The sequence below is a fragment of the Nostoc sp. genome (assembly GCF_036917455.1).
Taxonomy (GTDB): domain Bacteria; phylum Cyanobacteriota; class Cyanobacteriia; order Cyanobacteriales; family Nostocaceae; genus Nostoc.
On record NZ_JBALDK010000051.1, the window covers coordinates 1 to 57671 of the forward strand.

At 40.5% G+C, this 57671-nt stretch carries 50 protein-coding genes, 1 pseudogene and 1 CRISPR repeat array (1 of these 52 running past the window's edge); of the genes and pseudogenes, 25 read left to right on the top strand and 26 right to left on the bottom strand.

Features of this window, described 5'->3' with window-relative positions; all coding sequences use genetic code 11:
• Window positions 1-184: 184 nt before the first annotated feature.
• From V7K42_RS05500 to V7K42_RS05510, 3 genes are all read right to left on the bottom strand, one after another.
• Window positions 185-415, bottom strand: a complete 231-nt coding sequence (locus V7K42_RS05500) for a hypothetical protein (protein ID WP_334914262.1) — start codon at window positions 413-415, stop codon at window positions 185-187.
• A gap of 463 nt (window positions 416-878) precedes the next feature.
• Window positions 879-1367: a DUF2243 domain-containing protein gene (locus V7K42_RS05505; protein ID WP_334914379.1), complete on the bottom strand. Its 489-nt coding sequence runs from the start codon at window positions 1365-1367 to the stop codon at window positions 879-881.
• 96 nt (window positions 1368-1463) lie between these two features.
• Window positions 1464-1856: a pentapeptide repeat-containing protein gene (locus tag V7K42_RS05510; protein ID WP_334914264.1), complete on the bottom strand. Its 393-nt coding sequence runs from the start codon at window positions 1854-1856 to the stop codon at window positions 1464-1466.
• A gap of 607 nt (window positions 1857-2463) precedes the next feature.
• On the opposite strand from V7K42_RS05510, the gene V7K42_RS28890 reads away from it, so the two are divergent.
• Window positions 2464-2532 (top strand): hypothetical protein, encoded by a 69-nt coding sequence (locus tag V7K42_RS28890; RefSeq protein ID WP_442938527.1) that lies wholly within the window; start codon window positions 2464-2466, stop codon window positions 2530-2532.
• A gap of 367 nt (window positions 2533-2899) precedes the next feature.
• Window positions 2900-4045, top strand: coding sequence for a histidine decarboxylase (locus tag V7K42_RS05520; RefSeq protein WP_334914266.1), 1146 nt, complete (start codon window positions 2900-2902; stop codon window positions 4043-4045).
• A gap of 66 nt (window positions 4046-4111) precedes the next feature.
• Here V7K42_RS05520 and V7K42_RS05525 read toward each other — a convergent pair whose 3' ends face one another.
• Window positions 4112-7495 (bottom strand): EAL domain-containing protein, encoded by a 3384-nt coding sequence (locus V7K42_RS05525; RefSeq protein WP_334914268.1) that lies wholly within the window; start codon window positions 7493-7495, stop codon window positions 4112-4114.
• A 233-nt stretch (window positions 7496-7728) separates the two neighbouring features.
• Window positions 7729-8613 (bottom strand): ParA family protein, encoded by an 885-nt coding sequence (locus tag V7K42_RS05530; RefSeq protein ID WP_094342635.1) that lies wholly within the window; start codon window positions 8611-8613, stop codon window positions 7729-7731.
• A 280-nt stretch (window positions 8614-8893) separates the two neighbouring features.
• Between V7K42_RS05530 and V7K42_RS05535 the strand changes: the two genes are divergently transcribed.
• The gene (locus V7K42_RS05535; RefSeq protein ID WP_334914270.1) at window positions 8894-10069 is read left to right on the top strand and encodes a homospermidine biosynthesis protein; all 1176 of its coding nucleotides are present in this window, start codon (window positions 8894-8896) and stop codon (window positions 10067-10069) included.
• A 214-nt stretch (window positions 10070-10283) separates the two neighbouring features.
• On the opposite strand, the gene V7K42_RS05540 is transcribed toward V7K42_RS05535, so the two are convergent.
• A complete protein-coding gene (locus tag V7K42_RS05540) occupies window positions 10284-10658 on the bottom strand; it encodes an adenylate/guanylate cyclase domain-containing protein (RefSeq protein WP_442938524.1) in 375 nt (124 codons plus the stop codon).
• Window positions 10659-10679: 21 nt separating this feature from the next.
• Between V7K42_RS05540 and V7K42_RS05545 the strand changes: the two genes are divergently transcribed.
• Window positions 10680-11312: a tetratricopeptide repeat protein gene (locus V7K42_RS05545; protein WP_334914383.1), complete on the top strand. Its 633-nt coding sequence runs from the start codon at window positions 10680-10682 to the stop codon at window positions 11310-11312.
• A 432-nt stretch (window positions 11313-11744) separates the two neighbouring features.
• On the opposite strand, the gene V7K42_RS05550 is transcribed toward V7K42_RS05545, so the two are convergent.
• Entirely contained in the window at window positions 11745-12200 is a 456-nt protein-coding gene (locus V7K42_RS05550; protein ID WP_334914385.1) for a hypothetical protein, read from the bottom strand.
• 127 nt (window positions 12201-12327) lie between these two features.
• On the opposite strand from V7K42_RS05550, the gene V7K42_RS05555 reads away from it, so the two are divergent.
• Window positions 12328-12687: a VOC family protein gene (locus V7K42_RS05555; RefSeq protein ID WP_334914272.1), complete on the top strand. Its 360-nt coding sequence runs from the start codon at window positions 12328-12330 to the stop codon at window positions 12685-12687.
• 382 nt (window positions 12688-13069) lie between these two features.
• Window positions 13070-14386 carry a recombinase family protein gene (locus V7K42_RS05560; RefSeq protein ID WP_334914274.1) on the top strand — a complete coding sequence of 439 codons (1317 nt, stop codon included), beginning with the start codon at window positions 13070-13072 and terminating at the stop codon, window positions 14384-14386.
• Between the two features lie 165 nt (window positions 14387-14551).
• On the opposite strand, the gene V7K42_RS05565 is transcribed toward V7K42_RS05560, so the two are convergent.
• Entirely contained in the window at window positions 14552-15727 is a 1176-nt protein-coding gene (locus V7K42_RS05565; protein ID WP_334914276.1) for a hypothetical protein, read from the bottom strand.
• Window positions 15728-16406: 679 nt separating this feature from the next.
• On the opposite strand from V7K42_RS05565, the gene V7K42_RS05570 reads away from it, so the two are divergent.
• Window positions 16407-18026, top strand: a complete 1620-nt coding sequence (locus V7K42_RS05570; protein ID WP_334914278.1) for an ArnT family glycosyltransferase — start codon at window positions 16407-16409, stop codon at window positions 18024-18026.
• 532 nt (window positions 18027-18558) lie between these two features.
• Here the strand turns inward: V7K42_RS05570 and V7K42_RS05575 are convergent.
• The 3 genes from V7K42_RS05575 to V7K42_RS05585 form a co-directional block, all read right to left on the bottom strand.
• The gene (locus V7K42_RS05575) at window positions 18559-19581 is read right to left on the bottom strand and encodes a zinc-dependent alcohol dehydrogenase (RefSeq protein ID WP_334914280.1); all 1023 of its coding nucleotides are present in this window, start codon (window positions 19579-19581) and stop codon (window positions 18559-18561) included.
• Window positions 19582-19809: 228 nt separating this feature from the next.
• Window positions 19810-19995, bottom strand: coding sequence for a hypothetical protein (locus V7K42_RS05580; RefSeq protein WP_334914282.1), 186 nt, complete (start codon window positions 19993-19995; stop codon window positions 19810-19812).
• 58 nt (window positions 19996-20053) lie between these two features.
• Window positions 20054-21124, bottom strand: coding sequence for a glycosyltransferase family 4 protein (locus V7K42_RS05585; protein WP_334914283.1), 1071 nt, complete (start codon window positions 21122-21124; stop codon window positions 20054-20056).
• Window positions 21125-21578: 454 nt separating this feature from the next.
• Here V7K42_RS05585 and xth point away from each other — a divergent pair, with 454 nt between their 5' ends.
• Complete coding sequence (xth, locus tag V7K42_RS05590) at window positions 21579-22361, top strand: exodeoxyribonuclease III (protein WP_334914285.1); 783 nt, start codon at window positions 21579-21581, stop codon at window positions 22359-22361.
• A 112-nt stretch (window positions 22362-22473) separates the two neighbouring features.
• On the opposite strand, the gene V7K42_RS05595 is transcribed toward xth, so the two are convergent.
• From V7K42_RS05595 to V7K42_RS05610, 4 genes are all read right to left on the bottom strand, one after another.
• Window positions 22474-23562, bottom strand: coding sequence for a T3SS effector HopA1 family protein (locus V7K42_RS05595; RefSeq protein WP_334914287.1), 1089 nt, complete (start codon window positions 23560-23562; stop codon window positions 22474-22476).
• A gap of 98 nt (window positions 23563-23660) precedes the next feature.
• The gene (locus V7K42_RS05600) at window positions 23661-24902 is read right to left on the bottom strand and encodes an aminoglycoside phosphotransferase family protein (RefSeq protein WP_334914289.1); all 1242 of its coding nucleotides are present in this window, start codon (window positions 24900-24902) and stop codon (window positions 23661-23663) included.
• Between the two features lie 220 nt (window positions 24903-25122).
• Window positions 25123-25308 (bottom strand): hypothetical protein, encoded by a 186-nt coding sequence (locus tag V7K42_RS05605; RefSeq protein WP_334914291.1) that lies wholly within the window; start codon window positions 25306-25308, stop codon window positions 25123-25125.
• 251 nt (window positions 25309-25559) lie between these two features.
• Window positions 25560-26423, bottom strand: coding sequence for a WYL domain-containing protein (locus V7K42_RS05610; protein ID WP_334914293.1), 864 nt, complete (start codon window positions 26421-26423; stop codon window positions 25560-25562).
• Between the two features lie 99 nt (window positions 26424-26522).
• Between V7K42_RS05610 and cas3 the strand changes: the two genes are divergently transcribed.
• From cas3 to cas5d, 5 genes and pseudogenes are all read left to right on the top strand, one after another.
• A complete protein-coding gene (cas3, locus tag V7K42_RS05615) occupies window positions 26523-28700 on the top strand; it encodes a type I-D CRISPR-associated helicase Cas3' (protein WP_334914295.1) in 2178 nt (725 codons plus the stop codon).
• A 44-nt stretch (window positions 28701-28744) separates the two neighbouring features.
• A pseudogene (locus V7K42_RS05620) lies at window positions 28745-29206 on the top strand (PDDEXK nuclease domain-containing protein); the annotation flags it as partial.
• 17 nt (window positions 29207-29223) lie between these two features.
• Window positions 29224-32529 carry a type I-D CRISPR-associated protein Cas10d/Csc3 gene (gene cas10d / locus V7K42_RS05625; RefSeq protein WP_334914300.1) on the top strand — a complete coding sequence of 1102 codons (3306 nt, stop codon included), beginning with the start codon at window positions 29224-29226 and terminating at the stop codon, window positions 32527-32529.
• Window positions 32530-32645: 116 nt separating this feature from the next.
• A complete protein-coding gene (gene cas7d, locus V7K42_RS05630) occupies window positions 32646-33662 on the top strand; it encodes a type I-D CRISPR-associated protein Cas7/Csc2 (protein WP_334914302.1) in 1017 nt (338 codons plus the stop codon).
• The gene (cas5d, locus tag V7K42_RS05635) at window positions 33662-34369 is read left to right on the top strand and encodes a type I-D CRISPR-associated protein Cas5/Csc1 (RefSeq protein WP_334914304.1); all 708 of its coding nucleotides are present in this window, start codon (window positions 33662-33664) and stop codon (window positions 34367-34369) included. The genes cas7d and cas5d overlap by 1 nt, the downstream gene beginning before the upstream one ends.
• Here the strand turns inward: cas5d and V7K42_RS05640 are convergent, their stop codons facing one another.
• Complete coding sequence (locus tag V7K42_RS05640; protein WP_334914306.1) at window positions 34370-34783, bottom strand: hypothetical protein; 414 nt, start codon at window positions 34781-34783, stop codon at window positions 34370-34372.
• A gap of 120 nt (window positions 34784-34903) precedes the next feature.
• Between V7K42_RS05640 and V7K42_RS05645 the strand changes: the two genes are divergently transcribed.
• From V7K42_RS05645 to cas2, 5 genes are read left to right on the top strand one after another with little or no spacing between them, the layout of a single operon-like run.
• Window positions 34904-35524, top strand: a complete 621-nt coding sequence (locus V7K42_RS05645) for a 2OG-Fe(II) oxygenase (RefSeq protein ID WP_334914308.1) — start codon at window positions 34904-34906, stop codon at window positions 35522-35524.
• Complete coding sequence (cas6, locus tag V7K42_RS05650) at window positions 35514-36350, top strand: CRISPR-associated endoribonuclease Cas6 (RefSeq protein WP_334914310.1); 837 nt, start codon at window positions 35514-35516, stop codon at window positions 36348-36350. Before V7K42_RS05645 ends, cas6 begins: the two co-directional genes overlap by 11 nt.
• Before the next feature lie 31 nt (window positions 36351-36381).
• The gene (cas4, locus tag V7K42_RS05655) at window positions 36382-36975 is read left to right on the top strand and encodes a CRISPR-associated protein Cas4 (RefSeq protein ID WP_334914312.1); all 594 of its coding nucleotides are present in this window, start codon (window positions 36382-36384) and stop codon (window positions 36973-36975) included.
• A gap of 59 nt (window positions 36976-37034) precedes the next feature.
• Entirely contained in the window at window positions 37035-38039 is a 1005-nt protein-coding gene (cas1d, locus tag V7K42_RS05660) for a type I-D CRISPR-associated endonuclease Cas1d (protein ID WP_334914314.1), read from the top strand.
• A gap of 7 nt (window positions 38040-38046) precedes the next feature.
• Window positions 38047-38334, top strand: coding sequence for a CRISPR-associated endonuclease Cas2 (gene cas2, locus V7K42_RS05665; RefSeq protein ID WP_334914316.1), 288 nt, complete (start codon window positions 38047-38049; stop codon window positions 38332-38334).
• 268 nt (window positions 38335-38602) lie between these two features.
• A CRISPR array of direct repeats spans window positions 38603-39293; the repeat unit is 37 nt; unit sequence ATTGCAATTCATCAAAATCCCTATTAGGGATTGAAAC.
• A 240-nt stretch (window positions 39294-39533) separates the two neighbouring features.
• Here cas2 and V7K42_RS05670 read toward each other — a convergent pair.
• The 4 genes from V7K42_RS05670 to V7K42_RS05685 all read right to left on the bottom strand — a co-directional run bounded on the left by V7K42_RS05670 (window position 39534) and on the right by V7K42_RS05685 (window position 43406).
• On the bottom strand, window positions 39534-40394 hold the full coding sequence (locus V7K42_RS05670; RefSeq protein ID WP_334914318.1) for a DUF72 domain-containing protein: 861 nt from the start codon (window positions 40392-40394) through the stop codon (window positions 39534-39536).
• Window positions 40395-40766: 372 nt separating this feature from the next.
• Window positions 40767-41372: a DUF4360 domain-containing protein gene (locus V7K42_RS05675; protein ID WP_334914320.1), complete on the bottom strand. Its 606-nt coding sequence runs from the start codon at window positions 41370-41372 to the stop codon at window positions 40767-40769.
• A gap of 755 nt (window positions 41373-42127) precedes the next feature.
• On the bottom strand, window positions 42128-42781 hold the full coding sequence (locus tag V7K42_RS05680; RefSeq protein WP_334833984.1) for a pentapeptide repeat-containing protein: 654 nt from the start codon (window positions 42779-42781) through the stop codon (window positions 42128-42130).
• Between the two features lie 130 nt (window positions 42782-42911).
• Window positions 42912-43406, bottom strand: a complete 495-nt coding sequence (locus V7K42_RS05685; RefSeq protein WP_094331210.1) for a hypothetical protein — start codon at window positions 43404-43406, stop codon at window positions 42912-42914.
• Window positions 43407-44633: 1227 nt separating this feature from the next.
• Between V7K42_RS05685 and aroF the strand changes: the two genes are divergently transcribed.
• Complete coding sequence (gene aroF / locus V7K42_RS05690; RefSeq protein ID WP_334914323.1) at window positions 44634-45560, top strand: 3-deoxy-7-phosphoheptulonate synthase; 927 nt, start codon at window positions 44634-44636, stop codon at window positions 45558-45560.
• A 302-nt stretch (window positions 45561-45862) separates the two neighbouring features.
• Here the strand turns inward: aroF and ileS are convergent, their stop codons facing one another.
• Both ileS and V7K42_RS05700 read right to left on the bottom strand, forming a co-directional pair.
• A complete protein-coding gene (gene ileS, locus V7K42_RS05695) occupies window positions 45863-48739 on the bottom strand; it encodes an isoleucine--tRNA ligase (protein ID WP_334914325.1) in 2877 nt (958 codons plus the stop codon).
• 571 nt (window positions 48740-49310) lie between these two features.
• Window positions 49311-49748 (bottom strand): hypothetical protein, encoded by a 438-nt coding sequence (locus V7K42_RS05700; protein WP_334914327.1) that lies wholly within the window; start codon window positions 49746-49748, stop codon window positions 49311-49313.
• Between the two features lie 176 nt (window positions 49749-49924).
• Between V7K42_RS05700 and V7K42_RS05705 the strand changes: the two genes are divergently transcribed.
• The 5 genes from V7K42_RS05705 (at window position 49925) to V7K42_RS05725 (ending at window position 53282) form a co-directional block, all read left to right on the top strand.
• A complete protein-coding gene (locus V7K42_RS05705; RefSeq protein WP_334914329.1) occupies window positions 49925-50209 on the top strand; it encodes a hypothetical protein in 285 nt (94 codons plus the stop codon).
• A 393-nt stretch (window positions 50210-50602) separates the two neighbouring features.
• Complete coding sequence (locus tag V7K42_RS05710) at window positions 50603-50785, top strand: hypothetical protein (RefSeq protein ID WP_334914331.1); 183 nt, start codon at window positions 50603-50605, stop codon at window positions 50783-50785.
• A gap of 123 nt (window positions 50786-50908) precedes the next feature.
• Window positions 50909-51277 (top strand): Crp/Fnr family transcriptional regulator, encoded by a 369-nt coding sequence (locus V7K42_RS05715; RefSeq protein ID WP_334886448.1) that lies wholly within the window; start codon window positions 50909-50911, stop codon window positions 51275-51277.
• Between the two features lie 382 nt (window positions 51278-51659).
• Entirely contained in the window at window positions 51660-52025 is a 366-nt protein-coding gene (locus V7K42_RS05720; protein ID WP_334713387.1) for a Lin0512 family protein, read from the top strand.
• 105 nt (window positions 52026-52130) lie between these two features.
• On the top strand, window positions 52131-53282 hold the full coding sequence (locus V7K42_RS05725) for an endo-1,4-beta-xylanase (RefSeq protein WP_334914333.1): 1152 nt from the start codon (window positions 52131-52133) through the stop codon (window positions 53280-53282).
• A gap of 100 nt (window positions 53283-53382) precedes the next feature.
• On the opposite strand, the gene fghA is transcribed toward V7K42_RS05725, so the two are convergent.
• Both fghA and V7K42_RS05735 read right to left on the bottom strand, forming a co-directional pair.
• The gene (gene fghA, locus V7K42_RS05730; RefSeq protein ID WP_334914335.1) at window positions 53383-54240 is read right to left on the bottom strand and encodes an S-formylglutathione hydrolase; all 858 of its coding nucleotides are present in this window, start codon (window positions 54238-54240) and stop codon (window positions 53383-53385) included.
• A gap of 64 nt (window positions 54241-54304) precedes the next feature.
• Window positions 54305-55096, bottom strand: coding sequence for an ion transporter (locus V7K42_RS05735; protein WP_334914337.1), 792 nt, complete (start codon window positions 55094-55096; stop codon window positions 54305-54307).
• Window positions 55097-55184: 88 nt separating this feature from the next.
• On the opposite strand from V7K42_RS05735, the gene V7K42_RS05740 reads away from it, so the two are divergent.
• Window positions 55185-55610 carry a nucleoside deaminase gene (locus V7K42_RS05740; RefSeq protein WP_334914387.1) on the top strand — a complete coding sequence of 142 codons (426 nt, stop codon included), beginning with the start codon at window positions 55185-55187 and terminating at the stop codon, window positions 55608-55610.
• Between the two features lie 266 nt (window positions 55611-55876).
• Here the strand turns inward: V7K42_RS05740 and V7K42_RS05745 are convergent, their stop codons facing one another.
• Both V7K42_RS05745 and V7K42_RS05750 read right to left on the bottom strand, forming a co-directional pair.
• Complete coding sequence (locus V7K42_RS05745) at window positions 55877-56539, bottom strand: response regulator transcription factor (protein ID WP_334914339.1); 663 nt, start codon at window positions 56537-56539, stop codon at window positions 55877-55879.
• Window positions 56536-57671, bottom strand: partial view of a sensor histidine kinase gene (locus V7K42_RS05750; protein WP_334914341.1) — the 3' portion only. 130 nt of this gene lie beyond the right edge of the window; only the last 1136 of its 1266 coding nucleotides appear in the window; its start codon lies beyond the right edge, outside the window; its stop codon occupies window positions 56536-56538. The genes V7K42_RS05745 and V7K42_RS05750 overlap by 4 nt, the downstream gene beginning before the upstream one ends.

Genomic DNA, 57671 nt, shown 5'->3' on the forward strand with positions numbered 1-57671 from the left:
TAAAAGCCTCCTCAAATTCCAAATGAGAAGGCTTTTATTTTTTCATTCTTTCTTTTGACTTTCACACTTTCTTCTATTTATAGCGGTTCTCACTTTCTGGGTATTATGAATAAAACGATACTCGGAGAGTGACAGAATAAGGATATCTTTGTAGTTATCGAATATCCTTATCCCCGCTTTTTATTCATCCTTGAGAAATTTCCTCATAAGCTTGCTGACACTGCTCATAATTGTCTGCTAAAATCTCAGCATTACCAAAACATAATTGCTCACGAGTGGTAATTAAAGTTTCATACGGCTGTATGGGATCGCGGACGATCGCATTAATTGCAAATATTCTCCATCTGTACCTCTGAGTTTGTGGGGTGCGATTTCTTTTCGATGTAACTGCTGCAACATAGCGAAATAAACACAACGGCAAGCTTCACGGTAGTTTCTCTGACGGTAAAATTTTTGCGCTCGCTCCAACAAAATGTCTATGGATGACTCACTAAAGTGAGTTTTTACGCGAAAATCAGTGATATTGCCACTTTTATTCAGCCAAGAATATAGGTAATGACTAAATTCTCGCCACGATCGCCAACCTATCCAAACTATAAATAAGGCTATTACCAGCCAAAACAGGAATTTCAGCAACTTACCAAGCCTTAGGCTAATCGACCATCCAGTAGGTAATTCTGGTAAAGCCCGTTCAAAGCTGTAAAACTGGTAGATATTCCCACCATTCTTCTGCTTGTTGTTGCAATTGAGATAACTACCAACTTAAGCTAGTTTTTTCAAAAGTATCTGTACGGCATAGAGAGGGGTAGAGGAGTAGATAAGTGGGAGACAAGGGGCACAAGGGAGAATAACTTATGCCCTATGCCCAAAACTATTGACTAATGACTCTTGACTCTTGACTCTTTTTTTATCATTATCCAGCCGATAACAACAAGTAGCGCACCCAATGCAAGAAATCCTAGATCCCAAGCTAACTGATTTGGGCCTGGTTTCACATGATGGACACCAAGAATTTGGTGGTCAATTAAACCTTCAACCAAGTCGAACAACCCAATCCCAATCAATATTGATCCAATAAAAGTCTGTGATGACCAAGGAACATCATCACGCCCTCCGGCACGCCATAGCAACACAAGTCCTATCACGGTGAATACCCAATTCAAGGTATGAAATAACCCATCCCATACCATGTTCAAATCTATATTCGCCATGTTTGTCAAAGGTCGAATGTTACTAAGCATGTGATGCCACTGGAGGATCTGATGCAGTAAAATTCCATCAATAAACCCTCCAAGACCCACGCCAAGAAAAATTCCAGAGGTAATTAGTGGTGTGCGTCGATTGAGGGTTTCGTTTTTCGCCTCCATTGTCAACCTCATAGATAGGCTTTCTTTCAAAAATACAACTCTTTTGAAAGAAAAATCTCTATCTTGAGGCAAGTACGATTGTTCAACTTAAATTAATCAATCTTCAAATTTAATCTGCATACCTACTTTTATTGGGTCGAAATCTTGGGGAAAATGGGTACTGCGATCGTAGTCTGCTTTTTCCAGCTTTGCTCCTTTGAGATCGGCTTGGCGGAGATTCGCTGACATCAATAATGCTCCCCTAAGATCGGCATCCCTTAGGTTAGCTTGACCCAGATCGGCGAAACTCAGGTCACTTCCTCTAAGATTAGCGCCGCTTAGGTTAGCTCCACTAAAGTCTGCATAACTGAAATCAGAACCTTTCAAGTTCATGGCTTGCAAATCGGCATCACCTAATTCCGCTTTACTAAAGTCCCGTTTTCCTGCTGCATAACTCTCCACAAGAGTAGCGGCAGTATTTATGGGTTGTTGAGAATTCACTTCAGGCATATAACAGCCTCACAGGTTATTACTTCCATACTAAGCTCGACTTTATCCATTTAAGCTGCATAAACAGCCAGAACCCTCAAACGTAATCTGGTATTTTCTCCTTTTATCCCTTTCCTAAGAAACAGTATTTGCTTGGGGCTGAGGAGAGGGTTATATCAAGTTCGGATGAATACTTATAATAAGAGTAGAACAGTTGCTGTACATCTATCTAAGTCTTATGCCGAAACGAATTGCGATCGTTAACCACATTAGTACAGAGGATCTGCTGGTTCGCTATCGTCAGGCGACAGAAGCAACAGAACGCAGCCATTACCAAATAATATAGTTATTAGCCACAGGAAAAACTGTGAATGAAGTGGCGCAAATAACAGGATATGGCGATTTTTTAAAAAATTAATTCGTAATTAAAATATTGGTTTTGTGCAATTGAGAGTGTAGAAAACAATTAGTTGAGTGGAATTATTAGATTCTACTGATGCACTACAAAAATTAAAATATACAGCACAAATAGAAGAATGGGTAATTGGTGTAGTGAATGGTGACGGCAAAATAATGCGTTGGCAAAGCCTACACGAAGTGTATTCGCTGTTGGAACAACTCTACTCGTATGCGAGAATCAGCAGAACATCCCTTAATTTGCGATCATTGCATTGCAGCCTTAGCTGGAGAGTTCTAGTAAATATACGCTAATTCGACGAACTTATCCCTATTTTTAACTAAATTTCAAGTCTTTCCCTCTCCAAATCGGAGAGGGCTTGTTTTACGTAGTAAAACGAGGGAGAAGTTTTTTGAGTCAGCGTATGAAATAGATATTTTGCGTAATACACATTATAGTCCTTTTGTCCAGTACGTAAATCCTAAGGATAATATAATTTGGAACAAAAAAATCGAGTATTTTTACTGAAGATGGCTACGTGTTTTAACTGTATCTTCTTTAAATAAAGGGGAACTGTTAAATGATTAAGAAAATATGAAAGTATGGATTAATACGTATAATTTAGACTAAAACATCCATAAACTCAAAATTCAAGAGAGAAAAAGATATGTCAGATAAAGTTGCTAAAGAATTGGCAGATTTTTTGCTGCAAATAAAACAGCGATCGCAGTTTCATGCAGGCTACCCATATAATTTAAGTTGTGATTACAGTGCGATCGGCAAATTTTTCAATCATCTGTTAAATAATGCTGGAGATCCATATATTGAACCAGATTTTGGTCTTCATTCTCGGAAGTTTGAGCAAGAAGTATTATCTTTTTTTGCTCACCTTTATAAAATTCCAGAAAGTCAGTTTTGGGGTTATATTACTGCTGGGGGGACTGAAGGTAATTTATATGGAATGTTCTTAGCAAGAGAAATCTACCCGAATGGGATTCTTTACTCATCACAAGACTCTCACTACTCAATTCCCAAAGCCGCGAAATTATTCCGCATTCAACATAATGTTGTTAATTCGCAAACTAATGGAGAAATCAATTATGACCATTTTGAACAACTCCTTAGCGAAAATCGTAGTTATCCAGCTATCATAAATTTAAATATTGGGACTACTGTCAAAGGTGCAATTGATAACTTAGACAAAGTTCTAGAAATTTTAGATCGCAATCAGATTAAAAATTACTATATTCATTGTGATGCTGCGCTTTCAGGATTAATATTACCATTTTTAGATGGCGCTCCGCAAGTTAATTTTCAAAAGCCTATAGATAGTGTAGCTATTTCTGCTAAATTCATTGGTTCTCCCTTACCTTGTGGTGTAGTTTTAACAAAGAAGAAATGGGTAGAAAAAGTTGAAACAGAAATTGAATATATTGGTTCAAAAGATACAACAATTCTGGGTTCTAGAAACGGTCATACTCCCCTAATTCTCTGGTATGCAGTACAAACCAGAGGTTATGATGGATTAGCAAGAGAAGCAAATACTTGTATTGATAATGCCCAATACTTTTTCCAACAACTTCAAATCAGAGAATATCCATGTATGTTAAATAATTTTTCCAACACCGTAGTGTTTCAAAAGCCTTGCCAAAAGTTAATTAAAAAGTGGCAGTTAGCCGTGTTTGAAAATTGGGCACATATTATAGTCATGCAGAATATTAGTCGGGATAAAATCGATAATTTTATTAATGAACTTTTGCTAGAAGAAGGGTTAATTAATAATGTAGATAATTTTAACTTACAGACAGTTTAACACTGGTATAGACTATCAATTTTAATTAATTACCCAATTTTATAATGTGTTTTTTTAAATAAAATTTTATCTATTTAAAAAGTTCTTGCAATACAAATTATCAGCAAGTAATTTTTCTACTTCTGCACCTTCCATAGGTGGGAAGAAAAAATACCCTTGTCCATAATCACATTGTAATGCCTTCAGTTGTGCTAGCTGTTCTATAGTTTCTATCCCTTCTGCTGTTACAGACATATTTAGATTATGAGCTAATGTCACAATTGCTCTCACAATTTCTAAGTTTTCTCCTTGACTACCGATGTTAGTCACAAAAGAGCGGTCAATCTTAAGGGTTTTGATTGGTAGGCGGTGTAGATAACTCAAGGATGAATAACCAGTTCCAAAATCATCCATGTGCATCTCGACATTTAGCTCTGTTAACTGGGAAAGCACAGTAGTAGCTAATTCAAAATTATCCATCAACAGGGTTTCAGTAATCTCCAATTTCAAACAGCATGGCTCCAGTCCAGTTTCCTGTAAAATATGTTTAACTTGTTTAAACACATCAGCTTGCGTAATTTGTTTCCCAGAAAAATTTACGCTAATTGTCAAGGGTAGTGAGCTAGGAAATTGTTTATGCCATCTATGCATTTGCTGACAGGCTTCAAAAAGTACCCATTCCCCGATACTAACAATCATTCCAGTTTCTTCGGCCAGGGGAATAAAATCTTGAGGCGAAATAAAACCTCGTTCTGGATGATACCAACGTATCAGCGCCTCAAATCCAATAATTTTACCAGTTGTTAGTGAAATAATTGGCTGGTAATCAAGCCGAAATTCTTCTTGCTTGAGCAACGCATTTCGCAGAGCAGTTTCTAACTCTAATAGTAAAGATGCACTCTCATGCATTTTTTGGTCAAAGACCTCATAGCGTGCCTTACCAAGTGATTTTGCACGATACATTGCTACATCAGCATCGCGTAGAATCTGCGCTGATTGTTCATAATCTGGTTTACTTAAAGCGATGCCAATACTAGCATTAGTAAACACGAGATGCTCATTTAATTGAAATGGCAAAGCTAGTATGTTTTTAATTCGCTCGGCTACCTGTGTAGCGATATTGATATCCTCAATTTCTTCAATTAAGATTGTGAACTCATCGCCGCCAAAACGAGCAACTATGTCTCTACCTCGTAGAACTGACTTTAAGCGATGAGAAATTGCAATCAAAAGTTGATTTCCCATTAGATGTCCCAAACTATCATTGACAACTTTAAAGCGGTCTAAGTCTAAAAATAGTACGGCAAATAAATAATTACTTTGCTGTTGAGTACGTTCTATTGCTCGCTGCACTCGCTCCATAAATAATCTTTGGTTAGGTAATCCAGTTAGCTCATCATGATGACTATTGTGCAGTAATTGCTCTTGTGCTTGTTGCCGCTTAATAATATCTTGTTGAAGTTGTTGATTTACTTTAATAAGTTCAATAGTGCGTTCTAGAACAAGTTGTTCAAGTTGATAACGATATTGAATTAATTCTTCTTCTACTAATTTTCGCTTAGTGATATCACGAACAATAACAACATAGTCTCTTACTTGGGAATTAAAGGGCTGTGAAATAGTTGATTCAACAATTCGTAGACATTGATTTACTCTTAAGGTTTGCTCGCTCCTAATAGACCACTGTTTTGGTTTGCCCCGATAGTATCTTAATAGTTTATTCAACTTTTTTCCAAGTAACTGCTCAACACTTGTTTGAAATAATTCTTCAGCAGCAGCATTTGTCTGACAAATAGTACCATTTTCATCTAAGACTAAAACAGTATCTGGAACGGTATCGAGAGTAGTAATAAATAGGTTTCTTGCTTGTTTACGTGCCTCGTCAATAGCAACAATTTGTGGCAGAGTTGTCCAGCAAGCGATCGCTACCCCAATAAAAGAAAGCGTCACTAACAAAATAGCTAGTAAAGAGTTTTGAGGATTAGTAGAAACTCTGTCTAATAAATCGCGGATAACCCAACTACTTGTAGTAGTAATACAAATTAATGATACTAAGACAATTACCTGTAGTACTACAAAATCTGAGTTGTTTTTACTAGACCTAATGTAGTAACGCTGTGTCCACCATTCCGGATGTAATGGCGCAAATCTTAAGCGACTTAACGCTACATCTCCTATCATCAGAACAATGGGTAATAGTAATCCCACTGAAAAATCTCTCCAATTCCAAGCCAAACCTCCCACTATTAGAACTACTGTTTCTAGAAAGAAAAAACTAAGTGACCACCAAGGCCATAAGACTTGTGGTTCGCCTCGACACAGCCATAATCCCAGATGTAGTCCCATAATGGACATGAGATAAGAAGTGCCTGCGACTGTGACAAGTTGAGATACATTTCCTAAATTGAGACAAAGCAAACTGATTATAAAGGTAACTAAAATAGCAGGCGCAAGGACACCTTGATGAGAAACCAATGCAAATATGGGAGAAAGCTGTCTATCTAAGGCAAGTTGATATAGTATTCGAGGAGAGTTAGAAACTGCCGTAGCAGAACTTAGAAGGCAAGATACAGTAATCAAAAGTGTTACTAGAAAGGGTGCATATTCACCCCAAAAAGGTTTAGAAGCCGCGACTATATTTAAGAATGTATCGTCACCTATTGTTGGATTGGGAGTCGAACACATTAATACCCAAGAGCCACCTAAAAATACTGGAGGAATTAGCCAAGCAGCTACGGTCAAAAACTTTAAAGTTTTATACGGATGGTGGCTATCAGCAACAAAAGAAGAAGTGGTTTCACAAGCATAAATTGAATAGCTAGCTAGAAAAAACCACTTTGCCCATTCTTCAAAGCTCAGGGTATGTGTGCTAGTTGGGATAAGTTTAAAACTAGCAGTTGAGAAGCCTAACCATAGGACACCTTGAATAGAAAACAAAAGCAGTAATAAAATCGCTGGGAATACAAAAAATAAATGCAGGAGTGCTAAAGCACGGCTACCACTGAATGCCACAATAAAAGGAATTGCTGTAAATACAACTTTTAATAAAGTTTCTGGACAAGAAAGACCTAATGTTTCAAAATTGACTTTAATTAGGTCTGTGAGAATAATCGCATATAGTGCTGGTGCTGCTGCCCAGCTAAAAAAGTATCCTAATGCTACGTAACGACCTAAGCCAGGAAAATTTTTTAATAGCCTTGTAGTATAGTTTGGTGTCCCTCCAGCGACATCTGGCCAGCGTCTACCTAGACTTTGTACTTGCAAGTTCAATAAAAAGGAAACGATCGTGCCAACAAACCAAACTAAGATTGCTTTAGACCCTAACGCTGCATGAATAATGGGAGCAGTACCAATCCATCCCACATGACCCGTTAAGCCAAAGCCCCAGGTTTCGAGATAACTCAGAGTCCGTGGTAGGCGGATTACCAAATTCTGATTTTTCTCTGCCTGTATAAAATTGTTAGTAAGCATTGTTTATTAGCGAGATTTACTGACCTTTTCACTCAATAGCCGAATCTCGCTGTATATAGCTTCCGTATAACTGCTGAACTTATAAGAAAAGATAACTTACTTGTAGCAATACTATCTGATTTATGACAATTCGCACTGTCTAGATCCCCGACTTTTTTAAGGAGTCGGGGATCTAACTTTTTACGAATCATTTAGACTGCTATATTACCCTGATTAGTATACTGGCTAGGTCTTTATAGCTTTTGCAACAACTCCTGAGTTAACTGAAAAAACGCTTTTGAACCAGCTGATTGAGGAGCATTTAAAACAGCTGGCATAAAACTATCAACAGCCTTAGCAACATTGACATCAACAGGTATTTGTACTTTACAAATTTTCTCTACTCCAAAATCTTCCACAACGCGGTGCATCACTTGTTTATAGTATCTACCAGTGAGCAGGTTAGCGCTGGACATGCTGAATACAATTCCCAGCATTTTTATATCTATTTTGGTTTCATGTCCATGACTGTCTTTCAATTGGGCAATGCGTCTTTCTAGCAGTTGAATCCCCACTACAGACAAAGGTTCTGGTTTTGCAGGAAGGATGTAGAAATCGCTAGCAGCTAAAGCGCTACGAGTCAATAAATTATATCCAGGGGCACAATCGAGAAGGATAAAATCATATTCTTGACGGACTGGTTTTAAAATGTTATTAATCAAAACTCTTTCAAAGCGATTCCAAATCGTTTCAAAGTCCTGTTCACCTAATGCAGTTGCTTGTTGATGTAGCATTTCGGAAACAACGAATTCATCATACAAATCGATGTCTCCGGGTAATAAATCCAGTCCGGGAAGATTACAAACCTGGGATTGAATGATATCTTGAATTGTTAGTTTTGCTTGTGGATCTGGATTGATTACTTCATCGATCAGATACCTAAATGTCTTGCTTTGTTTACGACGCTTGGCAAAATCTAAAGGCGACATCAAACTGAGTGTGGCGCTAATTTGGCTATCTAAATCAAGGACAAGCACCCGCTTGCCATAATTTTTAGCTAAACAGGTAGCTAAGTTTACGGTAAGGGTGGTTTTACCAACGCCACCTTTCATATTTGCAGTAGCAATTACATATCCCATTGGTTGAGTCCTCTGTTGACGCGTTCACCTCTAGGTAGCGTACACCTCTCTCGATTTATTAAATCTTCCATTAAATTTAATATTTTCGGAAACTCAAAAAATCGGTGGGTGGCTATCCCTTCAAGGGGTGTCCGGGATAGTCGCCGATTTGGTCATTGGTTATTGGTACTAATTGTTGTCTTACTGTTTTTTAATGAAATGGGCCTGTTAAATTGCTGTCACTTTAGTTGAAAGCTAGATAACATTAGATTCGGCGTGTTTACTGTTCGAGAGTGCCAAAATGTCTAAGCAACTGGGTCAAAAAATTGCACCTACACCTATATCAAATGATATCAATGTAGTGGATTTGATCGATCAATACTTCACCGCTTACAACTCAGCGCGGTTGCGGGAAATCTGCCAACTTCTGAGTCGTGATGTGCTAACGGAAGGTGTCACGGTGGGAGTTAGCCTTTCCGGTGCGATGACACCAGCAGGATTTGGGGTTTCAGCGCTTGCACCCTTAATTCGCAATGGCTTTATTGACTGGATGATTAGCACTGGTGCAAATCTTTACCACGATATGCACTACGGTTTGGGTTTTGAACTCTTTGCTGGTAATCCGTTTTTGGATGATGTGAAACTGCGCCAGGAAGGGACGATTCGCATTTATGACATTATCTTTGGTTACGATGTGCTACTAGAAACTGATGCGTTCATCCGCAAGATTCTGCAAGGGGAAGCCTTTCAGAAGCGGATGGGAACTGCTGAGTTTCACTATTTGCTGGGTAAGTATGTTCGGGAAGTAGAAAAGCAACTGGGTGTGCAGCATTCCTGCTTACTGGCTACTGCTTATGAGTATGGTGTGCCTATATATACGTCTTCTCCTGGAGATAGCTCTATTGGAATGAACGTGGCGGCTTTGGCTTTGGAAGGTTCGCAGTTGGTGTTAGATCCATCAATTGACGTAAATGAAACGGCTGCGATCGCATATAATGCCCGTGAGTCAGGAGGTAAAAGTGCAGCTGTAATTCTCGGTGGCGGTAGTCCTAAGAACTTTTTACTCCAAACTCAACCGCAACTTCACGAAGTATTAGGACTAGAAGAACGAGGACACGATTACTTTATCCAGTTTACCGATGCACGTCCAGATACAGGCGGTTTGTCTGGAGCAACCCCATCGGAAGCTGTCAGTTGGGGTAAGATTGACCCAGAAGAGTTACCTAACACAATTGTTTGTTATACAGATAGCACGATCGCTCTACCACTGGTAACAGCATACGTCTTGAATAAGTGCCAGCCTCGTCCCTTAAAGCGGGTGTACGACAAGCGAGAAGCCATTTTGGATAAACTGCAAAAAGACTATCTAGCAGCCAAAAACCAACCATCAGATCGGATTCCCGCAGCAGTGGCTGAAAGTGCTTCACAGCAGACAGCGACTTATCCCTGCGGTCGGCTGATTCCGAATGCTAATTAGGGAGTAGGGAGCACAGGGAGCAGGAGCAGGGGAGGCAGGGGAGGCAGGGGGAGCAGAGGAGAAATAAGCTGTCGCGCCTACAAGTTGCCTCATAATCTTTTAGGTAAAACCTGTAAACCCTCTCCTCTGCCCCTTTGCTCCTCTGCTCCCTTGCTGTCTCAATGTGCAAATTAAAAACACAACAGCTTAACTAATGCCTCATGCCCCATGCCCCTCATCCCTTTTGTCCAATCAAAAAATAAGTTGTCATTTTTCCTTTGGCTTTAACTTCGATTTCGCCTCGCTTTTCAAATAAAAATTCATTACGCAAAGACTTATAAGTATTTTCTGTAACCTGAATTTTACCAACAATACCTTGGGATTCCATGCAGCTAGCGATGTTTATCGTGTCTCCCCAAAGATCGTAAGTAAATTTGTTGAGGTCAATTACTCCCGCCACCACAGAACCGCTATGAATGCCGATACAGAGGTTGAGGTTTTGGTTGTTCTCAGTATTTAATAGAGCGATCGCAGTTTGCATCTGGAGTGCCATTTTAGCGATCGCTTGAGCATGATTTAAGCGGCGTGTAGGTAAGCCACCAACTACCATATAAACATCTCTTATGCCAGCATCTACCACCAGTTGGGATATGTTGCCCAAAATTTGCGAGAATTTGAGGAAGCGCGGCGCTATTACCAACAAGCTTTAGCGCTCAAAATTGAATTTGGCGATCGCAATTCTTCAGCTAGCACACACCACCAGTTGGGATATGTTGCCCAAGATTTGCAGGAATTTGAGGAAGCGCGGCGCTATTACAAACAAGCTTTGGCGCTCAAAATTGAATTTGGCGATCGCAATTACCAAGCTGTGATTTACCACCATTTGGGAACAGTTGCCCAAGATTTGCAGGAATTTGAGGAGTCGCGGCGCAATTACCAACAAGCTTTGGCAATTTACATCGAATTTGGCGATCGCAATTACCAAGCTGTGATTTACCACCATTTGGGAACAGTTGCCCAAGAATTGCAGGAATTTGAGGAGTCGCGGCGCAATTACCAACAAGCTTTAGCAATTTACATCGAATTTGGCGATCGCTATTCTCAAGCAATCACTTACCACGCTTTAGGAATGCTTGCAGAAGCAGAAGAAAACTACCCAGAAGCGAGGGTTAATTTGCAGACAGCGTTGGAGATATATATTGAATATAAGGAAGAATATTGGGGGACGATCGCACGGAAGGTGTTAAAGAGATTATCAGAGTGATGGAGTGATTAGGCAGGCGTAACAAGTCGATGCAATGGCATTGTTACCCAATACAATGGCATTGTCACCCAATACAATTGCATTGTTAGTCGATACAATGGCATTGTCACCCAATACAATGACATTGTTACCCGATAGAATGGCATTGTTACCCAATACAATCAAATTGTAATAGGTTGCATTAAGATAACACGGCGATGCAAATACTCAACCGCAAGACGGTACTCATTGGCAAGTAGCGCGATCGCATCAATACAATAGCGCTTCTGTGTTGAGTCCAATATAGACCTAACCCCCAACCCCTTCCCTACTAGCGTTGGGGAGTAAGATTCAAAGCCTCTCTTCTAAAAATAGAGAGGAATGGAAGTGAGATTAGACTATACCTTATACAAAAAGCATCCAGAAAAATGCAATGATTTGCAAAATAGCACATCAGTTTCCTGGCGCTAAAGTTCCAGAAGTGCCAACGGGTGGTTCGGTATATTCGCAAAAAATATTCAAGCCAATTTTAAGGATATATAAAACAATAACAGTTGCGATCGCTGGATCAATTGGTAAGCCGTGTGCCGTCCCTACACCAACAAGGGAGATAATCAACCCTGTCAGCAAGGGCGAACTCCCTGGATTCTTGGTGTAATCTTTAAGTTGACCGCGAAAACCATCATCACCACAGAGTTCTTCACGCAAAACCTTTAGTGTTACTTGCCAAAGTGATTTACCTTGCTGCATCAACGGCTGCCCATTTTTCTCAATCCACAAATCCTCAAAAGCGGTTTCAACTTTGCCATTGTGTTTTTCCAAGTGATTCAATGCGTGTTGTGCAGGATTGTAATCTTGTAAAATCTCCCGTGCAACATTCATTTCTTTAAGACTTAATTGAGCATTCATCATTTTTTAGTTTGTCATTTGTCATTAGTTATTCTCCCCCATCTCCATTATCCCCTTCATCTCCCCTACTCCCCGTAAGTGTCAAACTACGTCAAAATTTAAGTAAACGCGATCGCACTTACCGACAATGCAGATTACCCAAAGTCTCCATACAGCAATTCTCGTAACTGACTTAGAACGCTCTGAACACTTTTATGGCAAAGTATTGGGATTATCTAAAATAGATCGTTCCCTAAAATACGCTGGTGCATGGTATCAAGTCGGCAACTATCAAATTCACCTGATAGTTGCACCTACTGTCCCCACCGAAAACCCTAACGAAAAATGGGGACGCAATCCCCACGTCGCTTTCTCAGTCGCTAACTTGGACGCTGCCAAACAAGAGTTGCTCAATCACAATTATCTCATTCAACCCAGCGCTTCCGGCCGTCCTGCTCTATTCACTCAAGATCCTGATGGAAATATTATCGAGTTGAGTCAGCAGTGAGAGGATTAGAGGATGTCTGAAAAGTTTTTTTGTATACACCTAACAGTTGGAGATCCCCCTAAATCCCCCTTCAAAAGGGGGACTTTAAGACTCTTATTCCCCCCTTTTTTAAGGGGGTTAGGGGGGGATCAACAAATATTTGATACTTTTCAGACATCCTTTTAGCTCGACTTTATCCATTTTTACAAAACCCAAAACCTAGCTCTGAAACCCTTGTATAAAGCTAGTTTTAGTTTTTGTACTTGAGCGATAATCTGTGATATAGAAAAAGTATTTGCCAAAAAACCAGGGTTTTTGCCGGATAAAGAAAGCGAGTTCTTAATTTTGGATAAAGTCGAGTTTAGGGACAAGGAGAATAAACATACCCAATGACAAATGACAAATGAAAATAATTGCCTACTCTTATACCAATCCGCTATTAGAATCTGTTCCCGATCAAGCCGATTGGGGATGGGAGGTGGATCAGGTTTATGAAGATTTTGGCAAGCGAGAGTCCTACGGACACGCTACGCGAACGCAATTACAACAATTATTTACCGATTGCAAAACTGAACCAGCAGATTATCTTTTGATTCGACGGCTGGAAGAATTAGGGGATACTGTAGAGGAAATTAGCGATCGCTTGCATCAACTCGAAGCTATGGGAGTAGCGATAATTGCCACAGAACAACCCTACACTTCCGAAAATTACCCTCTCGGCGCTGACTTGCTAAATTTGCTCAATGCAATTCAACGTCAACAACGCAGTCGTCGCATCCGTCAAGGACACGCCCGTAGTCGTCTTGAGGTTGCACCGCCACCCGGCAAAGTTCCCTACGGTTATCGCAGAGGTAAGGGAAAATATACTATCGATCGCAGTACTTCACCAGTAGTCAAAGATTTTTTTGAACACTTTTTACTCTATGGTTCCTTGCGAGGTTCAGTTCGCTACTTGGCAAAAAAATACGGCAAAAAAATCTCTGTAACCACAGGAAGACGCTGGCTGACTAATGCAGTTTATCGCGGTAATACAGCTTACCAAAATGGTGAAATTATCTCCAATACTCATATTCCGATAATTTCTCAAGAAGAAGCAGCCCAAGTTGACCGACTTTTACGCCGCAACAGCCGTTTACCATCCCGAACTGCTAGTGCTAGGCGTTCTTTAGCTGGGTTGGTTGTCTGTGCTGAGTGTCAGTCACATCTCACAGTTACTCGTGTCACCCAACGCAACCAAGATAAGGAGTATCTTTATTTACGTTCTACTAGCTGTCCTCAACGTCCCAAGTGTAAGGCTATTCCCTACCAAGAGGTGTTGGAACATACAATTGAAACCGTTTGTCGTGACTTACCCTTAGCTGTCGCAGGGATGAATTTTCCGCAATTGGATGCAGTCAAGAATAGTTTAGGACAAGCGATCGCTCGTCAGCAAGAAATACTTGCTCAGTTACCTGCTTTAATTGCAACTGGAATTTTAGATATTGAAACAGCAAAGCTAAGGGCTTACAAACTCCGCACAGAAATTTCTACACTCGAAGCAAAGTTGGCGACGCTTCCCCCAGTTAACTTGCGTTCTGTTGCTCAAGCTGTTTCCATACCACAATTTTGGTTAGATTTGTCGGAAACAGAGCGACGATTTTACTTTCGAGAATTTATCAGGCAAATTGAAATTACTCTTCAAAATAAAGAATTAAAATTACAAGTTATTTTTATTTTTTAAGTTAAAGGGGCCGTTAGAAACCGCGTCTACACGAAGCTTTACCCACCTCTGTTGGTTTCAAAACCTTGATTTTGTTTTAGTTTGCGGAGGCGGACGAGAGTTTGTGTAGCCGCGTTCGCGTCAGCGTGCCGGAGGCTCTATTCCATTCGCCCAAGCTTAATTTGACTATTTCTGAGACGGTTGATCCTTAGTATACGCAGGAGGTTTTGGCCCTGCATTCCGCACATTGATAATTTTATTGAGGATATCAAACCAAAAAGGCGCACCCATAGCAATAGCTAAACCACTCAGTATCCAACCGCAAATTAATTTAAAACCCTGCCAAATTCTGATGTAAACCCTATTCGGATCTTTATTATCTAATGGCTCAAACTGTTGATTGATATTTTGCCATCCAATAGGTACAGAAGCATTTCCTAAAACTTTTTCAATTTTGCTTGTGGCATCTGGATCTTTGATAAAATTGGTTTGTTGACTTGCACTTTGAGTAATGGCAGAGCGGATAACCGAATCCTGCGACAGTCTTTTTAGCAGGTGAAACGTATCAGTATTAGTTAATATCGCAACTGATATTCCAATTAAAATTGCAGTTCCTTTGGCATTGCGCTTATAAACACCACTAGCTCGATCCATAGAGCGATCAAACCATGTTTCGACTTCATTTTTAAACTGATTCGCTTCTTCTGTGAGGTCGTTAATCTTTATCCTGCTACGTTTAGCAATCACACCAAGACTCGTAATTAAATTATTAGGTACGTAATCAGGTAAATCATTATTAACAAAATCTATAAAGCTTTGGTCAAAATCTCCATAAACTTGTTTAATCTTTTTGTAACTTTCACTATCAGGATCGTTAATTCCTGTTTTAAGTTCTTTGTAAGATGCTAATATCATGTACAAGTTAGTTTGAGATTCCTCACTAGGATGTTTCACATAATTAATTAACTGAGGAATTTTTAAGGCATCTAATAAGCTAATTGCAAATGTTTCCGAAGGAAGATAGGAAGGGCCACTTTGTTTTTCTCCTAGTGCTTTGCTTTTGCCAATATTTTTCCTACCTTCCCGTAACTGTTTTTCTACTTTATTTTTGGCTTCTTGATTTAATGTATTAATCAAAGGATCGCTATAAAGTTGCTGTACCAAGTTTTTTGCTCTGATAATATCTGAATCTTCACTTTCGCTACCACCTGCTAAAAGTAATTCAATTGAGTTTTTTAAATGTTTAGCTCTCCATTGTAATAATGTGGCAATTAACTCCTGAATTTCAGAAGCTAGCAAGCTCAAAATCAAGTAAATAAAAACTAAGCCAAGAGTAATATCCACAACGACAGGTAAATTCATTGACAGGCTCCAATAATTTTTTAGCTGTTATTTTTGTAAAAAATCCTTTGACAAAATTGTATAACACAGATATTTTAATGCCATAATCGCTTAATTAAATTTAAAATGCCAAAACTTCCTAAATTGGAATAGTTTTAGTTAACGATCGTCTATACAATAGTCATGAATTGTTCTTGAGAGGCTAAAATCTTCTATTGGCACCAATTTATCTATAAAAATGCGCCAAACTAGATAACGAACAAATCACCAAGGACATAAAGAAAGAACAAGCCAAGAAAGAAAATTTAAAAATCAAAGCAGATTCTGATAATTTGTTCAGCACATAATTTACAACCTGTAGCAATTAATTCCTGTTTTGCTAAATATAGCTAGTTTCCAGCTAAGTAGATAAGAATTAAACTAAGCGTTACATTAAAAATAAATTACAAGTTAATTTACGGACTAATAACCAGGTAATAAATAATTTTTTGATTGTATTCTTTTTATCATTTCTCTGATTATATGTTCTTTCACTAACTAAGATAAATTTTTCAAAAAACAGCGCTAATTAGATAAAGTTGAGTTAATCTTGGAAACTAGCAATTGTTAAGAATATACGTTGCTACTGGGTGGCAGCATTGGAGATTCGCTAGATGTCTCTATGTAATCAAACCAGCAAGTAAAATGATTAACATAGAATATGCAAGAAGGAAGCTTTATTTGGAGTCATCTAGAAAAACAGCATCGCACGGTTGGCAAATGGATTGATTGGGTATGGCTAATAGTATTGCTGTTGGCAGCACTGTTACTGTTTAGCATCAATCTGGGAGGATTGCCGTTGCGAGATTGGGATGAAGGGACTGTGGCACAGGTTGCTCGTGAAATTTGGCACGCTCCAGCAGGTTCAATGCGTTGGCTTTACCCAACGCTAGGAGGTGAACCATATCATAACAAGCCGCCTTTGATGCATTTGCTCATTGCCTGGGCTTATTCTCTAGGAGGCGAAAATGAATTTACAACACGTCTACCTGGAGCAATTTTAACAGCGACATCTGTCCCTTTACTGTATTGCATTGCTAGAGAGATATTTCGCCAACGTTGGGCTGCTATTTATAGCGCCTTGATTTATCTAACAATGCTACCTGTGGTACGTCATGGGCGGCTGGCAATGTTGGATGGGGCGATGGTAAGTTTTTTGATGGTGATGATGTTGTGCGTGCTGCGATCGCGCCGAGATTTACGTTATTGTCTTGGTGTTGGTGTGAGTTTTGGGTTGATTTGCCTAACTCAAGGATTGCTAGGCATATTACTAGGGGCGATCGCGATCGTATTTCTCTTTTGGGATACGCCACGACTGCTCACTTGTTACTATCTGTGGTTAGCAATCTTCATTGGCATTCTGCCTGTAGCTGGTTGGTATAGCGCCCAACTAATTCACTATGGTTACACTTTCGCCCAAGTTGGGCTTGTAAACCCATCACTAGGTCGAATTGGCTCATTTGTAGAGGGTAATCCTGAACCACCTTGGTACTATGTTGTTGAACTTCTCAAATACACATGGCCCTGGTTATTATTCTTACCACAAACTGTCCGCTTAACCTGGGAAAATCGCAACCTTAGTTGGGCAAAACTAGTAATGGCGTGGAGTGGTGTTTATCTCTTGGTAATTTCTTTCATGATTGCCAAAGTTCCCTGGTATTTATTCCCGATTTACCCTAGTTTAGCTTTAGCTTTTGGTATCCAATTAGCAGATACAGAAAATTCGCCTTTACTCTCATCCTATCCCCGCGCTTGGGTTGCTGGTTTAGCAATACTTGCAGTAGTCGCTTCTGCTGGGAGCATTTATTTCAGTTGGGGTACAACATCACAAACAGACTTACAACTGATTTTTGCAGCAGTCGCTTTAACTATGACCTTAGCCGCTATTTTGGCAGAACGAGGCGACGGGCAATTTCTGAAGATTTTATTTTGGGGAAGTTATCTTTCGCTGCTGCTGTTAATGAAATCTAACTACTGGGTTTGGGAATTATCTGAAGCCTATCCAGTTAAACCAGTCGCCGCTATGATTGCGCGGGCAAATCCAGCTACGAGGAAGATTTACACGTCTTTTCCCTACCATCGTCCCTCGTTGGATTATTATAGCGATCGCACCATCATTCCCGCTTCTGTTGGCGAATTAGAATATTATTGGCACTACAACGGACAACCTTACTTCCTGCTTCATGCATCTGCTTTAAACAATCTCCAGCTAGACTCAATGAAGCTAATTGATCAAGCTGAAGGCTGGAAGTTAGTTACAAAAGAAATTAATCGTCTTTAAGTTTTGGGCATTGATCGTTGGTCTATCCCGAATGGCACTAAGTTAAGCTGAAGAGTATGCAGCGTAAGGATTGCAGAGTGGCAAGGGTGCAGAGGGGAATTTTTAAATATCCGAACGCAATACCTAAAACTTCTTCTTTCTCCCCTGCTCCTCTGCTCCTCTGCACCCCTGCTGTCTCAATGTGCAAATTAAAAACACAACACCCGGATTTCTCACCACATGTCGATTAAGCCTGCGCTTGAGCAGGGGAGCAGGGGAGCAGGGGAGCAGAGGAGAGTTCAAATACCAAGTTCTTTCCCTCTGCCCCTCCTTCGCCTCAAGCTTGTGAGAAATGCGAGTATTAGTTTTTTCTTCCCCTGCCTCCCCTGCCTCCCCTGCCTCCCCTGCCTCCCCTGCCCATCCTTCCCCTCAAGCTTGTGAGAAATGCGGGAACAGCTTATTTCCCTTCTGCCCTCTTCACCCTGATGTGGATTCGAGTCTAATGGGTATTGTTTGGCTAGACTTAGAGCATCTACTACAATTCTGCAAAAAATTAAGGAATCATCGCTACCTTAATTACCTGTCGCGCCTTCATCTCACAAAACACCTGTTCTAAATCTTTTAATGGCCGCTGTTCACTAATAAGTAACTCAAAGGAAATTTTGCGACTAGCGATCAATGCCAACGCCTCCCGCACATACTCAGGTGTATTATGAAACACGCCTTTAATGGTCAGTTCGCTGTAGTGTAGCTGTTCTGTATTGACGGTAATGCTGGTATCCCGTGGACATCCACCGAATAAGTTAACTGTTGCACCAGGACGGGCGCAGGCGATCGCAGTTTCCCAAACACTTGGTACACCAGTGGCTTCAATAACTACATCTGCGCCCCATCCTTGGGTAAGTTCTTTCACCACACTGGGAATATCCGAGATTTGATGATAATTAAAGGTCTGGGTTGCACCCAATTTCTGACCAATTTCTAGCCGATGGTGATTACCTCCCCACAGCAACACCTCGGCTTTCTCGCTCAACGCCGCCACAAACATCAGCCCAATCGCCCCATCTCCTAAGACGACTACTTTATCTTTGGGCTTAATATTAGAACGGGCTACACCATGCAATACACAAGCTAAAGGTTCCGTCATGGCTGCCAATTCCCACGGCAACTCATCGGGTATCTGCAATAAATTGTGCTGTACTATCGGTGCAGGAATTTTCAAGTATTCCGCAAAAGTCCCGTTATTCCAGGTCAGATTTGGACATAATGAATACTCTTGCCGTTGACAAAAAAAGCATTTCATGCATGGGGCGGAATTATTAGCGACGATGCGATCGCCCACTTGCCAATTTGTAACCCCTGCACCCAAGGCAACAATTCGCCCAGCAGCTTCGTGACCGAACAGCGTCGGTGGTTTCAACATTTTGGCATGACCACCACGCCGCCAAACTTTCAAATCTGTACCGCAAGTTGTTGCTGTCTCGACTTGCATCACAACTTCGCCAGCCGCAGGAGTGGGGTCAGCAACTTTTTCTAAGCGTAAATCTTCTTGCCCATAAAGTAACGCTGCTAACAAAATTTAAAACCTATCAATTAGCTCCATCCGATTTTACCAGTTTGAGCTAATTGATAGGTATCAACAAATCAGTCTTGATTTTTAGTCAAATTTTATTAATCTTGGTAACTTGGTAGAAATAAACCAAATTATATTACGAAACGTAAACAGGCTTAAAGCCCTTACTAATGACCAATGACCAAGGACAAATGACAGCCCTTGCAAACTTACTTAAACAAATTGCAAAAACTAGGTATTTACCACTGGCTGGGGAAGCACTACAGTGTTCCGGGTTTCCACATTAGGCAAGCGAGTAGCAGTTAACAGTGGCACTTCTTGTCGGCACGACAGGCAAAACCAATATAGTTCACCATGACGGGCATGACGCAGGAGGGAACCACCGCAGCATGGGCAGGTGTTGGCTCTCGGACTCATACCAATATTCTCCTTAAAAAAATTTGTTGTTTTAAACTCAGCAAAAAAATACAGTTAATTAAAAGTGGATTTTAGCGGCATGAATGCGACCATTCGATTCTATGCGGTCTTTAATAATTTGTCTGTAAACAGCTTCATATCCGTTAACCATTTGGCTAACGCTAAAGTTGTCTTCTACGTATTTTCGACAGGTTTGACGATTCAGTTCCAAAGCTAATGGAATCATTGCCGCCATTTTTGCATAGCTTTTGCAGATAAAACCTGTTTTCCCATGGGCAATCACTTCAGGTACGGAGCCAAAATTCATGGCAATCACTGGTGTACCAGTTGCCATTGATTCAGTCATTACTAACCCAAAAGGTTCTTGCCAGTTAATGGGGAAAAGAGTTATGGCTGCATTCCCAAGAAGTTCAGTTTTTTCGGCGTGGTTAATTTCGCCTAGATATTCAATCTGCTGACCATCAATGTGGGGAGCAATCTCTTGTTCAAAAAACTCAGAGTCTCCGACATCAACTTTTCCTGCCATCTTCAAACGCCAACCATTCTGCTTGGCAATAGCGATCGCATGTTGTGGCCCTTTTTCTGGCGAAAAACGACCTAAAAATGCTAAATATAGAGGTTCTGATGGTTGGGCTACAAATGGATAATCTGCTAGCTCAATTCCGTTATAAACAGTGCCAACATAATTTAGATCGACTTGACGTTGCGAGTTACTAATACTGACATAAGGTTGCTTCTGGTAGTAGCTAAATGCGTGACGGGTGTCGTTTGTAAAATTATTGTGCAGGGTATGCACTGTAGAAGTTGCTGTTATGAAACTCGCTAAAGGTAGTGCCGAAATCCCTACATGAGAATGAATAAGATCGAATTCGCTAGCACGTTGGTAAACTCGGCTTAGTTCTAGCATTTCGTACACTGCATACTCTTTAACATTTGGGTCTAAGCGTAATGCACGTGGATAAACTGCTTCTAAATGAGCCAAAGTTTGAGAATCACCAGAGGCAAATAAAGTTACCTCATGACCGCGACTAACAAGTTCATCAGTCAAGCGACTCACTACCAGTTCTATCCCTCCATAACTAAGAGGTGGAACTCTTTCCCATAAGGGGGCAACTTGAGCGATTTTCATAAGTTTTTTGGTTCAGTCTATGAAATTATCCTTAATATGATGAGTTGCATCATTATTGTATGAGAACAGAGCATTTCTACTCACTATTTTGAAATTTAAATTAACCTAACAGGCTACTAAAAGCGCAATAAGGGTTAACCGTCTCGCAAATCTTTTCCCGAAAAATCTAAAGAACTATCGGCAAAAGTCAACCCTGGCCTACATTTATAACCTATAGCCAATCAATTACTTGTTGCATCTGTCTTGGGGATCATAATGAAGTAGAATATTTTGTAGCAGAACTTACAAAATTGAATATTTGGTAGCTGACAATACTAAAATATTCAATGGGATCAAATGATTAAAGGTTTATTTAAACGTAATTGGCAAATGGAAAAGAAATTATAAATATTAAGTAATTGTACAATAATTACATAATTTGTAATTATTAATTTACAAAAAATTCTGATAACTAATGAAAATCGCTACTTGGAACGTCAACTCAATTCGCACTCGCCTCGAACAGGTTACTGATTGGTTAACTAATAATCCTGTTGATGTTCTCTGCTTGCAAGAAACCAAAGTTGCGGATGCTGAGTTTCCGCGATCGCCTTTTGAGCAGTTGGGCTATAACCTTTATATATCAGGACAAAAATCTTATAACGGCGTAGCCCTGATTAGCCGCCAGCCACTTTTAAACGTAACTAGCGGATTTAGGGCAATTTTGCCAGATTTACATCACGAATGGGACGAGCAAAAGCGGGTAATTACAGGTGTTATTGATGGTGTTCGGATTGTAAACTTATATGTTCCTAATGGTGCAGCGGTCGGAACTGAAAAATACGAATACAAACTGAGCTGGTTGACAGCGCTACACGAGTATTTGCGGTTGCTTGCGCTGTCAGAACCTGCAATATGTGTATGCGGTGACTTCAACATCGCCCTAGAAGACAAGGATATTCACGAGCAAGTGAGTACAGAAAATCACATTATGGCAACAGAAACAGAACGCCAAGCCTTGCGCGAGATTCTGCAACTAGGGTTTGCCGATGCTTTTCGCAAATTCACCACAGAAGGCGGAAATTATAGCTGGTGGGATTATCGCGCCGCCGCCTTTCGTCGCAACTTAGGTTGGCGGATTGACCATCACTATCTCACACCCGTGCTGTACGAGCGTGCTACAAGTTGTATCATTGATGCCGCACCCAGAAAATTAACCCAACCCAGCGACCATACGCCGGTAATTGTGGAATTTTGAATTTGGGAATTGGGAATTGGGAATTGGGAAATGGGAATTGAGTATAGTTATTTTCCTTGCTCCCCTGCTCCCCTGCTCCCCTGCTCCCCTGCCCCTTCTCCCCCATTCCCCATCAATTTAACGGCTTATATATATCCTCAGAACTGGGATTGAGATAAGGACGCTGTAAATCTATTAGGTGTCGCGCAAAGTGTTGGTCAATAACTCTCATCCGTTCCTCCATCGCATTCTTGCCTTTCTGCCAAGCTTCCAACAAAGCATTAGCGACGATTTGGCAACGGTTCATCCCAAAACTTTCTTGTGCAGCAAACTTTTGGGTTGGTTCTTCGGCTAAACCTAAACCTGGGGCTAAAAACTTTGTAAACAAAGGGATTTCGGGCTGGAAATGGGATTGATTTTCGATATAAACAGTCTGAAGGATTGTGCGGATTGCTGGATAGTCGGGGAGTTCAAAGTAAAGTAGCCCCGAATCATAGCGTCCGTATGCACTGGGATTGTGAAGAACCTGAAAGCTAAAGGGAATCGAGGCTACATTTAATTGCAGAGTCAGGCTTTCCATGAGAGCGATCGCACCAGATGGCGTAAAGTTAAAGTAAATTCGCCCTGCTCCCAAATCAGTATCAGGATTGCTTTGCTGTTCCTGTCCAACATTACTAACTGCTAAGTAACAGCCATTTTGCAATCGATTCTTGGGCATCCAAATTGCCACCATATCACCCACTTTGGTAGATTTCTTGCTGGATTTTAGATGGCAGTCTGGCTCAATATAAAGTGTTAAACCGCCTTTAGTCACGGCCATAGTACCATCAGGTTCTTTCCGCAGAACCTCCCATCGAGGGTCAAAGTAACCTATGCCGTGATTACTGGCGTGTAGATGCTCGTAAAAGTTCCAATCAATTTCTAAGACGGAATTCTCTGCTAAATTCTGCTTTGGCGGGCAATTATTACTATCACTATTGACTGCTAAAGTACTTTGTAGAGAGCCATTGTAATAGATTCCATAAAGAAAGTTTCGCAGCAATAAGCTGAGATATTTCTGTTGTAAGTCTACAGAATTTTGCTGAAATCTATCTGCTACTTTCGTTGGTAGAGCAAAAGGTTGATAATTGGGATGATAAATACAAAAATTTGACTCAATCTGAATATTTTTAGCAATGTCGAATAGAGAAGTTAGTGGTTGATTGATAGAGTAATTTAGCATTAATCCATTTAGAATTCAAACTTTAAAAAACAGAATTCAGGAGTCAGAATGGGCTAAACCTTAGCTATCCGCTAACAGAATTGTTCTACTCCCTGCTATTAGCAACCCCGAAGCCGGGTTTTTTCGTAATATAGACGAAGTAGCTGTGGCTCCTTTACAGGCTGAGGAAGTTTATGAATTTTTCCTACAGGGTTAAGGATTTCTGATTCTGATATCCCGAAAATCGTTAGTAAGCCTTGCTGCGGCATCGTCAGTAAACTTTTAGCCACTTGGAGCATACAAATATCAGTATTATTAAAGGATTTCCGGCAGGTAATCATATCCTGAATTTGATGAATAAGTGCCAGTCCTGCAAATTGAATAACGCGCACAATAAAGTCAGTACGGTATTCCAAAATCATGGGGAAAGCATTTAGATAAGCCCTAATTAAAGCAATAATTGAAGGTTGCAAACTCTCTAACGGTGTTAACGCCAGATTTAGAGATTCTTGTAACTCAATTGTGGGATCTACTACCAGGCTATTGAGCCAAATTCTTAAATAGCTTGCTAGTAAAGTTCCTAAATCAAAGGCTGGATCTCCCCAAGAACAAGCTTCCCAATTAATTAGTTTTACTAGGCAATTGTCTAATTTATCCCACCTGGAATGAACCAAAATGTTGTTCAATTTCAGATCGTTGTGAGTCAAGCAGCAAGGATTCCAGTTGTATGCCAAATCTGCGATCGCAGATTCCAAACTCTCTGATTGCTGGTAAAGTAGATAGAATTTCAGCGCATCGGTGGGAACCGTCCCAAAAATCTCCGGCCCAATTGACTCTACCCCTTGCGCCGGATTGTAAAATCCATAGCGAAACTCTCCTTGGGGAGCAGTTGCCATGAAATCCTTATATTCTCGGCGGTTATAGGTTGCGCGATGGAGTCCCGCTAAAGTAGTGCCGATGGCAGTGGCAATTTCTTGTGGACAAATCTCATTATTGTGGTATAATGTCGCAAGTTCCCGATATTCGCTTAAGTAATTGCGGACAAGGATGGAATTTTTTTCATCAAAATGAACTACTAAAGGTGCGATCGCGGAAATGTTGCCGAGAACGGGAAACTGCTGGAGCAACTGATGAAATAGCCACTCCTGAAACAATTCACGAGGAGCTACGTCATTGTTTTTAACGTTACGTTCTTGTTTAACGAGCAGTTTACGATTATTTCCTAGAGTCACGAGTAAATCGAAATTGTTCTTACTATTTCCTGGCAACTCAGATTTATCTGATGCGTCATCTTCTGAGCTACACAGCCCCGCTTCTTGCAGATACTGGATAACGTTATGAGAAGACAGTGATAATACCATGTATTATTTCCTACTTCATTAAATTACTTAAACTTATCTGTGTTGGTATTTGCTTGTACTTAGCAGTTGTCGGTAGATAGTGAATAACAATAAAGATTTGTACAATCTACTAATATCCCATCTTTCCGATAAAAACCTGCCAAAATGGTACAAATTCCTTTACAATTGCTTTAAAATTCACTCCTAGATCCGGTGACATCTTTAAACTTTATCAGCATAGTTACTTAGATACATCTAGAGCAAGTTTTGTGGTAGAGCCTTTTGATGTAGCAGAATATCCAGCAAAAAACTGATTGGCGGCAGATGTTATTTCGTGGTGAGTAGTCATCCTGAAGGCGGCGAAGAATTTCAGTAATCCTTCGCAGAGGGAAGCATGACATTCAACGCTATTATTTTTATTTATCATCCCAAAGTCAAAAAAACCGGAATTTTTAGGCAATTAGTAATTATTTTTTTCTTTAATTTTCAAAATTGATGTCTGTAAGCCTTGTTATTACGTCATTTGTCTTACTTACGTAGTGTACATGACTAGAGGCGATCGCAGATAACGGCTACATGAGTACACCTTATGGAAGTGTACTTTTGTCAAGGATGAAAAGACCTCTCCCTGGTTTTACTATGTAAAACCGTCCCTCTCCGACTTGGAGAGGGAAAGAGTTAAGACCTGGTTTCGATATCGTATAAATTGCAGAGGGTGAGGAGTTTTTGTTTAAGGCGATCGCGCACATTCTCTGGTAATATCACTACACAATCTGGCGCATACTGCATAACTTCGCGGCTAAACCAAAATGTACTAGATACTCGCCTAACAACTCGCCGGACTCGCGTTTTATCTGGTAGCCACTCATTAATATTGTCTTCTAGTTTAGCTTGATAGGCAAAAGCTAAGCCAGCAAATAGATGCATTTCCACTTCTATCTCAGCTAAACTTCGCCAATCACCAGAAATTGGCATGACAGCAGCTTCAGTAATCCGATCTAATCGTAAACTCCAGTTGTGAACCAGTTCTGGTATATCAAAGTTTCCTTCTGTCTCTTCGCACCAGCAATCAAGATATAGCCGCTTTTCGTGGGGTGCAACTTTAGCATAGTGAACAGTAAAATTAAACACACGCTCTGCTGCATCTTGATAGGAAAGCTGAAAGGGCTGTTCGCGCAATATATAGCGGTCTATTTCTAAGCGCCAAGGTGGGGGCAAATTCTCTAGAAAACGTTCGATTTCGCCTCGCAACGGTAATGATAGTTCGCTGCGTTCGAGAAGTAAGTTTGCAATGATTTGGGCTTGTTCAATTTGCCCGATGTCTGTCAAAGCATTGATACAGCGATGTAATGCCCTGATACGTGGTTCTTTCCAATCGTTATTGTTACCAATAAGTAACTGACGTTGAGCGATCGCTTTAATTAACTTGGAGATGTTAGGTTCCTCTCCCCACATCATACCGAATTCACGAGCGATCGCTTCTAGCTCGGCTTTATCACGTTCTGATATCGACAGTGTAATAGATTGACCTTTCCGACTCATCAAAATGTCCGTATACTTTATACTTGTAATCTCTTGTCAACTTCTATTTTGCGTGCCAATATAGTTTTTAACAACCAGTTACGGACACTATTTAAGTGTATGTCCGAAAATTACAGAATTACTCTCAAGCCTGTTTACTCACAAACCGTCCCCACACCTGACGGGGTGAAATTACCTAAAGATTGGTTGCTTTCTTGGCATCAAGCCGTAACTTTAGAAGCGTTACGCGATCCAAATATTGACGTAGTGTTCAACACCGCGATGACTGGCGATGGTAAAAGTCTCGCGGCTTATCTAGAAGTGCTTCAGGGCGAATTTTCTGCGATTGGACTTTACCCAACCAATGAACTCGCCCGCGATCAAGAAACGCAGATTAGAGGATATGTTGAGAAATTCCAGCCAGAAAATCAGCCGCGTGTAATGCGACTCAGTGGGGCTGATTTAGAGATTTATGCTGAAAATGAAGGATTGAGAAAAGGGGCTGCGATCGCAACTCTCACTAACCAGAGAGAAGCATTATTAACTAACCCTGATATTTTTCACTACCTGCATAGAGGTGCTTACATAATTCGTGGCGATAGTCCAGATAAGTTATGGGGCAGAATTGATAAAGATTTTGACTTATTTATTTTTGATGAATTTCACGTTTTCGCTGCTCCCCAAATTGCTAGCGTGATTAATACAATGTTGTTAATTCGCTGTACAAACCGCCGTAAAAAATTTCTGTTTCTCTCAGCTACACCAGATACAAACTTAATTGGGCGATTAGAAAAAGTAGGATTTCGTTGTAAAGAAATTGATCCTCTCAAACAAAATAAATATCAATTTCCCGATACACCAGAACAAGGGCAGCAGCTACAAGCACAGGGATGGCGGCAGGTAGCACGGACAATTACATTGAATTTTATTCCTTTGGAACCATCCTTTAAAGCTTCGGAAACCTGGCTAAAAGAAAATAGTGAGTTAATTTTGGCTCAGTTTCAGCAGTATCCGGGAAGTAAAGGTGCAATCATCCTTAACTCAATTGCAGCAGTCAAACGTCTAACTCAATTTTTTCGGGAAATCCTACAGCCTTACGGATTGAAAGTTGGAGAGAATACAGGGCTATCAGGAAAAGGAGAAAAGGAGCGAAGTCTTGCTGCTGACTTGGTTATTGGTACTAGCACTATTGATGTTGGGGTTGATTTCAAAATCAATTTCCTAATTTTTGAATCATCCGATGCAGGTAACTTTATCCAACGTTTAGGACGATTAGGAAGACATGATGGATATGAAAAAGATGGTCAGGAAATAAAGTTTGATAATTTTACAGCTTTTGCTCTAGTTCCTAACTTTTTGGTAGAGCGCTTGTTTAAGGGAGATACGCCACCATTAGAAGTGAATAGTATTTGCGATCGCCCCTTTTTTCACAATACAATTACTGAGAATTATCGACAAATCAACGATTTTCGTGGTTATTATCGTCGCTGGGGGGCTGTGCAATCATTTTGGCTGTTTTATAAGTTAGGCGATCGCACAATTAAACAACAGTATGCCCAAAGCCGAGACAAGTTTCAAGAAGCCTGTGAACAATTATTTGAAACAAGTCTGAAGTCACAAGCTGGACGTATTCAAGGATGGGCGAAAGATTGGCAAGCGCTTTCAGGTAAATCAGCAAATCCCATTGCTGAGGATGCTGCTAGTTTTCGAGGTTCAAGTCCTTTGCAATGTGGTTTATACGACTTAACGGAAGAAAACGAGGCAGATAGGTTTAAAACCTACGATTTACCGGGTATTTTGGGAAATTTAGAAATTGAAATGTGGACAGAAGCGGCATTTATACGGACACTCAAAGAAACCGCAGAACGCACCGGACAACCCATTGCCAAAGGTAGATTTGCTCATTGTCTGGCATTTATGAAGTTGCGTTCCTACCGAGAGGAACGGCTGAATTGGAAGTTTACCTATCTCGGAAACTTGCAGCCAATTGCTGACGCTTGGAAAGTTCAGGTTTTGACTAGTGTCGAAATTTGGCAACCTGACAACTATTGGGTAGGGGAAATTAACAAACGCCTAAAAAAGGAAGGTTTGGTTTGTTACTTGATTCGCCGTCCTCTTGCTGAGGTGCGGATGCGGCTAAGGCTACCGATGAATTTTCAGATTTATGGCATCAGCGATCAGTATAGCTTTCATGATGCTACTGCACCCTATGCGATCGCTTTTGGTCACTCTGCACTACTGCTGGATACGCTGGCGTACACATTTAAAAGCAAAGGAGATGAGATATGGGTGGTCTAAGGTTTCAATCCCTGATAGGGATTTTAGAGATCCAAAGTCTGAAGGCAGATGAACACAGTGAACGACAGCTAGAACAAGCAATTTTAACAAGAGTTGAACTCTTTCTACAAGAGATGGGCGGAATATTTGCTTTTCTCGGTAGTCAATATCGGCTAGAAATTGATGATGAAGAATATTTTATAGATATTTTATTATATCATCGCAACTTAAAGTGTTTGGTGGCGATAGAACTTAAAATTGGTAAGTTTTTACCTGAATATGTTGGTAAAATGCAGTTTTATTTAGCTGTTTTAGATGACAAAGTAAAGCTACCTGATGAAAATGCTTCTATTGGAATTATCCTTTGTAAATACAAGAATAAAACTACCGTTGAATATGCCTTAAAAAAATCTAATAAACCAATTGGTGTAGCGACTTATCAAATAGTTTCAACATTACCTCAAGAATTAAAAAATCAACTTCCGGCTCCAGAGCAAGTTGCCAAGTTGCTAGAAGGCGTGGAGTAAAAAATTGGAGTTATAAAATGACTAATGATGATTGGTTATCAGGTGATTTTGGTTTTGATGGTGATTCTTCAGACCGTACTATTGAAACTGAAGGTGAATTATTAACACTTAAACTATTGCGTGAAGCTATTCAATCTCAAAATCCAGATGATAAGGTAATGGCAGACTTTGCCGAGTATGTCTTACCAAATCTGTTGAGGATAGCCATTGGTGTAACCGCGAAAGGCGGTAAGTTTTTTGATGAAATTGACCAACAGCGAGAAGCTGAAGGAAAAACTAAAGTCAGACGAGATAACGCTGCTGACCAATCACTGAATACTCACTTACTCAATGGATTATTCCCAGCTAATTTAATTGAGAAACGTTTAGAAAAACTTAATACCACAGTGCAACGAGTGGTGAAAGAGCAAGAGCGTAGATTAGTAATTGCTGGATTTATTTTACATGATTTTGAAAAGTTTCCTGATGTACCTGAAAACTGCCGCAAGCTACCGTTAGCAGAACATCGTGAAATTATTGATGAAAAAGTTCACCAATTGGGACTAGATAACTTTATAAATCCAGAAAATCCTGAAGCTTATCGCGAGTATCTAGATGATTTTTTGTGCATGGCTTATAATGCTGAACGCCGTTGGGATACTAACTGGAATTTTTCGGAATTTGGGTTGAATCCTCTTCTCAAAGACCGTACCCTTCGCAGTTTATCTGATTTAACTTGTTTAGCTGATTCTCTCGCCTCAATTGTTAAACATCCCCAGGATGCAGAACATCCTAGACTCAAAGATATCATCCACAGCCTCAGTGATGGACAGTTGAAATTTACCTATCACAGCATTGCTGAAAATCGTGGTGTTTTAACTAATGTGGTGAATAATGCTTTAATTCAGGCTCATATAAGTCTGAATACTGATACAGATATTTACTATGAACCTTTGTTATATCTACCAACAGGCGTGATTTACTTGGCTTCGCGCAATGCTCCAGCTATCTCGCCGGAAGATTTACCAGATCGTGTAGTTAACAGTATTAAATCGCTTTGTGCAGGTCAATTACGCCTCAGACAGACAGGATTTGGTAGAGATGGCAAAGGCATGAAATATGCCGACTATTACAACTTATTTTTTGATGACATAGGCTTAATGAAAGTAGCCTTAGATGCTACATTACGCATCTTAAACCCTAACAAAGATTCTGTTGCCAAAAGTCGCAGCGAAAATCTGAATAAGTTTCAGCAACAAAATGTTTTATCTGCTGATTATGACTTCAAATTTGAAGACGATATCCGTATTGACCAAATAGCAGAATTTGGTGATTTAGTTAGCCGGAAGATTTGGGAAGAGACAGTTAATCGCGTTGATTCGGCTCGGAAGAAAGATAAAAAGCTGCCAGCAGTTCCCGATTTTGATTTAACTCACAAGGTTGCAGAATTTTGGAATTTAACAGAATGTTTACCGCAAATTAGAGAAATTCAACGCATTAATGAAAGCCTCAAAGAAAATAAGCTAAAGGGGAATACCGGAGGAGTACCTTATGAATGGTATTATCTGGCGGCTAAATATTTAGAGCATCATCCAGGAATTGAAGATGTACGCGAAACTTGTCAGAAAGTCATTGATTACTTGACAAGCTTAATTTCTCCGATAATTTCTCAATATAAATTACCTGATGGTTGGGATGATTTAAGGCTCTGGGTAAAACGAGTTGTGATGTTACCAGGCACTAATCAAGAGCCATCCGTTAAAGCTCAAGTTAAAACATTCTTAGATGAGTTAGGTAATTACAATGCTGCGAAAAAAGCAGGGCGAGGGAAACAATTAGTCTGCTCAATTTCTCATTCTGCTTACACGGTTACTGAGCAAATGGAATCAGCAGTTTTATTTACACCGCAAGTTTATACAAACAAGCAAATGTTAGGAGGTTCTAACGCTAAACGCAATATCTCTAGTATTGCAAGTGTGGAGATGATGCTAAGGCAAATATTGATGAATCAAACTCAAGCTGTAGGTAAGAGATTTGAAGATGGTAAATATCGCTATCTCTATTTTTATCCTACTTATTACTTTACTCCAGAGACTAACAAGTTTTTGCAGAAAGCTTACAATGGTATTGCTCAAACTCGCTTTGATACCAGCGTTCGCAATCATTTTATCAGTAAAGATTTACAGGCGGATTTGGGGCGCGATCGCTACCAAAGTGTAGATAGTTTCTTAATTGATGAAAATCTTCAGCGTGAAAAAGACCGCACCTTTAAGCTTTCCTATCCTGAAGACCAGCCTTTAACATTTTACTTCATGGCGCTTCCGCCGGGAAGAGATAGCACCGATACTGAATCTTGGGTAATGCCAACTTGGTTAGCATTTGCTTTCCCGATGATTTTAGATGTTAAAACTGTGATTTCCGAGTCGCCGATTCCACCTTTTAATGATGGGGCTGAATTTGAGGAAAGCGTTTTCCTTGATAGTGCGCCTCATGCTTTCCGTGCTTTAGTAAGGCGCGATCGCTTCCGTCTTGATTATATCCTCGAAGGTTGGAATGAAAACGGCATCCAATACCCAGCACCTTTAAATGTGCTTACCGCCGCTTATGCCATTCATTTAGATGTGAATGCGCGACAGGGTAAGTCTGGTTACGATGCCAATTGGGGGAGATTTACAGAACTCGCTAAAGATTTTGAAACCAGTTCTCTGTACGTCTTTTCTTATCTCAATCGCTGGGTACGTAATCAGGGGATGGAAACAGCGCGAATTGAAAAAATCAGGCTTTATGCCTATCATTTTTACCCTTGTTTTGACCCTTGTGTGAAATATGACAAGAATATGGAGCAATTAATTGTGGGAAAAGCATCAAGTCTGAATCATCCTAAGAAATTAACAGATTTATACCGCAGATTTTACCGAGCTAATAAGCGTTATAATCCTAAGTCTAATGCTGTGTTGAAACCAGTTGATATTGCGGCTGAAACTATACTCAAAGCTGAGTCAAGTGTGTTTCAGGGAGAAACATTAGTTGTGGCTGTTGCAGCAGAAGTTTTTAAACTCATGGATCGTGTTCATTCTTCTAGTGCTGAAGGACGCTGGATTATGAGCAAACGAGAAGAAGAACGGCAAGCTGTTCTAGATTTTGCCAAGTATTTTGTAGTGGAGGTATTTAATAACTCTTTTTCAGGCGATCGCGCTCGTTTGGCAGGTCGTCAACTCAACTTAATTCGAGATACCTGTGAATTTCTTTATCGTCTTGAAGATGACAAAGAAAATGCAGAAAGAAATGAAAAGTCTGTGGAAATAGATAACGAGCTGATGCAAGAATGTATTGATAATCTATGAAGTCTAGGTAAAAATGAAAAGTCTGTGGAAATAGATAATGAGAATGATTAGGGATTTACCCTTAGCATTTTTGCTGGAAACGTAAACAAGTAGTGAATAATTCTTTGGAGAAAATCATGGCAATTTTAAAAACTGTTGAATCCAAATTCTTTCAAACTGAGATTCCTTACAAACCAATGGGGAAATATGTTCATTTCTTGACCATTCGCATTACTGAATCTTATCCTTTATTCCAGACAGATGCAGAACTGAATAAAGCACGGGTAAGAGCAGGAGTTAAAGACAAAACTACAATTAGCCGTTTATCAATGTTCAAGCGCAAACAGTCTACTCCAGAGCGTTTAGTTGGTCGGGAATTGCTGCGTAACTATGGCTTGATGACGGCTGAAGAATGCGAATACAACGTGAATTTTGCAATGGATAACCCTGATTGCATTATTTACGGATTTGCTATTGGTGACTCTGGCTCTGAAAAATCGAAAGTTTTAGTAGACACGGCATTTTCAATTACAGCTTTTGATGAATCACACGAAACATTCACCCTCAACGCTCCTTATGAAAATGGGACGATGGCTTCCAAGGGTGAAAATGGTTCTAAACCTGGTGAAGTTACCAGTCGAATTAATCAGCAAGACCATATTAGACCTCAAGTTTTCTTTCCTAGCATTGTCACCTTGAAAGACCCCACTGAAGCTAGCTTCCTTTACGTTTTTAATAATATTCTGCGAACTCGTCATTATGGAGCGCAAACTACCCGTACAGGTCGCGTCAGAAATGAGTTAATTGGTGTTGTATTTGCGGATGGAGAAATCACTAGTAACCTGCGTTGGACTCAGGCAATATATGACCAAATAAAATCTAATAATACTATAAATCCTCCCGATCCACTAGATGAAAATGATGTAATCACTGCTGCTAAAAATGCGATTGAGGGGTTAATGGCTGATGAATTTATTGTTCATACAGATTTAATTGGTGATGCTTTTATATCCCTAATTAATGAAGTCAAAACTTTAACAGGAAGTGAGAAAGGTATTCAGGCAATTTTGCAGAAGGCTGATGCAGAAGCTAAAGATTATGCCAAGAAGCATATCAGCAAGAAGAAAACTGCTGCTAAAGCGGGGAAAGAGTAATGGTGTTTATTTATCGCTGTCAAATAGAACTACATGACAGCCTTTATTATGCAACTCGTGAAATTGGGCGATTGTATGAAACAGAGCCAATAATTCACAACTACGCTCTCTGTTATGCACTGGGTTTAGTTGATAGCAAAATCTACTTTACTACCGTTGCTGAAGAACATTCTTATCGCTATTATTGCCCTGAACAAGTGCCAAAATATGAGGAGCATTTAACGCCACTCAATCAACAGGAAATTTACGTAACTCCGGCGCGATCGCTCACTCATTCGTCTATCCTCAACACCTGGAAGTATGCTAACAACAACTACCACGTTGAAATGGAAAAAACCCAGAAAAATATCCCTAGTTTTGGGAGAGCGAAAGAAATAGCAGCAGAAAGTAAATTTGAGTTTTTTCTCATCTCCCAAAAAGAACTCAAACTACCAAAGTGGATTCGCTTGGGTAAATGGATGAGCAAGGCTGAAGTCACGGTTGAACAATTACCGAAACCTAAAATTACTGAAGGGATATTCACTTATACACATCCATTAAATCCATTAGATGTGATGTTCACTAATCAAGTGATGAGCTATGACGTGGTAAATATGCCTCCAGTTAGCTTAATTCAGAATGTCCAAATCCGAGGACAACACTATCAATTTGATGGCATTCAAAGTTTAAAAATTCCGGTTAAGATGGAATATCGTTTTCGGAGTTAACTAACTTCCAAAGCCTTTACCATGTTTTTTAAATTTTCGAGGTTCTATTGTCAGTAGCTCTGCTTTAAAACCTCTGGAATCTTGCTGCAACATTAACTTACGAATTCGCTGGCGTTGGTAAGCCTGTACCTCAGCAGCTAGGGAATGATTAGGGTCAATTTTTAGGTGAGTGATAGAAGAAACATATTTTTCTTCACTTTCGGGGTTATTTGGCTCTTTTAGTCCGCACATAATCTCACCTTCATCTCCTGAATAGCCAACGAAATCAATTTCAAATTCTCTTTCTGGATCGGCGTTTACTCCTTTTTGCTTTAATGTCTTCAAAAACTCCTTTCCAGCCCGTGTTTTAATTGGTAAATTCTCTTTTAGTTTTTCAGTAAGTGCCTTTGCTGCATTGTAATCATCAATTTTCATCGCTTTAGCTCTTTATTTCAGTTCAAAAGGATTTTACTATAGTCTTTAACCTTTTCCCTAGTCACAAATTACGCTACAATCTTTAACCCCTGTTAGTTCTGTACGCTCCCTACATCCACTGTGAAACACTATCAACAACAAACCAACGCCTTCGCCAGCGATTACCTAAACAACTTGTGGGGAGAAATCCAAGCTTGTCCTTACTTTGCTATCAACAACCTCAACCGCGATTTTGTCGCCACTAAAGGATTTTCTGTAGTATTTCAGCGTTCTGGATTAGCAAAAGTAGAACAGCAGTTTCCCTACTTCAAGCCTTACCTAGATTTGGCTCTCCAACCAAGTTGTAATGCTTTTTACCTCAATCCTTTGCAGCTAAAGGAAGGCTCCCGCGTCGATCCGCATATCGATCGCTCCTTGCGTTCCTACTCCAAAACCATTGAACCACCTGCGGTTGTCAGTGTGCTTTATGTGCGAGTCCCTGCGGATATGGAAGGGGGAGAACTGGTATTGCGATCGCACAAACGCCAACTTGGGCAAATTAAGCCCCAATTCAATACTTTAGTTTACTTTCAAGGTGATTTAACCCATTCGGTTAACGCTGTCAAAACCCCAGGAAATCGGCTTAGTCTGGTTTGTGAACAATATAGTTTGAGTGATGCTGAACTACAGGAAATCCCTGAGTTCACTGTAGAGTCAAGAAGCACTCAGTCTACAACCAAAAAGAGAAAGTATGCCTCATAGTTTAGTGTTGAATTTGCTACCTCAATCGCCCATTCCACCACAATATCTCACAGGTAGACATCTCCACGCCTTATTTTTAACTCTCGTTAGTTCTGTAGATACCACATTGGGCGATCGCTTACACGATTCCACCGCAGACAAAGCTTTCACCCTCTCTCCCCTCCAAACTAACTCCCCCCTTTTGAAGGGGGGTAGGGGGGGATCTAAATTGCAGTACTCACATCAACAACCCATTCCCGCCGGGACACCTTGTTGGTGGCGCATCTCTTTGTTAGATGACACTCTATTTGGCAAACTTACCCAACTCTGGCTAAATCTTAATCCCAATCGCCCTTGGCATCTTGGCCCGGCTGACTTGTATATTACCAGTATTCAAGGCACACCCCAATCTATTCAACCTTGGGCAAATGCCACTACTTATGCTCAATTATACGAAGAAGCTAGCGATCGCAATTCTTCCATTAACCTTACCTTCTCCACACCCACCGCCTTCCGTCAAGGACAGTATGATACTACTCTTCCTACCAGAGAATCTGTGTTTAATTCCCTACTTTCGCGGTGGAATAAATACAGTGGCATAGAATTGAATCAGATTGCGATCGAGTCAATCTTTCCCTCATTTGTCAATATTCACACAGAAATATTAGCTGATTCTCGCAGCAAATTTATTGGCATTATTGGCGAAGTTACCTACAAGATTTTAGGGGCAGTTGAACCAATACAAATTAAGCAAATGAACACTTTAGCTGACTTTGCTTTATATACTGGTGTCGGAAGAAAAACAACAATGGGTATGGGAATGATGCGACGGCTGTATTCTCCATAATTTCAATCATCATTTAAAAACCACCTAAGTTATGAATCAAACTGAATATATTTCAATTGCGGCATTGAATCAATATGCCTATTGTCCGCATCGCTGTTGGCGGATGTTTTGTGCAGGCGAGTTTACTGATAATCAATACACAATTGAAGGCACAACTTTACACGATCGCGTCCACACGACAAGCGATGTACAGCGAGGAGAAACTTGGCAAGTTCGGGCAATTTGGCTGAAGTCTGAGCAATATAAACTCATCGGTAAATCTGATTTAATTGAAAGCGAATCTGGTCAAGTTTACCCAGTCGAATACAAAAGAGGACGCAAAGGCGAATGGGATAACGATGAGTTGCAAGTTTGCGCCCAAGCTTTGTGTTTAGAAGAGATGACAGGACAACCTGTTAACACTGGATATATTTATTATGCCCACTCCCATCAACGGCAATTAGTAGAGATTAATGTAGAGTTACGGCAAAGTGCGATCGCTACTATTGAATCTGTGACAAATCTTCTAGAAACAGGAGCAATGCCAAAACCATATTACAGCAAGCGCTGCCAAGGATGCAGTCTTTATTCGCAATGTTTGCCCAAAGCAACTGATAAGGTTAAAAGTTATCAAGAAGTAAGTTAAATCATACCCTTGCAAATAGAATTCACGCAAGCAATAATTATTACTAGGAAAAATCAAAAATGGGAACACTTTACGTAACACAAGCCGATGCTTTTATCGGCAAAGTTGACGAACGTCTCACCGTCAAAGCTGAACAAAAAACTATCATGGATATCCCTTTAATTAAACTAGAAGGGATTGTAGTACTAGGGCGGGCTACTATTTCTCCCGCCGTCGTCAGTGAACTGTTAGATCGTCACATCTGTTTAACATTTCTCACACAAAATGGACGATATTTAGGACGTTTAGAACCAGAAGTTACCAAAAATATCTTTGTTCGGAAAGCCCAATGGCAAGCTGTGGGAGAATCAGAACCAGCAATACATTTAGTTAGAGGATTTGTGCGGGGTAAATTAAAAAATTACCGCCATAGCTTACTTCGCACTCAGCGAGAACATCCTGATACTGACCTGAATAATAACATCACTCGATTAGAAAACGCGATCGCACCAATCGAAAAAACTAGCAGTATTGATTCCCTCAGAGGCTTAGAAGGTGCTGGTAGTGCAGCCTATTTCGGTTGCTTTCAACAGCTAATCAAAACCCCAGAATTCCAATTTGAATCCAGAAAACGCCGTCCACCAACCGATCCTGTTAATGCTCTACTGAGTTTTGGGTATTCATTGCTACGTCATGATGTGCAAAGCGCTTTAAATATTGTTGGCTTCGATCCTTATCTAGGATACTTACACGTTGAGCGTTATGGTAGACCTTCCTTAGCTTTGGACTTGATGGAAGAATTTCGTCCTTTAATAGTGGATGCTGTAGTGTTGTCGCTGATTAACAAGCGATCGCTAACTTTAACTGATTTTACCACCGAACCGCTCAGTGGTGCTGTGTCTTTAACCAAAGAAGGACTGCATACATTTCTTCGCACCTACGAACAAAAGAAACAATCAGAGTTCAAACATCCAGTCATGGGAAACAAATGCACCTACCAAAAATCCTTTGAAATTCAAGCGAGGTTGTTGAGTAAATACCTGATGAACGAAATCGATAAATATCCCCCCTTAGTTCTCAAATAACTTTCCCATGTATATTGTTGTCAGCTACGACATTCCAGAAGATAAGCGTCGAACTAAAATCCATTCGATTCTCAAGTCTTACGGACAATGGATGCAACTGAGTGTGTTTGAGTGCGATATCACTCCCACTCAGTATGCTAAACTGCGATCGCGTTTAGCCAAATTGATTAAACCTGACACCGACAGCGTGCGCTTTTATTTTCTCTGTGGCTGTTGTCAGGGAAAAATCGAACGTATTGGCGGAGAACAGCCACGAGACGAAACAATTTTCTTTGCTGAGTCTCCTTCTAGCTAGGTTTCTGCATCTCAAATGCGCGGAGGGGTAGGTGTACAAATTCCACAGCCATAAAAAAGTGCTTCTATCCCAACTCCAGTAAGGCTTTCAACCCATTAGTCACTTAATACTCATCCGCGCAATCTCTGAAATGCTTATCAAAAAACGATTTCAGCCTTTAAATTTTCCTGGCGCTCTTTTCAAACGAATTCTCTAATGCTATGATTGCCCTTGAACCGCGAAACTGCACCTTGAAAACTAAATACAGCTTAAGTTTCAGCCTCCTGCCATTGCAATTCATCAAAATCCCTATTAGGGATTGAAACATTGAGATGCATGGCGTTTCATTTTGGATCGATCAAATTGCAATTCATCAAAATCCCTATTAGGGATTGAAACAGAGCCAAGCTGAACAGCTTTTCTAGGCTCAATTATTGCAATTCATCAAAATCCCTATTAGGGATTGAAACGGTTGCACAATTGGCCGCCATGAATACTCTGCTAATATTGCAATTCATCAAAATCCCTATTAGGGATTGAAACAGGAGCATCAGCCATTGATTAATTTGTGAGGTTTATTGCAATTCATCAAAATCCCTATTAGGGATTGAAACTCATTTGATGCTTATCGGGAAAAGTTTAAGGAGGTACTGAATTGCAATTCATCAAAATCCCTATTAGGGATTGAAACTGCACAAAAGATGGAAGGCGATCGCATCGTCTGCGGTTATTGCAATTCATCAAAATCCCTATTAGGGATTGAAACATATCCAATGTACAAGATACCGTTACAGTATTACATTGCAATTCATCAAAATCCCTATTAGGGATTGAAACGAGAGATATTAGCGGATGCTACTCCAAAAGCAAATTGCAATTCATCAAAATCCCTATTAGGGATTGAAACCCGGTAAAAAGTAGTGACTGGCTCACGGTTTGTACCATTGCAATTCATCAAAATCCCTATTAGGAATTGAAACCTCTAACCCTCTTTGGGTTTGGCATAGAACTGAGAATTGCAATTCATCAAAAAGCAAATTTGTGTAGTTAGATACTTTTGGGTATTTTATAAAAGTACTTAAAACTAATATTTTACAACAAAAACATAGTTTGTTATTTTTTCACTGCAAAACTTCGTCATGAAAGTAGATTAAGTAAGAAACTATTTATAAAGTAAATATTTAAGTCGGTGTGTTAAGGCTTTAACCTAACACACCGTGTTATGTAGACCATAAACTCAGCTGATTGGGAGGATGCTCAAGATTATTCCAAGGTAAGGGTGGAACTGGTACATTACTCTGTTCTAATAGCTGTTGGAAGTGACGCGCTATGTTAGGCGATCGCGCTTCTATTGGACAATGAACAAAGAAATAAACTCGCACTCCCGTCTGTAACCATTGCTGAATCTGCTTTAGCCATTCTTCCATAAAGGGCTGATTCACTGATAAATTTGGATGGGAAATAAATCGAATCAGTGTAAAAGGTGCTGTCACACTCAATTGCAACGGTAATTTTGGTTTCCGCCGTTCCGATTGCAACTGGGGGTCATCATCTCCACTATAAATGGGACGTGAGTCTAACAATACCCGTCCTACACCTAGCTTTTCTAAAAGCGCCGTCAAATTACTAGCATGGGGTTCTCTGAACCAGTCAGGATGACGAACTTCCAGCGCTAGGGGTGCGTCTGTACGCGGCCAAGCTTCCAAAAAGTTAGTCAAATCTTCAAGCAATGTAGGTGCATAACTCGGTGGTAACTGGGCAAACATCGGGCCAAGACGCTTTTCTAAAGGGCGCATCCCCTCCAGAAATTTTAAAGCCGTTGGAATATAAGGTTGTAGCAACCCTTGATGAGTAATATCTCGCGGTAATTTCAAGCAAAATTCAAAACCTGCTGGGGTTTCGGCAGCCCAACGAGTTACAGTTTCTTGGTTAGGCGCTGCATAAAAGGTGGTGTTACCTTCTACAGTGGTGAAGCGACGACTGTAAAGATGGAGAAAATCGGTAGTGCGAGTACCTTGGGGATAGAGTTCGCCTACCCAACCTTTATATGCCCAAACAGCACAACCAATAAAAAAGTTCACAGTGCCTAAAGTTTTGATGTGTCATATTCAATTTTACAGGTAGGTTGTAGGAATGGATAAGGCTAGCTTAGATTCCCGACTGCAAAATATTTAATATTAACAAATTTGAAAGCTTGAATACTACCAAAATAGTGAGTGCATAAACTTAAATTAGGACTTACGCATCAAGTACGAAATGTAGGGGGAAGCCACCTTGCGCGTACATGAATTGCCCCTACGAAATAATCAAGGCTTTTACAGCCTTTTTGCCTGAGTTCTATTACATTAGCTTTCATATATTTGAACTACATCTGCCGTAAGGGCACAGCAAGCTGTGCCCTTACGGCGTGGTCTATTTACCTAAAAGTTTGTTGCTCACAGCTTTGAAAAGACTTAACGACACTGACGATATTTGACGTGATAAACTAACCCTCGGTGGGCGAGGTCAAAGGAGTCAACAGTCGCCATCCCTTGACCACTGGCAGTCATTGCAGCATTCACCCGCATATTTACACTGTCGCCACAGCGTGACCAAACATCAGCCACAGTTACTAATTGATCGCGAACGTTGTAATCATTTTCGCCTTTAAATGTCCGAGAAAAAACAGGGCCACGCTGACCAGCAAAAAAGTACTCTGCTCTGAGTCTGGCAGTTGTGGCAGGAGCAACATAGCCCCGATAATCAGCATCGTAGAGGGAAATTTGAAAGCCTTGGGGGATTTTTATTGGAATGCTTAAGTTACAGCTTTTGCGTCTTTCTTCTGCCTTATTGCCTAGAGCTATAAACTTATCAAATAGAATACTTAGCTCTTGACCATCGGGACTGACACTCACACTAGCAGATCCTTCAGGGCAGCCATTACCACCATATTCTGCGCTTACAATTTCCACTTTGTCGTTAGCAAAAGCAGGGCCGACAGAAGCTGTTATCAATGTAGCCGCAGCCAGAAAAGCTTTAACACAGTTGATAGATGTTGCCTTGAAATTTTGATTATTCATAACTCACCTGTTTGAAATGTTTTGGACAGTATTAGTTCCAAATTTGTTGCGGCTGATTCCGAAAAACTGATCGTTAAAAAATCAGTATCAACCATATTTAAATGGGCAGACAAACCCATGTATAACTTATAACGAGCGGCTAGATTTTTGATATGGATAAAGAATCTACAATAAACTTGTTTCCGGTGAAATAATCAACGCATCAATAGGGCAAGATCAATTGGCAGAATGGACTAATTCGCTTCAAAAAGCCTAAAGATAGACTATCAAAGCTATTAGTAACAACTCAAAACTATCGAAAGGTTAGCTGTTTAACCTACCGAAGCTACATCTGGATATTGAAGTTTAGGTAACTAGAATTAAACTGAATTCCTGATAGAAGTATCTAAACAAAAATCAGTATCGTGAGTCAGAATAAATACGCAATTTATGTATTACTGCTGAAGAAAAAACAAGAGTTTACCTCACTAAATAAAATATTTAGCAGTATACAATTAGCGATATTTTTCCTTTAATTAATTCTAGTTTTTAACTTCTAACTTTTTAGTCAAGCCTTGGGTATTTAATCTGTACTTGCTTAATGACTAAAGATTTTATGTTGTGTTCCCGTAAAACTAACTAGGCGATCGCAATTGATGACTTAACCGCAAAACAGGCGCACAGTATTACTTATGCGTTCCAACTTAGGTACTTCCACTAAAAAAACTGGGTAGCACATCTGTGCTACCTTACTCAATGTCGTAGCGCAACCTCGGTTATTGAAAAATTGAACCATCAGGCATAATTGCCCCTGCTAAATTAGTACCAACTAGTTTAACCAAAAGGCGCTCACCAGAGCGAATTCGCGCTCCCGTCAAATCGGCTCCTCGCAAGTCGGCTCCACTGAGATCCGCTCCAATCAAATTAGCCGCGCGTAAATTCGCCTCCCGAAGATCCGCTAAAAGGAGGTTTGCTCGAAATAAGTTTGCTTCTGATAAATTCGCACCTCTGAGGTTTACTTTGTGCATAAAAGTGTCACTGAGATTAGCACCACTCAAATTGGCATAACTCAAATTTCTGCCAGATAAGTCTTTGTTGCTCAAATTTGCCCGACTGTAGTCTTTGCCACTCAAATCTGAGTTTTGCTTTGGTGGTGGCTGGATTGTTTGAGATGGTGGTTGCTGTTGAGGTGGAGGTGAAGGTGAATTAGATGTGGTTTGATGTTTGGTTTTTAGAGAACGCAATTTTTCACGAGCTTCATTTATGGCTTTCAGCTTGTCTTGTGCTTTCTGCTGTAAACGGAGATTGTCTTTGGGAATGCGATCGGGATGCCAAACAAAGACTAAATCTTTGTAAGCCTGGTTCACTTCCTCAAGTGTTGCTCCAGGCTCTAATTCCAAAATTCTATAGTACCGCTCCAGATCGCTCATACGATATTTTGGTGGACAATCAACTTAATTATCAGTGATGGAGCTATTTATTCGCTGCATCATTATGTCATCGATCGTGGGGGATTGGGCATTGGATATTTCTTTGCTAATACTCTACCTTCCTACTTTCTCATCTTCCCATCTCCCCATTTCTCCATCGAGCGATCGCTCTCAAATATGCTGCAACTGGAATCTGATAAATTTCAATCACAATCCAAACAACAATTGATAAATGTGATAGGAAAGTTAATATAGTCCAAATATAGGGCATCCAGGTAATGGGTTCTTTGAGATTAGCAGGAAAATAGTAAGCTACTATGCCAATTAGAGTAGTGGGAAGAATTACAAAAACTGCTGCTGCTAATCCATAACCCCAACCTAATTCCACCCCTTCTAACTGGCCTTCTGTCCAACTAAACCCATTCCAACGCCAAGTTAAGGGTGGTTGCCTAGATGGCATCTTGATTTGCTGTATTTCTAAGTTGACTGTAAAAATCTCTTGACAAAAGTCACAAGCCATAGCTTCCATCAACGGCATGTGAGAAATCTTACCTATCCGACAGACTGGGCAGGGGTAAACTCCATAATAGTCGAAAGATTGGGCTAAGATTTTGGAACTGGGCATAATGAAACTGATGATCCTAAAAAGTTGATCTGGCTAATGAGGAATGGGAGCAATGCGATTTTGTGAGCAGGGGGAGCAGGGGATGCAGGGGAGGCAGGGGAAGAGAAAGAAATAAGTGTATTTATAGCTATAAAGGTCGTAAAAAGTACTAAAGTTTTCTCTTCACTCCCCCTGCTCCCCCTGCTCCCCCTGCCTCAAGAGCTCTTTTCACGAGGATCTCACTTTTTCGCGTTGCTCCCATGAGGAATTGGGTAAGAATAATGTGTAGCCATTGTCAATTGCCTGCAATTAGCTTTCGCAAGTTAAGGTGACAAGTCAGGAAAATTACAGCAGTTTTTTTCCATGAAGTACAAAGTTACAGGTTTGGAGGCAGAAGATAGAAACTCTTTATATATATCTGGTTTTGAGTCCTGCATTTTGGATCTCACTTCAAAAGTAAACTGCTGTATATATTTTTAAGAGTTACGCATTCGCAAGAAATACCAAATATAGATGACTTGAAAAAGCACATCTGTCGTAGGGCAATTCATGTAGACGCAAGATAGCTTAAGGCAAAGTGTTGCCCCTAGCGGGTCTTTACTCCTACAGTTGTACTGAGTCTATCGCTTTTTTATGGTTTGTTGGGGGTCTTGACACCACTTAATCTTCCTGTTAATGTTACCTTAAATAGGCATATTTATTAAGTTTTCCAGCAAAAGCCGCACAAATGCTTGACACAAATTCCTACTTTTATTTTTGGTATAGGGTGGTTCACCGGGAGTGAATCGAGTTTCCTAATGGAAACCGCCCGGTGAACCGCAGAGCTAACTCTGCGGTTTTTGTTGTTTTAAGGAGAATTTCATCGTCATGACTTATCTAAGTAGCTGGTTTTATGGCTTTTACTTTTGGCCCAGAGTAAGTTCCGGGTAAGTAGCGTCATGTCGATGAATCAGAACGCGCCCGGAACTCCTCAAAGGTTTCGGGCTTTTTTGTTGCTGGGGACTAGGGACTGGAAAACAACTCGCACTAAGTTAAGTTGAAGAGTATGCAGCGTAAGGATTGCAGAGGGGCAGAGGGGCAGAGGAGCAAGGGTGCAGAGGGGAATAAATATCCGAACGCAATACCTAAAACTTCTTCTTTCTCCCCTGCTCCTCTGCTCCCCTGCTCCTCTGCTCCCCTGCTCCTCTGCTCCCCTGCTCCCCTGCTCCTCTGCACCCCTGCTGCCTCAACGATTTTCCCTTTACAAGCGTGCCATTCAACTCTTACCCCAATCCCCAATCCCTAACTTTTCAAGAGAATGAAATCATGATGAATGCTAAACTTGCTGCACAATCTCATCCCAACCACCAGACAATCGTTAAAATTTCAGAAAAAGTCGCTTTCGGAGGCGAAGAACTGGTAATTATCGGCGGCCCTTGCACCGTTGAAAGCTTAGAACAAATGGAGATAGTCGCCCAAAAGCTATCTACTGCATCGGTGCAAGGCTTGCGTGGCGGTGTCTACAAACCTCGCACATCTCCTTACGCTTTCCAGGGGATGGGTGAGTCAGGATTGAAGATTTTGGCAAGAGTGCGATCGCATTACCTTATGCCAGTTGTTACTGAGGTGATGTCAATTTCTCAAATTGAAGTAGTCGCCGCCCACGCTGATATGCTGCAAGTTGGTAGCCGCAATATGCAAAACTTCGATTTGCTCAAAGCTTTGGGACAAGCTGGTAAACCAATACTACTCAAACGTGGTTTAGCTGCGACAATTGAAGAATTCGTCATGGCTGCTGAATATATTCTCAGCCACGGAAATCCTGATGTGGTGTTGTGCGAACGCGGTATCCGCAGCTTTGATGATTACACTCGCAATGTCCTAGATTTAGCAGCAGTGGCAGCACTCAAGCAAATAACTCATTTGCCTGTGATTGTAGATCCTTCCCATGCAGTCGGTAAACGGGAACTAGTAGCACCTGTGGCTAGGGCTGCGATCGCTTGCGGTGCAGATGGATTAATTATTGAATGTCACCCAGAACCAGAAAAATCTGTTTCTGATGCCCGCCAAGCCCTCTCTTTAGAAGATATGGTGCGTTTAGTTGATAGTTTAAAGCCTGTAGCAAAAGCCGTTGGGCGTAGTATATCAGATGTCGGGGCGGGTTCATCACCTACCCCGATTTTTTGTGCTGCTTAAATTTCAGTTGAGGCGATCGCTTAAATGTCTGAGTCCAAATATTTCTTTTGGCTTAAAGACAAACTGCGATCGCCTTCGCAAAATCAAGTTGAAGCTGTAAGCTATTACATTTTTTCAACCCTACATATAACCGATACCTTCTGGTACTCAAACACGACGCAGATGGGGTACTAATGTGGTTAACGATCGCATCCGCAAAAGTCAGGCGACACGTTTTAAGAATTCAGAGCAAAAATCCAATCAGAAAGCAAAAACCAGCTAGTCTCATCAGGCTTTGTTTGTAGCCAGTAAGTTTTATTCTGTTAAAACTCTCCGGCTAAGGCTGCAACACACCGTTCGCAAATTAAGGGATGTTCTGCTGATTCTCCCACATGAGTAGAGTAGTTCCAACAGCGATCGCATTTTTGCCCTTCTGCGTTCACTACCCCAATTCCCCAGTCTTCCGTTTGCGCCGTATATTTCAATCCTTGCAATCCTTCAGCAGAATCTAATAATTCCACCTGGGAAGTCAGCAATAGATACCGCAGTTCGTCAATCCCGTTACCTTTAACAGGATTAAAGGCTTTGATAGCATCACCTAACTGTTTGTGAGGTATATAAATCAAAGCTTTCGCTTCCAGGGAAGAACCAATGAGTTTTTCTATCCGGGCTTGTTCTAACACCTTATTAACATCGGTGCGGAGTTGTCGCAGTGTTTCCCAAAATTCTGCCAATTCTGGATTCCGCCATTTTTCCTCAATCTGCACCCAACCAGCCTCAAATACAGATTTGTAAGGTGTTTTGTAAGGGAGATATTGCCAGATATCTTCGGCAGTGTGGGATAACACTGGTGCGATCGCTCGTGCTAAGTTATCTAAAGCTATTTTCAGCACTGTTTGACAACTGCGACGGCGGAAAGCATCTTTTGCACTGATGTACAATCTATCTTTGGCAACATCTAAATAAAAGTTGGACAAATCTACCACGCAGAAATTCTGCACTGTTTGGAAAAAGCGGAAGAATTGGAAACTTTCAAAGGCTTCGGTTACTTCCTCAAATACTTCGGTTATGCGATGCAGCATATAACGGTCAAGTTCTGACAATTCCTCGAAGGGAACTGCATCTTTTTCTGGGTCAAAATCATCCAAGCTACCCAGCAAAAACCGCGCCGTATTGCGAATTTTGCCTCTAACATCATTCATCTGCTTGATGATGTTTTTCCCAATGCGGACATCGCCGGAGTAGTCTACCGATGATACCCACAATCTCAAGACATCTGCACCATAAGCCGGTTCTACTTTTTGATTTTTCCCGCCTTCAATGATTGTATTTGGGTCAACCACATTTCCTTCTGACTTACTCATCTTCCGCCCTTGTTCATCCAAAGCGAAGCCGTGAGTTAGGACAGTTTTGTAAGGTGCAATGTCATTTACCGCTACACTGGTGAGCAAGCTTGACTGAAACCAACCGCGATGTTGATCGGAACCTTCCAAATAGATATCAGCAGGGTAGCGTAACTCTGGACGCTGTTGGACGACAGATGCCCAAGATGAGCCAGAATCAAACCATACATCCATTGTGTCTGTACCTCTGCGGTAAGACTTGCCATTTTGGCGATAGGATTCGGGTAATAACTCCTCAACTGAAAGTTCCCACCAAACATCAGAACCTTTTTCAGCGATAATTTTTTGGGCGTGATTGATAACTTCCTCATTCAGCAGTGGTTCTCCCGTGGCTTCGTCGTAGAAAACGGGAATAGGTACACCCCAACTGCGCTGACGAGAGATACACCAATCGGAACGTTCCGCCACCATCGGCGTGATCCGATTTTCACCTTGGGCTGGAATCCATTTTACCGTAGCGATCGCTTTTAGCGCTTCTTCTCTAAATCCTTCCACGGAAGCAAACCATTGTTCAGTGGCGCGGAAAATCGTTGGCTTCTTCGTCCGCCAATCATAAGGGTACTTGTGCGGGTATGCTTCTTCCTTCAACAGAGAACCAGCCGCACTTAAGGCATCAATCACCGCCTGATTCCCATCACCCAGCACATTTAACCCGGCAAATTCTCCCGCTTCTTCGGTAAAATTGCCATTGTCATCCACTGGTGCAAGGATAGGTAAACCGTAACGCTGACCAACGATGTAATCTTCTTGACCATGACCGGGGGCTGTATGTACCAACCCAGTACCCGATTCAGTTGTAATGTAATCACCACCGACTACAATCGGGCTTTCGCGGTCGAATAGAGGATGACGGTAAGTAGTGTGTTCTAAGTCATTCCCCTTAAATGTGGCTTTTACAGTTAACTCAACTCCCAACGTTGAAGATAAACGTTCGATTAAATCAGCAGCAACGATGAGGTATTTGAAATTACTCTGCGCCTCTGAGTTAGAAACTTCCACCACTGCATAATTCAAATCTGCATTCACCGCCACCGCCAAATTCGCCGGAATAGTCCAAGGTGTAGTTGTCCAGATAGCTACACCCAAATCTGACTGATATTCTGCCAACAGTGGTTTTACAGCTTCCGCCAAACTTGTGATTGCAAAAGCTGCATAGATACTGCGGGAAACGTGACCTTCAGGATATTCCAACTCAGCTTCAGCCAAAGCAGTTTTAGAACTGGGACTCCAGTGAACCGGCTTTAAACCGCGATAGATGTAGCCTTTTAAGAACATCTGACCAAACACGCCAATTTGAGCCGCTTCATATTCCGGCTTCAGAGTTAGATAAGGGTGGTTCCAATCACCCCAAATACCGTAGCGTTGAAAATTTTGGCGCTGGTCATTTACCGTAGTTAAAGCAAATTCTTGCGCTTTTTGGCGTAGTTGTAAAGGCGTTAAATTTTGCCGTTCTGCTGACTTCATGTTCTGCAAAACTTTTAACTCAATCGGTAAACCGTGACAATCCCAACCAGGAACGTAGCGAACTTTACGACCTCGTAGCAGTTGGTAGCGATTAATAATATCTTTGAGAATTTTATTTAAGGCATGACCAATATGGAGTGAGCCATTAGCGTAGGGAGGCCCATCGTGCAGTATAAATAATTCGCCGGGGTTATTTTCAAAGAGGCGATCGTAAATTTTATTTTCTTCCCAAAATTTTTGGATTTCCGGCTCGCGCTTGATGGCGTTTGCCCGCATCTCAAAGTTAGTCTTGGGTAGGTTTACAGTATCTTTGTAACTTCCTGATTCGGTCACAGTCTCATGCCTAGAATTAGGTGTGCAGGTTTTATCAATTATAGAAGATGGTATGGAAACCAAAATTTGCTTTTTGAACGGGAGTTTGATAAACCTCTCCCTACCTTGAATTTTCGTTAATTAAAGTTCCAAATAAAAGATATAACTCTTGCACAAGAGCGTAGGGCGTGTTTTCAAAGTCTTAGATCCCCCCAACCCCCCTTAAAAAGGGGGGCAAAGAGTCTCTTAAAGTCCCCCTTTTTAAGGGGGATTTAGGGGGATCTAAAAAGTTAGGAGGCTAAACAAATAGTTTGAAAACACGCCCTACGCCTAGCCCGTCACATCGCTACTATAAAATTCAGATGGATTAAAGGTCAATACGCTTGGGTTAAGCCTAGCAGTCTTTGTCAAGGTCATTTTTTTTACGAACCGCAGAGGCGCAGAGGACGCAGAGAAAAGAAAGAGAAGGAAAAAATTGCTTAATTGAACTGTATTGGATTAAAGGTAGGTTGGGTTGACGTAAGGAAACCCAACTTATATTTAATGCAACAATTTAGTCTTGACACGCTACTAGATTTATGCAAAGAGTGGATTATTGCAGCAAAGGAGTTGTACCGTTACCGTTAATTGACGCATTCGCAATTGCAGCTTGAACCGGTTGACTGGCAAGAACCGCTACAACTGGAGCAGCTTTTGAACTAGATTGTTTATTTCTTTTTCCATTAGAGCCGCCAGCTTTGGAATACTGTATACTGTCTCTGCCGTAGATAGTTGCAACTCCACTTAGCATTCGTTCAGACATTTCGGAGAGGGCTTTATCCATCTGGATTATTGTTTTACGGGATTCTTCAAGATTGGACACAAGCGTGTTATGAGCTTCTAACGTCGAACGGGTAGTGTTGATCAGGTAGTTGTAGGCTTCAATGGTTAATCCATGTCCTAAATCCAGATTTTCATCAACGGATTTAAGCAAGGCGAGACGAAGTTGGGCTTTTTCAACAGCAGCAGAACCACGAGTTCTTAAAGACATGAGATATCCTTTTTTTTAAGAATTCCTTTTTCAACATAGTGGAGTATCCTTTTGCCTGAGATGGGTAGTTTTGTGGATTTATTTCATTAAAAGTTCAACGAAATAATTACGAGTTTATCTGTATTTTTACTCATTTTTCAATCGATTTGTTGTTTGAGAATAAGTGCAATCAGCAAATGCGAACCCCAAATCAGCAAATGCGAACCCCAAATCAGCAAATGCGAACCCCAAATCAGCAAATGCGAACCCCAAATCAACAAATGCGAACGCCGAATCAGCAAATGCGAACGCTAAATCAACAAATGCGAACCCCAAATCAGCAAATGCGAACTCCGAATCAACAAATGCGAACGCCATATCAGCAAATGCGAACCCCAAATCAGCAAATGCGAACTCCGAATCAACAAATGCGATCGCCAAATCAGCAAATGCGATCGCCTAAGAAATTGTTTGAAAAGTAATTAGCTGTGATTTTATGCACTTGTTGATCCCCCCTAACCCCCCTTAAAAAGGGGGGAACCGGAATCAAAGTCCCCCTTTTTAAGGGGGATTTAGGGGGATCTAAAACCTTTTACTACCAACAATAGGACTTTTAAAACATCCTTTGAAAATACAAGTTGCATTTGTAGCCATCGCAATTACATTAAAAATGACAAAATCTTGATTCAGAAAATTGTAGCGATTGTCAACTTTGTGTCTAATTTTTCCGAAATTGAGGATAATACTGTTGAAGCTTCATCAAGATGCGTCTAATTCACACCTGCTCATGAACGAACAGCGTTTACACGCTTATAGACCCCAAGCGGGAAATAGGAAGAATACCAGAACGGTTAATTGATGCTCAAGATTTAGATTTGGGTAATCTCCCCACAACAGAAGGCTTTAAAATTAATGCTAATCTTCAGCCTTTTTTGCTTAACGATACCTACGCAGTTGATTTAACTCTGGTTGCAGAATTACCAAACATTTCCATAGACATAGCACAACTGCAACATTTGAAACCAAGTTCCCTACTACCATCTAATATTGACGATTAGGGGACTAATCAGGAATTTTGTGGAGATTGAGAGTTAACCAACAGAAAGTAGTATACTTTTTTGGGTTCGCCTAAAGCTATCAAAAAGTTTCGTCTAAAAACCAATAATTTTGGGGTTGCTCTAATGCTAAGTCCTGTATTAACAGTCAGTATCTTTCAAAAACAACCCGCTCCTCAAGCATTTTCAGCAGGCGAAGTCATCTTTGAAGAAGGACAGTCTGGTGATAAAATCTACGGCATTCTGGAAGGAGAGGTAGATATATTAGTCAATGGCAAGGTTGTAGAAACCATTGAAACGGGCGAAGTTTTTGGTGTTGGGGTACTTGTAGGAGTGCAAAATAGAACTTACACAGCCATTGCTAAGGTAGATAGCAAACTAGCTTTCCTTAATCACGAAGGGTTTCTCTTTGCTGTTCAGGAAACACCCATGTTTGCTATACAGGTGATGAAAAGTTACTCAGAGCGTCTGAGTCGCTTGCAGCGTATGATCTAAATCACCTCAACCGATATAAGTTCCAAAACTAATCAGAATCTGCCACGAATTTTACCTCTTTCCCAGAAGAGCATACCTGGATTTCTCACCATATCTCGATTAAACCTGCGCTTGAGCAGGGGAGCAGGGGAGCAGGGGAGCAGGGGAGCAGGGGAGCAGAGGAGCAGGGGAGCAGAGGAGCAGGGGAGAGTTCAAATATCAAGTTCTTTCTTCTCTGCCCATCCTTCCTCTCAAGCTTGTTTGTGAGAAATGCGGGTATAGATGGGTATAGATATATTCTCTTGCTTGGGGAGTTAGAAGTCAGTATTCAGAGAACTCTAGATTCTGGCTTTTGACTCCTGATTTATATAAAGTGAAAGGTGCAAATTTACTGGAGATAGCAATGGCGCGTAAACGCTTGATTATCGAGATGGGGATGGGAATAGATCAGCATGGGCAAGAACCAACTGTAGCAGCATCTAGGGCAGTACGAAATGCGATCGCTCACAATGCTTTACCTGGTGTTTGGGAGGTTGCAGGTTTAAGTCACCCCAATCAAATGATTATAGAGGTTCAGGTCGCAGTGCCATACCCAGAGCAAGTTAGAGAAGAAGAGGTACTTGCTGTATTACCATTTGGGCGAAAAACCCTCACTGTAGAATCTGGGGGGATGATAGTTCAAGGGCGGGCGATTCCCGAACTCAATGATAAAAATGACGAAATGTTGATTGCGATCGCAGCTGTTACAGTTCTGATCGAAGATGACTAGTTAAAGTAAAAAATAGAACAGTAGGAATCATCATCAAACCTTAAAAAGTCTCAGAACGGATTATGTAATATAATAATTCGTGTGTTTCTTAATTAAGTAAAATTTATGCCTTATCGGAGAAAATTTTTAACAAGAGCAGGATACACAACCCTTTCTGCCTTATTGACTATGGGCTTTTTACAAAAGGATAAGCAGAAAGAAGACCAGAGTACGAATTATATTGCAGGAACTGATACAAATGTAGATTCTCCACTTCGGCAATTAGCTGCTGCTAAAGGTAAGCGTTATGGCGCAGCAGTTGATGCTGAATTTTTGCTGAAAGATAAAGATTACGCTAACCTAATTGCTCGTGAGTGTTCGATTGTGACACCGAATGGTGAATTAAAATGGAATGCCACTGAACCACAGCCAGGAAAATTTACCTTTGAATCAGCAGATGCGATCGCTAATTTCTGCCAGAAGAATAATATAGCATTACATGGGCATACCCTTTTCTGGCACATGGGAAGACCAGACTGGCTTCCTTATCCCCCAACTCTTGAGACGATCGAACGCCATGTCAAAGGAGTCATGGGGCATTATCGTCATAGCCCCGTTTTAAAGTCTTGGGATATTGCCAATGAAATTATCGCTGATAATGAAAATAATACTGATGACGCTACCTACGGTTTGCGTAAAGGGGTAAAACCAGAATTAATTCGAGACTTGTTTAAAATTGCCGCTTCAGTTGATAACACCAAGAAATTTTATCTAAACGATTTTGGCATCGAAGGCGCTACATGGAAATCAAGCCGTTTCTTAAAAATGGTTGAGTATCTGAAGAATAGTGGCGTTAAAATTGATGGCGCAGGTATCCAGTCGCATCTATGGTTTTCTACCGCTTATGGTTTTGATGCCAAAGGATTTAGTTCTGTCTTAAAACGGCTCAACGATTTGGGAGTTAAACCAATGATTACAGAATTAGATATTATCATTGATACTCCACTGCCTGATAGTATCCAAAAGCTAGACCAGATGGTAGCCGACGCTTATAAGCGATATCTTGACCTGTGCTTTGCCGCTAAAGTTGATACTGTGATTACATGGGGAATTACCGACCGTCATACCTGGATACGTCATCCCGACTGGATGCCAAAGAAAACCTATAGGGACAATTCAAGTCTCTGGAAATTTCTGCGTCCGCTTCCCTTCGATGAGAACCTAAAACCTAAGATTGCCCGCAATGCTATAGCTCAGGCTTTTGGGCAAGCACCTTAAGACTGCACTCACTAATAAATCGTTAGATGGAAGCTATTAGTTGAGCGAAATCAGCTTTAGTGACAAAAAAGCAATTGGAAAGCTGAAGCTAAGAGGGTGTTTATTTAGTCACTGGAACTCCGAAAGCGATCGCATGGTGGCGGATATGATCTTCAATAAAACTGGCGAGAAAATAAAAACTGTGGTCATAGCCTTCTTGGTAACGCAAATTTAGGGGTTGCTTAACATCTGCACAAGCTTGTTCAAAAACTTCTGGCATTAATTGTTCAGCTAAAACTTGATCGGCAGTTCCTTGATCGATGAGAATTAGACTATGATATCCCACTTGCTTGACCAATTCACTGGCATCATAAGCACGCCAACTTTCTTGATTGCTGCCAAGATAACCACTAAAAGCTTTTTGACCCCAAGGACAATTCATAGGTGCAGTAATAGGTGCAAAAGCTGATACTGATTTATAGAGTTCTGGGTTTCTCATCGCACAGACTAGCGCCCCGTGTCCCCCCATTGAATGACCGAAAATTCCTTGTTTTTCGGGTTGGGTTGGGAAATTTGCGGTAATTAAAGCAGGTAATTCCTGGACGACATAACTATACATTTGGTAGTTTTTACGCCACGGTTCCTCTGTAGCATCAACATAAAAGCCCGCACCTGTGCCAAAGTCCCAATCATCATCCTCACCTGCAATCCCACTATTCCGGGGGCTAGTATCTGGTACAACCAGCATCAAACCGTACTCAGCTGCATAGCGTTGCGCCCCCGCCTTAAACATAAAATTTTCTTCCGTACAAGTTAAACCAGAGAGAAAATAGAGAATTGGCACAGGCTTTTGAGTGGCTTGTGGTGGTTGATAGACAGCAAAGCGCATTTCACCGTTACAGCTTGAGGAGGGATGACTGTAAAAGCCGAGTTTGCCACCAAAGCTTTTATATTCTGAAATTAGATTGAGGTTAGGCATTGGTTATATTCTCTTTTCTGAGCAGTTGCCAAAGAAAGATTATCTTACCGTGAAATTTCCTTTTTCAATCAACCCTCCGACTTGGTAACTTAGTTCCGCACCTTTTACAAAACCCCGCATCTACATCATGGAAAGCCAAACCACAATTTGAGCAAACGGTTTCTACCTGATTAGCAGTTTTCACTACTCGCTTAATTAAATCGCCCACTTGCCAAGGAATCAGCGCAATTCCGGTAAAAATCATCAATACTGTTAGCAAGCGCCCTAATTCAGAAATAGGAATAACATCGCCAAATCCCACAGTTGTCATTGTGACAACAGAGAAATAGAATGCATCCAAAAATGTACCGTAATTTTGAGGATTAACTGGATGCTCTACTTGATAAATTAAACCAGAATAAATAAAAACAATTGCAAATAATGTAAATAATATTCGCGTAAAAATCATTCCATCTTCGGTACTGATACTGGCGAATAAAAATTTTCTATCTATAAATCTAATTAATCGTAAAATCCGAAACCATCGCAGTAGGCGGATAAAACTAATATCCACCATTCCTAGAAAGAATGGTAAAATCGCCATTAAGTCAATAATAGAATAAAAGCTAAAAATATACTGAACTTTATTTTCTGCACTCCACAGACGGAGTGAATATTCCACCGCGAATATGATGACGATCGCAGTATCAACAAGATGCAATTGAAACCGCACAGAATCAGGGATATTATAAGTTTCCGCCATAAAAATTCCTGATGATAGTAACACCAAAGCGGCAAGTGTTAAATTAATCGCTTTACCTATTGGTGTTTCCAGGTCTGTTAAGTAGAATTCTGTTTCTTGTCTGCTCAGTAACATATTCGACCATTAACTAATCTTAATTCCCAGTTATAGCATTAGAAATACGATATGATTAATCATTATCCTTATGTTAACAGCAGCTTATATGAACCCAGAATATTTTATGCGTTTAGCTTTGGCAGAAGCAAAAGAAGGAGATGCACCTTATGGTGCTGTAATTGTTAAAGATAACGAAGTCGTTGCCGTAGGTCATAATACTGTTAGAAGAGACAACGATCCATCAGCCCATGCAGAAATCAATGTTATTCGTAGTTTAACATCTAAACTTCAAAACCCTTCTTTAGAAGGTTATAGCATATATACAACTGGCGAACCTTGTCCGATGTGTGCAACTGCTTGTGTTTGGAGTGGTTTATCAGAAATTGTATATGGTGCTTCAATTCAAGATTTAATCAAGGTAAATCAATCTCAAATTAACCTATCTTGTGAAGAGATAATTGCTAAATCATTTAATAATATCAAAGTCACCAAAGGTATTTTAAAAAATGAATGTTTAGACTTATTTAAATAAGCTGTAATTTGATTTGGCATTTTTCATAACATAATTTGGTTTATTTATACCAACTTATTTATTTGATTTTTCAAATATGCGTAGGGTGCGTTAGGAGAGTACGGCACCACCCCAACGCTTATGGCGCGTTACGACGTTCCGTCTAACACAACGCCAGTTCGCTCAAGTCGGGGGTTTCCCGCACATACGACTGGCTCCCCTACAGATACTTATATTTATTTCAAAAATCAAAAATGATTCCTATATAGATTAAAATTACGAATTATTTAACTTGCTTCCTTCAAATAGGATAAATATGTATTTGCCCAAATCGCTGCTTGAGTGCGATCGCGCAAATTTAACCGATTTAAAATATTCGTCACATGATTTTTGACCGTCCCCTCAGAAATGTAGAGTTGTTGAGCAATTTCTCGGTTACTAGCGCCTGTAGCAATTAACCGCAAAACCTCTTTTTCTCTGGGAGTAAGTTCGGCTAAAGTTGATGGTACAGGCGGTGACTGGGTTACTATACCATTAGAAAACTGAGTTAAGAGCTTTTTAACTATACCTGGGCCTAATTGAGTATATCCTTTATAAACAGCACGAATAGCAACAGCTAATTCTTCTGATGGTGTATCTTTCAATAAATAACCCATTGCCCCATTTTGCAATGCTGCTGATACATATTCATCATCATCAAAAGTTGTTAGGACTAAAATTTTAGTTTTTGCAAAACGTTTTTGAATCTCCTTCGTGGCTGCAACTCCATCCATAATAGGCATTCTAATATCTAGCAATACGACATCTGGCTGGAATTCAGCAACCAAATTAATTGCCTGTTCGCCATTTTCTGCTTCTCCGACTATCTCTAAATCTGGTTCTAATTCTAATAACGCTCTTAATCCTTGACGAATTAAACTTTGGTCATCTACCAACAATACTTTAATCATCTCAACCTCATTAAAGGAATATTAACTGTAATTTTGCAACCAGAACCAGGAGCGCTATTAATATTAAACTCACCTCCAAGTGCTAAAGTGCGATCGCGCATACTATGAAGTCCAAAACCAGTAGTATTTTGCCCTAAATCAAAACCTCTACCATTATCCTGAATTATCAATCGCAAATTTCCTCTGGTTGTCGTGAGTTCCAGTTTCACCTCGGTTGCATAACCATATTTAGTTATATTTGTCAAAGATTCTTGAATAATCCGGTAAATAGCAGTATTGATTTCAGGTGGTAGAGAATATTCCAGGTTGATTTGGCAAATTGGTAAAATGCCATTAGAGCGATGAAAATTTTCTGAAAGACTAGCGATCGCACTATCTAAAGATTGCTCTTGTAAGGGATTGTAACGCATAGTAGAAACAGATTGGCGGACATCTTTTAGCGCCTTGGAACCTAATTCTTTTGCTGTTGCTAGAAATGTTTCAGCCTTACCTGGATTAGATTGCCACAGTTTTAAAGCTGTTTCTAATTGCAAATTTAAAGCAGTTAAAGAATGTCCTAATGAATCATGAATTTCACGAGCAATGCGGTTACGTTCTTCTAAGGTAGCTTGATTTTCAACTCGCATGGCATATTCACGGAGTTTTTCGTTAGCGATCGCTAGCTTTTCTCGGCTGTGGCGTTCAGATAATACTGCATTCATCATCAACAATACAAAGACCAAACTTAAGCCAAATACTAGCGACCAATTCAAGCTAAGAAATCTAAATTTTTCTTGTGCTTGTGGGGATGCTTGTAAATTGAATAGCTGATATTTTAACTGTGTTGTAAATAGGAACAATGTAAAGGATAGGGAGGTAACAAATAAACGTCCAGGTAAGTTAAATATTAGGCAACTGCGAGTAACCAAAATTATGTAAAGAAAGGGAAAAAGCCGAGCGAATCTTTCACCAAACAACCCAGTAGTTAAAATTAATGAAATTTCAGTAATCGTGTATATTATTTTAGAGGTCTTGCTCTTGGTGGGTAATATCAAGCCCATTAATGCAAAAATAACCAGACTATAAATTGACAGTTCCGGTAATAGATTGCAAACTGACAAGTTGGGAAATGTACCACAAATTGATAGCTCTG

Coding starts and splice junctions, on each gene's coding strand:
- V7K42_RS05720 (WP_334713387.1), top strand. CDS start 51,660: ATGGCGCGTAAACGCTTGATTATCGAGATGGGGATGGGAATAGATCAG.
- cas7d (WP_334914302.1), top strand. CDS start 32,646: ATGGCAATTTTAAAAACTGTTGAATCCAAATTCTTTCAAACTGAGATT.
- V7K42_RS05740 (WP_334914387.1), top strand. CDS start 55,185: ATGAACCCAGAATATTTTATGCGTTTAGCTTTGGCAGAAGCAAAAGAA.
- fghA (WP_334914335.1), bottom strand. CDS start 54,240: ATGCCTAACCTCAATCTAATTTCAGAATATAAAAGCTTTGGTGGCAAA.
- V7K42_RS05700 (WP_334914327.1), bottom strand. CDS start 49,748: ATGTCTTTAAGAACTCGTGGTTCTGCTGCTGTTGAAAAAGCCCAACTT.
- cas4 (WP_334914312.1), top strand. CDS start 36,382: ATGAATCAAACTGAATATATTTCAATTGCGGCATTGAATCAATATGCC.
- V7K42_RS05685 (WP_094331210.1), bottom strand. CDS start 43,406: ATGCCCAGTTCCAAAATCTTAGCCCAATCTTTCGACTATTATGGAGTT.
- V7K42_RS05640 (WP_334914306.1), bottom strand. CDS start 34,783: ATGAAAATTGATGATTACAATGCAGCAAAGGCACTTACTGAAAAACTA.
- V7K42_RS05585 (WP_334914283.1), bottom strand. CDS start 21,124: ATGAAAATCGCTCAAGTTGCCCCCTTATGGGAAAGAGTTCCACCTCTT.
- V7K42_RS05745 (WP_334914339.1), bottom strand. CDS start 56,539: ATGATTAAAGTATTGTTGGTAGATGACCAAAGTTTAATTCGTCAAGGA.
- V7K42_RS05675 (WP_334914320.1), bottom strand. CDS start 41,372: ATGAATAATCAAAATTTCAAGGCAACATCTATCAACTGTGTTAAAGCT.
- V7K42_RS05570 (WP_334914278.1), top strand. CDS start 16,407: ATGCAAGAAGGAAGCTTTATTTGGAGTCATCTAGAAAAACAGCATCGC.
- V7K42_RS05555 (WP_334914272.1), top strand. CDS start 12,328: ATGCAGATTACCCAAAGTCTCCATACAGCAATTCTCGTAACTGACTTA.
- V7K42_RS05580 (WP_334914282.1), bottom strand. CDS start 19,995: ATGAGTCCGAGAGCCAACACCTGCCCATGCTGCGGTGGTTCCCTCCTG.
- V7K42_RS05595 (WP_334914287.1), bottom strand. CDS start 23,562: ATGCTAAATTACTCTATCAATCAACCACTAACTTCTCTATTCGACATT.
- V7K42_RS05540 (WP_442938524.1), bottom strand. CDS start 10,658: ATGGTAGTTGGTGGCTTACCTACACGCCGCTTAAATCATGCTCAAGCG.
- V7K42_RS05725 (WP_334914333.1), top strand. CDS start 52,131: ATGCCTTATCGGAGAAAATTTTTAACAAGAGCAGGATACACAACCCTT.
- V7K42_RS05605 (WP_334914291.1), bottom strand. CDS start 25,308: ATGATAAATAAAAATAATAGCGTTGAATGTCATGCTTCCCTCTGCGAA.
- V7K42_RS05705 (WP_334914329.1), top strand. CDS start 49,925: ATGCGAACCCCAAATCAGCAAATGCGAACCCCAAATCAGCAAATGCGA.
- V7K42_RS05510 (WP_334914264.1), bottom strand. CDS start 1,856: ATGCCTGAAGTGAATTCTCAACAACCCATAAATACTGCCGCTACTCTT.
- xth (WP_334914285.1), top strand. CDS start 21,579: ATGAAAATCGCTACTTGGAACGTCAACTCAATTCGCACTCGCCTCGAA.
- V7K42_RS05735 (WP_334914337.1), bottom strand. CDS start 55,096: ATGTTACTGAGCAGACAAGAAACAGAATTCTACTTAACAGACCTGGAA.
- cas6 (WP_334914310.1), top strand. CDS start 35,514: ATGCCTCATAGTTTAGTGTTGAATTTGCTACCTCAATCGCCCATTCCA.
- cas5d (WP_334914304.1), top strand. CDS start 33,662: ATGGTGTTTATTTATCGCTGTCAAATAGAACTACATGACAGCCTTTAT.
- V7K42_RS05560 (WP_334914274.1), top strand. CDS start 13,070: ATGAAAATAATTGCCTACTCTTATACCAATCCGCTATTAGAATCTGTT.
- V7K42_RS05520 (WP_334914266.1), top strand. CDS start 2,900: ATGTCAGATAAAGTTGCTAAAGAATTGGCAGATTTTTTGCTGCAAATA.
- V7K42_RS05610 (WP_334914293.1), bottom strand. CDS start 26,423: ATGAGTCGGAAAGGTCAATCTATTACACTGTCGATATCAGAACGTGAT.
- V7K42_RS05680 (WP_334833984.1), bottom strand. CDS start 42,781: ATGAGCGATCTGGAGCGGTACTATAGAATTTTGGAATTAGAGCCTGGA.
- cas2 (WP_334914316.1), top strand. CDS start 38,047: ATGTATATTGTTGTCAGCTACGACATTCCAGAAGATAAGCGTCGAACT.
- V7K42_RS05550 (WP_334914385.1), bottom strand. CDS start 12,200: ATGAATGCTCAATTAAGTCTTAAAGAAATGAATGTTGCACGGGAGATT.
- V7K42_RS05530 (WP_094342635.1), bottom strand. CDS start 8,613: ATGGGATATGTAATTGCTACTGCAAATATGAAAGGTGGCGTTGGTAAA.
- V7K42_RS05535 (WP_334914270.1), top strand. CDS start 8,894: ATGTCTAAGCAACTGGGTCAAAAAATTGCACCTACACCTATATCAAAT.
- V7K42_RS05715 (WP_334886448.1), top strand. CDS start 50,909: ATGCTAAGTCCTGTATTAACAGTCAGTATCTTTCAAAAACAACCCGCT.
- V7K42_RS05505 (WP_334914379.1), bottom strand. CDS start 1,367: ATGGAGGCGAAAAACGAAACCCTCAATCGACGCACACCACTAATTACC.
- V7K42_RS05565 (WP_334914276.1), bottom strand. CDS start 15,727: ATGAATTTACCTGTCGTTGTGGATATTACTCTTGGCTTAGTTTTTATT.
- cas3 (WP_334914295.1), top strand. CDS start 26,523: ATGTCCGAAAATTACAGAATTACTCTCAAGCCTGTTTACTCACAAACC.
- cas10d (WP_334914300.1), top strand. CDS start 29,224: ATGACTAATGATGATTGGTTATCAGGTGATTTTGGTTTTGATGGTGAT.
- V7K42_RS05525 (WP_334914268.1), bottom strand. CDS start 7,495: ATGCTTACTAACAATTTTATACAGGCAGAGAAAAATCAGAATTTGGTA.
- V7K42_RS05600 (WP_334914289.1), bottom strand. CDS start 24,902: ATGGTATTATCACTGTCTTCTCATAACGTTATCCAGTATCTGCAAGAA.
- cas1d (WP_334914314.1), top strand. CDS start 37,035: ATGGGAACACTTTACGTAACACAAGCCGATGCTTTTATCGGCAAAGTT.